The organism is Nocardia sp. IFM 10818 (assembly GCF_054655275.1).
The window spans coordinates 5,271,842-5,329,512 of the sequence record NZ_BAAHJH010000001.1; the positions used below are offsets into that span (position 1 = coordinate 5,271,842).

Annotated in this window: 35 protein-coding genes and 1 pseudogene (2 of these 36 running past the window's edge); 13 read left to right on the plus strand and 23 right to left on the minus strand. The window is 68.9% G+C overall.

From position 1 onward, the window contains the following. Nucleotides 1-74: the final stretch of an aldehyde dehydrogenase family protein gene (locus ACYQ5L_RS24540; protein ID WP_459960575.1), read on the plus strand. The gene continues 1,288 nt to the left of window position 1, outside the view; 74 of the gene's 1,362 nt are visible here — the last part of the coding sequence; its start codon lies off the left edge, out of view; the stop codon is at nucleotides 72-74. Between the two features lie 30 nt (nucleotides 75-104). Next, entirely contained in the window at nucleotides 105-869 is a 765-nt protein-coding gene (locus ACYQ5L_RS24545; protein ID WP_459960577.1) for a 3-oxoacyl-ACP reductase, read from the plus strand. A 9-nt stretch (nucleotides 870-878) separates the two neighbouring features. Here the strand turns inward: ACYQ5L_RS24545 and ACYQ5L_RS24550 are convergent, their stop codons facing one another. The 4 genes and pseudogenes from ACYQ5L_RS24550 to ACYQ5L_RS24565 form a co-directional block, all read right to left on the minus strand. Beyond that, nucleotides 879-2,429: an amino acid permease gene (locus tag ACYQ5L_RS24550; protein WP_459960579.1), complete on the minus strand. Its 1,551-nt coding sequence runs from the start codon at nucleotides 2,427-2,429 to the stop codon at nucleotides 879-881. 102 nt (nucleotides 2,430-2,531) lie between these two features. After that, nucleotides 2,532-2,825, minus strand: a complete 294-nt coding sequence (locus ACYQ5L_RS24555; protein ID WP_459960581.1) for a hypothetical protein — start codon at nucleotides 2,823-2,825, stop codon at nucleotides 2,532-2,534. Then, a pseudogene (locus ACYQ5L_RS24560) lies at nucleotides 2,822-3,519 on the minus strand (ABC transporter ATP-binding protein); the annotation flags it as partial. The gene ACYQ5L_RS24555 and the pseudogene ACYQ5L_RS24560, both read right to left, overlap by 4 nt. Nucleotides 3,520-3,546: 27 nt before the next feature. Then, the gene (locus tag ACYQ5L_RS24565) at nucleotides 3,547-20,124 is read right to left on the minus strand and encodes an amino acid adenylation domain-containing protein (RefSeq protein WP_459960584.1); all 16,578 of its coding nucleotides are present in this window, start codon (nucleotides 20,122-20,124) and stop codon (nucleotides 3,547-3,549) included. 431 nt (nucleotides 20,125-20,555) lie between these two features. On the opposite strand from ACYQ5L_RS24565, the gene ACYQ5L_RS24570 reads away from it, so the two are divergent. The 6 genes from ACYQ5L_RS24570 (at nucleotide 20,556) to ACYQ5L_RS24595 (ending at nucleotide 26,123) form a co-directional block, all read left to right on the plus strand. Beyond that, nucleotides 20,556-21,722 carry an aromatic ring-hydroxylating oxygenase subunit alpha gene (locus ACYQ5L_RS24570; protein WP_459960592.1) on the plus strand — a complete coding sequence of 389 codons (1,167 nt, stop codon included), beginning with the start codon at nucleotides 20,556-20,558 and terminating at the stop codon, nucleotides 21,720-21,722. A gap of 10 nt (nucleotides 21,723-21,732) precedes the next feature. After that, entirely contained in the window at nucleotides 21,733-22,386 is a 654-nt protein-coding gene (locus ACYQ5L_RS24575) for a TetR/AcrR family transcriptional regulator (protein WP_459960594.1), read from the plus strand. Nucleotides 22,387-22,405: 19 nt separating this feature from the next. Next, nucleotides 22,406-23,431, plus strand: a complete 1,026-nt coding sequence (locus ACYQ5L_RS24580) for a Gfo/Idh/MocA family protein (RefSeq protein WP_459960596.1) — start codon at nucleotides 22,406-22,408, stop codon at nucleotides 23,429-23,431. Nucleotides 23,432-23,772: 341 nt separating this feature from the next. Further along, nucleotides 23,773-24,006 carry a hypothetical protein gene (locus ACYQ5L_RS24585; RefSeq protein WP_459960597.1) on the plus strand — a complete coding sequence of 78 codons (234 nt, stop codon included), beginning with the start codon at nucleotides 23,773-23,775 and terminating at the stop codon, nucleotides 24,004-24,006. A gap of 70 nt (nucleotides 24,007-24,076) precedes the next feature. Then, on the plus strand, nucleotides 24,077-25,297 hold the full coding sequence (locus ACYQ5L_RS24590) for a cytochrome P450 (RefSeq protein ID WP_459960599.1): 1,221 nt from the start codon (nucleotides 24,077-24,079) through the stop codon (nucleotides 25,295-25,297). A gap of 31 nt (nucleotides 25,298-25,328) precedes the next feature. After that, complete coding sequence (locus ACYQ5L_RS24595; protein ID WP_459960601.1) at nucleotides 25,329-26,123, plus strand: helical backbone metal receptor; 795 nt, start codon at nucleotides 25,329-25,331, stop codon at nucleotides 26,121-26,123. Between the two features lies 1 nt (nucleotide 26,124). On the opposite strand, the gene ACYQ5L_RS24600 is transcribed toward ACYQ5L_RS24595, so the two are convergent. Genes ACYQ5L_RS24600 through ACYQ5L_RS24625 form a run of 6 tightly spaced genes read right to left on the minus strand, consistent with a single transcriptional unit; the run spans nucleotide 26,125 to nucleotide 32,371 of the window. Next, a complete protein-coding gene (locus tag ACYQ5L_RS24600) occupies nucleotides 26,125-26,787 on the minus strand; it encodes a class I SAM-dependent methyltransferase (protein ID WP_459960603.1) in 663 nt (220 codons plus the stop codon). Beyond that, a complete protein-coding gene (locus ACYQ5L_RS24605) occupies nucleotides 26,778-28,460 on the minus strand; it encodes an AMP-binding protein (protein ID WP_459960605.1) in 1,683 nt (560 codons plus the stop codon). The genes ACYQ5L_RS24600 and ACYQ5L_RS24605 overlap by 10 nt, the downstream gene beginning before the upstream one ends. A gap of 20 nt (nucleotides 28,461-28,480) precedes the next feature. Beyond that, nucleotides 28,481-28,939, minus strand: a complete 459-nt coding sequence (locus tag ACYQ5L_RS24610) for a type II toxin-antitoxin system RatA family toxin (RefSeq protein ID WP_459960607.1) — start codon at nucleotides 28,937-28,939, stop codon at nucleotides 28,481-28,483. Nucleotides 28,940-28,950: 11 nt separating this feature from the next. Then, on the minus strand, nucleotides 28,951-30,192 hold the full coding sequence (locus tag ACYQ5L_RS24615; RefSeq protein ID WP_459960609.1) for an aspartate aminotransferase family protein: 1,242 nt from the start codon (nucleotides 30,190-30,192) through the stop codon (nucleotides 28,951-28,953). Then, nucleotides 30,189-31,229, minus strand: a complete 1,041-nt coding sequence (locus tag ACYQ5L_RS24620; protein ID WP_459960611.1) for an SDR family oxidoreductase — start codon at nucleotides 31,227-31,229, stop codon at nucleotides 30,189-30,191. Before ACYQ5L_RS24620 ends, ACYQ5L_RS24615 begins: the two co-directional genes overlap by 4 nt. Nucleotides 31,230-31,240: 11 nt before the next feature. Then, nucleotides 31,241-32,371 carry an acyl-CoA dehydrogenase gene (locus ACYQ5L_RS24625; RefSeq protein WP_459960612.1) on the minus strand — a complete coding sequence of 377 codons (1,131 nt, stop codon included), beginning with the start codon at nucleotides 32,369-32,371 and terminating at the stop codon, nucleotides 31,241-31,243. A 195-nt stretch (nucleotides 32,372-32,566) separates the two neighbouring features. Between ACYQ5L_RS24625 and ACYQ5L_RS24630 the strand changes: the two genes are divergently transcribed. The 3 genes from ACYQ5L_RS24630 to ACYQ5L_RS24640 all read left to right on the plus strand — a co-directional run bounded on the left by ACYQ5L_RS24630 (nucleotide 32,567) and on the right by ACYQ5L_RS24640 (nucleotide 34,638). Further along, on the plus strand, nucleotides 32,567-33,097 hold the full coding sequence (locus ACYQ5L_RS24630) for a PaaI family thioesterase (RefSeq protein WP_459960615.1): 531 nt from the start codon (nucleotides 32,567-32,569) through the stop codon (nucleotides 33,095-33,097). Between the two features lie 14 nt (nucleotides 33,098-33,111). Then, complete coding sequence (locus ACYQ5L_RS24635; RefSeq protein WP_459960617.1) at nucleotides 33,112-34,029, plus strand: alpha/beta hydrolase family protein; 918 nt, start codon at nucleotides 33,112-33,114, stop codon at nucleotides 34,027-34,029. Nucleotides 34,030-34,110: 81 nt separating this feature from the next. Then, a complete protein-coding gene (locus ACYQ5L_RS24640) occupies nucleotides 34,111-34,638 on the plus strand; it encodes an AAA family ATPase (RefSeq protein WP_459960619.1) in 528 nt (175 codons plus the stop codon). 179 nt (nucleotides 34,639-34,817) lie between these two features. On the opposite strand, the gene ACYQ5L_RS24645 is transcribed toward ACYQ5L_RS24640, so the two are convergent. The 13 genes from ACYQ5L_RS24645 to ACYQ5L_RS24705 form a co-directional block, all read right to left on the minus strand. Beyond that, nucleotides 34,818-36,380: a PfaD family polyunsaturated fatty acid/polyketide biosynthesis protein gene (locus ACYQ5L_RS24645; protein WP_459960621.1), complete on the minus strand. Its 1,563-nt coding sequence runs from the start codon at nucleotides 36,378-36,380 to the stop codon at nucleotides 34,818-34,820. Beyond that, a complete protein-coding gene (locus tag ACYQ5L_RS24650) occupies nucleotides 36,374-38,401 on the minus strand; it encodes a hotdog family protein (protein WP_459963525.1) in 2,028 nt (675 codons plus the stop codon). Before ACYQ5L_RS24650 ends, ACYQ5L_RS24645 begins: the two co-directional genes overlap by 7 nt. 2 nt (nucleotides 38,402-38,403) lie before the next feature. After that, on the minus strand, nucleotides 38,404-44,880 hold the full coding sequence (locus ACYQ5L_RS24655) for an SDR family NAD(P)-dependent oxidoreductase (protein WP_459960623.1): 6,477 nt from the start codon (nucleotides 44,878-44,880) through the stop codon (nucleotides 38,404-38,406). An 11-nt stretch (nucleotides 44,881-44,891) separates the two neighbouring features. Beyond that, nucleotides 44,892-45,512: an SGNH/GDSL hydrolase family protein gene (locus tag ACYQ5L_RS24660; protein ID WP_459960625.1), complete on the minus strand. Its 621-nt coding sequence runs from the start codon at nucleotides 45,510-45,512 to the stop codon at nucleotides 44,892-44,894. 32 nt (nucleotides 45,513-45,544) lie between these two features. Next, nucleotides 45,545-46,783, minus strand: coding sequence for an NAD(P)/FAD-dependent oxidoreductase (locus ACYQ5L_RS24665; RefSeq protein ID WP_459960627.1), 1,239 nt, complete (start codon nucleotides 46,781-46,783; stop codon nucleotides 45,545-45,547). Nucleotides 46,784-46,914: 131 nt separating this feature from the next. Continuing rightward, nucleotides 46,915-48,690 (minus strand): AMP-dependent synthetase/ligase, encoded by a 1,776-nt coding sequence (locus tag ACYQ5L_RS24670; protein WP_459960629.1) that lies wholly within the window; start codon nucleotides 48,688-48,690, stop codon nucleotides 46,915-46,917. A gap of 46 nt (nucleotides 48,691-48,736) precedes the next feature. Then, the gene (locus tag ACYQ5L_RS24675; protein ID WP_459960631.1) at nucleotides 48,737-49,375 is read right to left on the minus strand and encodes an HAD-IA family hydrolase; all 639 of its coding nucleotides are present in this window, start codon (nucleotides 49,373-49,375) and stop codon (nucleotides 48,737-48,739) included. A gap of 67 nt (nucleotides 49,376-49,442) precedes the next feature. Continuing rightward, nucleotides 49,443-50,375 carry a LysR family transcriptional regulator gene (locus ACYQ5L_RS24680; RefSeq protein ID WP_459960633.1) on the minus strand — a complete coding sequence of 311 codons (933 nt, stop codon included), beginning with the start codon at nucleotides 50,373-50,375 and terminating at the stop codon, nucleotides 49,443-49,445. Between the two features lie 86 nt (nucleotides 50,376-50,461). Next, entirely contained in the window at nucleotides 50,462-51,313 is an 852-nt protein-coding gene (locus ACYQ5L_RS24685) for an MBL fold metallo-hydrolase (RefSeq protein ID WP_459960635.1), read from the minus strand. 76 nt (nucleotides 51,314-51,389) lie between these two features. Continuing rightward, nucleotides 51,390-52,202, minus strand: coding sequence for a carbohydrate ABC transporter permease (locus tag ACYQ5L_RS24690; RefSeq protein ID WP_459960638.1), 813 nt, complete (start codon nucleotides 52,200-52,202; stop codon nucleotides 51,390-51,392). Then, the gene (locus ACYQ5L_RS24695) at nucleotides 52,192-53,034 is read right to left on the minus strand and encodes a carbohydrate ABC transporter permease (RefSeq protein ID WP_459963526.1); all 843 of its coding nucleotides are present in this window, start codon (nucleotides 53,032-53,034) and stop codon (nucleotides 52,192-52,194) included. The genes ACYQ5L_RS24690 and ACYQ5L_RS24695 overlap by 11 nt, the downstream gene beginning before the upstream one ends. Nucleotides 53,035-53,252: 218 nt before the next feature. Then, a complete protein-coding gene (locus ACYQ5L_RS24700) occupies nucleotides 53,253-54,617 on the minus strand; it encodes an ABC transporter substrate-binding protein (RefSeq protein WP_459960640.1) in 1,365 nt (454 codons plus the stop codon). A gap of 43 nt (nucleotides 54,618-54,660) precedes the next feature. Next, nucleotides 54,661-55,833, minus strand: a complete 1,173-nt coding sequence (locus tag ACYQ5L_RS24705) for an ABC transporter ATP-binding protein (protein WP_459960642.1) — start codon at nucleotides 55,831-55,833, stop codon at nucleotides 54,661-54,663. A gap of 202 nt (nucleotides 55,834-56,035) precedes the next feature. On the opposite strand from ACYQ5L_RS24705, the gene ACYQ5L_RS24710 reads away from it, so the two are divergent. After that, nucleotides 56,036-56,974 (plus strand): PDR/VanB family oxidoreductase, encoded by a 939-nt coding sequence (locus ACYQ5L_RS24710; protein ID WP_459960644.1) that lies wholly within the window; start codon nucleotides 56,036-56,038, stop codon nucleotides 56,972-56,974. A gap of 44 nt (nucleotides 56,975-57,018) precedes the next feature. Continuing rightward, nucleotides 57,019-57,671, plus strand: the 5' portion of a protein-coding gene (locus tag ACYQ5L_RS24715; RefSeq protein ID WP_459960646.1) for a DUF8020 domain-containing protein. Its footprint extends 31 nt past the window's final position; only the first 653 of its 684 coding nucleotides appear in the window; it begins with the start codon at nucleotides 57,019-57,021; the stop codon falls past the right edge of the window.

Consider the following 57,671-nt stretch of genomic DNA (forward strand, 5'->3'; position numbering starts at 1 on the left):
TCGGCCGCGAGCTCGGCCCCGATGCGGCGCGCGCCTTCACCGAGACCAAGAACGTCTTCATCGCCACCGACTGAGCACACCCTCATCACATCAAAGGAGTTACGTTGCAGCGCTTACAGGATCGAGTCGCCGTGGTCACCGGCGGCGGCAGTGGCATCGGCCTCGCCACGGTCCGGCGGTTCGCTCAGGAAGGGGCGAAAGTCGTTGTCGCCGATATCGACGCCACCGCCGGCCAGGCCGCGGCGGCGGAGGTCGGCGGCCTGTACGTGAAGGTCGACGTCACCGACGAGGAACAGGTCAAGGCCATGTTCCAGACCGCGGTCGACACCTACGGCGGTCTGGACATCGCCTTCAACAATGCGGGAATCTCACCGCCCGAGGACGATTCCATCCTCACCACCGGCATCGACGCCTGGCGGCGCGTGCAGGAGGTGAACCTGACCTCGGTCTACCTGTGCAGCAAGTACGCCATCGAGCACATGCTCGAGCGCGGGAAGGGCTCGGTGATCAATACCGCGTCCTTCGTCGCCGTCATGGGCGCGGCCACCTCGCAGATCTCCTACACCGCCTCCAAGGGCGGCGTGCTCGCCATGAGCCGGGAACTGGGAGTGCAGTTCGCCCGCAATGGCATTCGCGTCAACGCGCTGTGCCCGGGACCGGTGAACACCCCGCTGCTGCAGGAGCTGTTCGCCAAGGATCCCGAGCGCGCGGCCCGCCGCCTGGTGCACATTCCGGTTGGCCGTTTCGCCGAGCCGGAGGAGATCGCCGCCGCCGTGGCCTTCCTCGCCAGCGATGATTCCTCCTTCATCACCGCCTCGCAGTTCCTGGTCGACGGCGGCCTCACCGGCGCGTACGTGACCCCGCTGTAGCAGGCAGATTCAGGCGCCGACGGAGGCTTCCGCCTCCGGCGGTTCGCCGACATTGCGCTTGGGCCCGGTGAACCAGCGCCGGGCCGAGGCGAACCACCAGACGGCGATGGCGCCCACCACGCCGATCAGGGTGATCGGGGCGTAATTGACCACGGTCCAGGTGAATTCGTCGTTCCACGGATAGCCGCGATCGTCCATGGGCAGGATGAACAGCAGGCTGATCAGCACGATCCACACCAGGGCGATGATCCCGATCGGGCGATACCAGCCGCCGAGTTGCCAAGGGCCGGTGTGGAATCGGCTGCCGTGCAGCTGCCGTTGCAGAATGGGCAGGCCGTAGGCGATGTAGAGACCGATGGTGGCCACCGAGGTGGCGGCGGCGTAGGCGGTCGGGGCGTTCGCGGCGGGCACCAGCATCGACGGGATCAGCAGCACGAACGCGAAGAACGAGATGAACAGCACCGCGTTCACCGGCACCCGGCGTGCCGACAGCTTCGACCACAACGCCGATCCCGGCACCGCCCCGTCCCGAGCGAACGCGAACAGCATCCGCGACGCCGAGGTGACCGAGGCATAGCCGCAGAACAGCTGCGCCACAGCGGCGATGATCAGCAGCAATCCCGACCAGAACGAGTTGAGCGAGTTCTCCAGGATGTAGATGACCGGGTAGCCGCGGTTCTTCTCCGGATCGAGCGCATCGTCGAGATTCGGAATGGCGAAGGTGACCGCCATGATCAGCAGGTAACCGGCCACCGCCGAGACGATGATCGTATTGACGATCCCCTTGGCCGCCATGCGCGCCGCATTGTGCGTCTCCTCCGACATGTGCGCCGAGGCGTCGTAGCCGGTGAAGGTGTACTGCGCGTGCAGGAGCCCCAGCAGGAAACTGAAAGCCACACCGCCGAATCCGACCGCGCTGTTGTCCACGGTCTCGGTGAACACGAACCCGACGCTCTGATGGTTCTCCGCCCCGAACCCGAGCACCACCACGAAGATGGCCACACCGCCCACATGCCACCAGGCGGAAATGTTATTGATCATCGCCGAGAGATGCGGCCCGATGGCATTCAGCACCGCGTGCAGTACCAGAATGGCGGCGAACACCAAAAATATTGCGGTGCGGTCGGTTCCGATGTCTATGCCGATGACATTCAGCACCACCGTGGTGAAAATGGCCGCGCCGTAATCGATGGCCGCGGTGACCGCGATCTGCCCGATGAGGTTGAACCAGCCGGTGAACCAGCCCCATATCGGCCCGCCCAGCTCCGAGGCCCACCAGTACAGGCCGCCCGAAGTCGGATACGCCGAGGCCAATTCGGCCATTGCCAGCCCCACGAACAGCACCATTATCGATACCAGCGGCCAGCCCCACGCCATGGTGATGGGCCCGCCATTGGCCAGGCCGATACCGTAACTGGCCAGGCCGCCGGTCAGGATCGACACGATGGTGAAACTGATCGCGAAATTCGAGAATCCCGACCATGATCGGGCCAGATCCTGTTTATAGCCGAGCTCGGCGAGCCGGCGTTCATCGTCGGATTGGGGCTGGGCCTGGGTCATACTAACTCCCGCGTGACAACGCCGCCCTCATACAGCGTTCGACAGAAGATCAGTGTGAAGTAATCTCTCCTCAACCGCAGGCCAACTCGGAATTTCGCTGTCTCACACCGCCCGATCGCAGACCTCGGCGTCGATCGCGGGCGCGGGCAGGGCATGCCAGTTCGCCACCGCCCGGGCGATCCAGGTCTCGAGATAGCGGTCGCGCGGAACCGCCAAGGGAACGAGCGTGACCGGAACCTCGGCGGCAGCGGCCTCGTCGAGAACATCGTGGATCGTCGGCTCGCCCTGGTCGAGCAGTGCGTAACCGATGCCGCAGGCGCGAGCCAGCGCCGCCACGGCGGTGAGATCGACCCCCGATGGCGTGGGCCGGGCGACGAGCACATGACGGCGGCTCATGCGGTGCGCACCGTTCGCGCGGCGGGCACGACCAGCGGGGTGCCGGTGATCGGATCGTCGATGACGGCGCAGTCGAGATCGAAGACCTCGGCCACCACCTCGGGCCGCACGATCTGTGCGGGCGTCCCCTGCGCCACGACCCCCCGTCCTTCATGGCAATGAGGTGATCGGCGTACCGGGCCGCCAGATTCAGATCGTGCAGCACCGCGACAATGGTGCGCGGCAACAGGTTTCGCAGCACCTCCAGCACATCGAGCTGATGCGCCAGATCCAGGAAGGTGGTCGGCTCGTCGAGCAGCATGACTTCCGGGTCCTGGGCGATGGCGAGCGCGATCCACACCCGCTGCCGCTGCCCGCCGGACAGCTGATCCACCGTGCGCTCGGCGAGCTCGAGAGTGTCGGTGACGGTCAACGCGTGCCGCACGGCGGCCTCGTCCGCATCGGACCATTGCCGGAACCAGCGCTGATGCGGATGCCGCCCCCGGCCGACGAGATCGGCGACGGTGATCCCCTCGGGCGCCTGCGGCTGCATGCCGAGGCGGGGCGCCAGGGTGCGCGCGGGCTGTTTCGCGATATCGGTCCCGTCGAGCAGCACCGCGCCGGAGGCCGGCGGCACCAGCCGGGCCAGCCCGCGCAGCAGCGTGGACTTCCCGCAGCCATTACGGCCGACGATGACGGTGAGCTGCCCGGCCGGGGGGTACCTGGATTCCGTGGCATCGCCTCAGCCCGGGATCGCCACCGGAGTGGATTCCAGAGCCCCGTGCAGCACCTCGGCTATGCGCCGCAGTGGTGCGTCGGCGGTCATCCGCCAGTGTGTCGACGCCACCGGGTGGTTGTGCACGGTGCCGGTCACCGCCGCCACCCAGGTCTTGGCATTGACCGAGCACGTCCGGTCGTCGCGGGCCGCGGTGAAGTAGACGAGGTCGCCGTCGAAGGTGCGGGCGCGGTAGGCCGCGTTCAGGGCCGCCGAGGCTAGGGCGGAGTCCACCACGCGCTGGATTCGTTCGGAGCCGAAGGACGCGAACGGTTCCGGCAGCCGGCTCAGTTTGTCCGCCAGGTCGGTCACGTCCAGGACGCCGTCCACGCCGAGTTCGGCGGCTCGGTCGCCGAGCAGCCCGCCGAGCAGTTCCGAGAGGGGAACCTCGGGTGCGGCGACTGTCGAATCGGCTTGCTGGAGACGGCTGTCCATCATGGCCAGCAGCGCCACCTGCTCGCCCTCGTCCTGGAGCTGGACGGCCATAGCATGCGCGAGGACGCCGCCGAGTGACCAGCCGAGCAGGTGGTAGGGGCCTTCGGGCTGGACCGTCCGGATCTGCGCGATGTAGAGGCGAGCCCAGTCCTCGATCGAATCCGGCAGTGGCGCGGACGAACTCAGCGCGGGTGACTGGAGTCCGTAGAGGGGGCGACCCCGGTCCAGGTGGGCGGCGAGCCCGGCGAAGGACCAGGCGATGCCCCCGATGGGATGAATGCAGAACAGCGGTGCGGCCGTGCTGTGCTCGGTGCGGGCGCGCAGGGGCAGCAGGATGTCGAAGGCCGCGTCGGATCCCGCGTCCTCGGCGTCCGGCTGCTCGAGGGCCCCGGCGATTCCGGCGGGTGTGGGCGCGGTGAACACCCACATCACCGGCACGGTCGTGGCCACGGCCTCGCTCAAGCGCGCCACCAGTTTCGTGGCGATGAGCGAGTTGCCGCCGAGTTCGAAGAAGTTGTCGTCCAAGCCGATTCGCTCGAGGCCCAGGACGTCGGCGAATACCGCGCAGACGGTCGTTTCGAGGGCTGTCGACGGCGCCCGGTAGGTGCGGGGCGCGAACTCGGGTGCGGGCAGGGCCGCACGATCGAGCTTGCCGGTTCGGGACAGCGGCAGCTGGTCGAGGACCACGATCGTGGCGGGCACCATGTGCGCGGGCAGAGTCCGGGCGGCCCAGTCGGTCAGGCGATCCGGATCCAGTGCCCGCTCCCCCGCCACATAGGACACCAGAACCGTTGCACCGGCCGGATTCTCGCGACCCACCGTCACCGCAACGCTCACATCGGGATGAGCGGTGAGCACCGCGTCGATCTCGCCGAGTTCGATGCGGAAGCCGCGGATCTTGACTTGGAAGTCGGTGCGGCCGCGGTAGTCGAGCGTGCCGTCGGCGGTCCAGGCGGCCAGGTCTCCGGTGCGGTACATGCGCGCGCCGGGCCGGAACGGGTTGGCCACGAAACGATCTGCGGTCAGGTCGGCGCGGCCGAAGTAGCCGCGGGCGAGCTGGTCACCGGCCAGATACAGTTCGCCGGCGACGCCCGGCGGCACCGGCCGCAGGTGCGAATCCAGCACGTAGACCTGGCTGTTCCACACCGGTGTGCCGATCGGCACGGACGGACCGGCGAGCTCGGTCACCGGGTGCCGGGTGATCGACACCGCGGCTTCGGTCGGGCCGTACAGGTTGAACAGCGCGGTATGCGGTGCGACGGCGGCGAACCGGCGGGCCAGGGCGGCGGGCAGGGCCTCGCCGATGGCGAGCACTCGCCGCAGCGAATCCGGGAGGCGGCCGGTGAGCAGGGCGTCCAGCATCGAGGGGACGGTGTGCAGGGTGGTCACGCCCTCGCGGGTCATCAAGGCGTTCAGGTACGCGGGGTCGCGATGGCCGTCCGGGGCCGCGATGACCAGGCGGCCGCCGCAGATCACGGCCGACCAGAATTCCCACACCGACAGGTCGAAGGTCGCGGCCGTCTTCAACAGCACGGCGTCGTCGGGCGACAGACCGAATTCCGTTGTCTTCCATAGCAGCTGGTTGACGATCGCACCGTGCGTCACCGCGACGCCCTTGGGACGGCCGGTGGAACCCGACGTGAAGATCACATATGCCGTGTGCTCGGCCCGCACGGGCGCGAGGCGGTCGGCGTCGGTGATGCCGGCGGTCGGCAGTGCGGACAGGTCCAGCAGGTCCATCCGCACGACGGGCGCGCGCAAGGTGGCGAAATCGGTTTCCGCGTCGGTCAATACACAGACCGGCGCCGTCGTCTCCAGCAGGTGGTCGGTGCGCTGCGCGGGCTGGTCCGGATCGACCGGCACGTACGCGCCACCCGCCCGGCTCACCGCATACATGGCGACGACCAGATTGACCGAGCGCCGGATCGCCAGCGCCACCTGCGATTCCGGGCCTACGCCGCGGTCGATCAGGTAGCGCGCGACTCGGTTGACCTGCGCGTCGAGTTCGGCATAGGTGGTGCGAGCGCCGTCGGCGGCCACCAGTGCGACCGCGTGCGGGGTGGCGGCAACGGTCGCGTCCAGCAGCGACGCCAAGGTGGCGTCGGCCTTCGAGCCCAGGGCCCGCTCGGTGTCGTTCCACTCCGCGAGCCGCTGAAGCTCCTGCGGTGCAAGCACATCGATGGCTCCGACCGGTCGTCGCGGATCGCCGACCACGGCGCGCAGCACCCGGAGGAACCTGTCCGCGAAACCCCGCACCGTGGACTCGTCGAAGAGATCGGCGGCATAGGTGAGGAAGCCGCCGATACCTGTCGGCGCTCCCTGTTCGTCGTATCCGTCGGCCACGATGAGATGCAGGTCGAACTGCGACAGCTGCCGGTCCGTGCCGAGCCCGCTGACCGTGAGGCCGGGCAGTTCCATGCCGACCGGGGCCAGGTTCTGGAACGACAGCCCCACCTGGAACAGCGGGTGCCGCGCGGTCGAGCGCACCGGGTTGAGCACCTCGACCAACCGCTCGAACGGCACATCCGCGTGCGCGTACGCCCGCAGGTCGATATCGCGCTGGCGCGCGAGCAGTTCCGTGAATCCGGCGCGCGCGTCCACCCGGGTGCGGAACACCAGGGTGTTGACGAACATGCCGATCAGATCGTCCAGCTCGGCCGCGCCACGACCGGCGGTCGGGGTGCCGATGGCGATATCGTCCGTGCCCGACAATCGGGCCAGCAGCACCGCGAACGCGGTGTGCACGACCATGAACAGTGTCGCGCCCTGAGCGCGAGCCAGTTCCGCGAGGGCGGCATGGGTGGCGGCGTCGATGCGCACCTCCACCCGGCCGCCCGCGAAGGACTGCACCGCCGGACGCGGGCGATCCCGCGGCAGCTCCAGCTGATCCGGCAGATCGGCGAGCGCGTCCCGCCAGTAGGCGATCTGCTCGGCCGCGATCGAACCCGGCTGATCCTCGCTGCCGAGCAGGGCGCGCTGCCAGAGCGCGTAGTCGGCGTACTGCACCGGCAGCGGCGTCCACCGCGGGGCCTGGCCGAGAGCGCGAGAGGCATACGCGGTCACCAGATCCCGGGTGAGCGGGCCACCGGAGTAGCCGTCACCGCAGATGTGGTGAACGACCAGGGCCAGGACGTACTCGTCGTCGGCGACCCGCCAGAGCGCGGCGCGCAGCGGCACTTCGGCGGTGACGTCGAAGATCGTCGAGGCCAGCGCCGTCACGGCCGGTTCCACGTCGGCGGCGAGGTCACCCACTTCGAGGCGTGGTACGCCCGGATCCGTGGGCGGCAGGATGACTTGCACCGGACCGGTCTCGGTCTGCGGGTAGACGGTGCGCAGGATCTCGTGCCGCGCAATCAGATCGGCGAACGCCAGCCGCATGGCTTCCACATCCAGCGCTCCGCTGAGACGCAGGGCGACGGGAATGTTGTACGCGGACGAGTTGGTGTCGAACCTATTGAGGAACCACATGCGCTGCTGGGCGGGCGAGAGTGGAATGCGCTGCGGCCGTTCGCCGGCCACCAGGGCCGGTCGGTTCCGGTCGGCGGTGAGTTTCGTGATTTCGTGTGCCAGCCCGGCGACGGTGGGCGCGGCGAACAGCGTCCGCACCGGAACCTGGGCATCGATCGCCACGCCGAGGCGCGCGGTGACCCTGGTCGCGAGCAGCGAATTGCCGCCGAGCTCGAAGAAGTTGTCATCGGCGCCGATACGCTCGCGGCCGAGCACTTCGGCGAGCACACCGGCCACGGTCCGCTCCGTCTCGGTCTCGGGCTCCCGGTACGGGCGCGTGGCGAATTCCGGTGCAGGAAGGGCTTTCCGGTCGAGCTTGCCGACCGCCGTCAATGGCACTTCGTCGAGCACCACCACGGCCGCGGGCACCATGTGGGCAGGCAGTGCACGGGCGGCCCAGCGGGTCAGTTCTTCCGGATCGAGTGCCCGTCCCACCACATACGACACCAGAACGGTGACGCCGCTGGTGTTCTCACGGCCGATGGTCACCGCATAGTCGACCTCGGAATGCGCCGCGAGCACGGCATCGATCTCCCCGAGTTCGATCCGGAAACCGCGGATCTTCACCTGGAAGTCGGTGCGTCCCACGTATTCCAGCTCACCGCCCACCGGCCCGGCAGCGGGCACCCCGATCCACCGCACCAGGTCACCGGTGCGATACATGCGCTCCCCCGGCGCACCCCACGGGTTGGCGATGAACCGCTCCGCCGTCGCGCCCGCCCGCCGGTGATAGCCGCGCGCGAGCGCCGGTCCCGCCAGATACAGCTCACCCACGACACCCGGCGCGACCGGCCGCAACCGGTCGTCGAGAACCGCCGCCCATCCACCGGGCACCGGACGCCCGATCGACACTCGCTGCCCCGCACGCAGAGTCGTGTAGGTCGCGCCGATCGTCGCCTCGGTGGGGCCGTAGCCGTTGATGAATCGCCGACCGGGCTGCCACGCCGCCAGCAACTCGGGCGTGGTGGCCTCGCCGCCCGCGGAGACCACAGCCAGGTCATCGAGTCCTGACGGGTCGACGGTGCCGAGCAGGGCGGGGGTGATGATCGTGTGAGTCACCCGTTCCGCGCGCAACAGATCGCGAAGTTCCTCGCCGCCCAGCATTTCCGGCGGGGCAATGACCAAGGTCGCGCCCGCGTAGGCGGCAGTGGCGATCTCCTCGATGGATTGGTCGAAGCTCGGGGAACAGACGTGCAGCATCCGGGATTCCGGCTCGAGGCGCAGCAGATCGGCCGAACAGCCGACAAGGCCACCGAGCCCGGCATGGGTGACAGTGACGCCCTTGGGCGTACCTGTCGATCCGGACGTGTATATCACGTACGCGGCGTGCGAAAGACGCAGGGGCGCACGGCGATCGACGTCGGCCACCGGACCCGCCGGACGCGCGGACCATTCGGCGCGGAAGGCTGCGTCGTCGAGCACCAGCCAGTCCACTGCCCCCGCGGGCCCGCCTGTACGTGCGGCACCCACCAGCCCGCCAGCCGGCGCGGCACCCTGCAAACTGCCGGTCTGCGCGTCGCCCGGCACCCCGTCCGTGGATGCAGCGCCAGGCAGTCTGTCCGTCTGCCCGGCGCCCAGCGGCCCGTGCGTCTGCACAGCATCCCGCAACTCATCCAGCTGAGCGGTGCCGCGCAGCGTGGCCGTGTGCGCGGCGACGGTAAGGCCCACCACCGCACCGGAATCGGACAGCAGGTAGGCCACGCGGTCGGCCGGATAGCCGGGATCGACCGGGAGGTAGGCGGCTCCGGTCTTGGCGACCGCCCAGATGGCGGTGATCATGGCGTAGGAGCGGCGCATGGCCAGCGCCACCACGGTTTCCGGGCCGATACCGCGCGCGATCAGCGCCCGGGCGAGGCGGGAGGAGTCGGCGTCGAGTTCTCCGTAGGTGTAGCTCCGCCCTGCGTCGCGCACGGCAATGCGATCGTGGCCGAAACCCACTCCCCTGGTGAGCAAGTCGGGCAGCAGACCGACGGCGAGCGGGAGGCCGCCGCCCATACGGGTCAAGCGATGGTATTCCGCCGCCGTCAGCACGGCGATGTCACCAACCGGCGTGACCGGGCGTTCGGCGACCTCGGCCAGCACTAGGACGAACCGCTGAGCAAAGGCTTCGACCGTCGCATCGTCGAGAAGATCACGGCTGAAGGAGATCTCGCCGAGGACGAGGGAGTCCTCTTCGCCGGTCGAGATCGCCAGCGCCAGATCACCGATCGCGGCCGGGGGACTCTGGAAGGACAGCGCGACCTGGAACAGCGATTGCCGCGCCGATGTCCGTCGCACGCCCAGCAGGTCGGCCAGCTCGTCCAGCGGAATTCCGGCGTGTGCAAACCCTTGCCGCTCGGCCTCGTAGGCCGCGGGAAGCAGTTCGGCGAAGGGGAGGTCGGCCGCCACATGCGTCCGCAGTACGAGTTCGGGCGCACGGCTCGGCGACCGGACCGCGCTCGCTATCTCGGCATCGGTGCCGATCGCGATGTCGTCGGTGCCCGAGAGTCGCGCGAGGAGGACGGCGAGGGCGGTGCGGATCACTGTGGTCCAGGTGACGCCCGCTGTGTTCGCGACGTCGCGCAGGCCTTGTCGGACGTGCTCCGGGACCGGGAAGGCTATGCGGCCGCGCGCTTCCGTGCGCTGGGCGGGGTGCGGTCGGTCCGAGGGCAGGGGTAGGCACTCGGGTAGGCCGGCCAATGTCGTTCGCCAGTAGCGGGTTCGGGTGATCGAGTCGGCGGCTTCGGTGTCGAGGGTGCGGGCGATGTCGCGGGCGCGGCGGGCGGGTGCCGCCAGGAGTTCGGTGAGGGCCTGGTGCAGGCGGTTCGCTGCGGCTTGGGCGGTGGTGTCGGCGACGGTGTCGCGGCGGTATTTGACCTGGACGAGCGTGCGGTCGTTGAGGAAGACCAGGACGGTGATCGGGTAGTGGGTGAAGTCCTCGCCGGTGAGGGCGTCGATGCGGAGGTCGCCCAGGGCTCCGCCGGCCTGTTGCAGGCCTTCGGCGTCGATGGGGTAGGACTCGAAGACCAGCATGGTGTCGAAGAGTTCGCCTCGGCCGGCCAGGCGCTGGATGGCGCCGAGGCCCAGGTGATGGTGGTCGAGCAGGGAGATCTGTTCCGCTTGGACGCCGGTGATCAGGGATCGGGTGGTGGTTTCCGGTTCGAAGCGCACGCGCACCGGGATGGCATCCACGAACAGGCCGATCATTTCGCCGACGCCGTCGAGTTGCGCCGGTCGGCCGGAGATCGTGGCGCCGAAGACCACGTCGTCGCGGCCGGTACTGGCGGCGAGCACGAGGCCCCATGCGGTCTGCAGCAGCGTGTTGGGGGTGACCTCGGCGGTGGCGGCGTACGCCGTGAGCGCTGCGGTTTCCGCGGGGGACAGTTCGAATTCGCAACGGCCGTAGCCGGTTTCCGTGGCGGCGGGCCAGGCCAGTTCGGGGGCGAGCAGGGTGGGGGTGACGTCCGTCAGGACGCGCGACCAGGCTCGGTGGGCGCCGTCGCGGTCCTGCTGGGCGAGCCAGCGCAGGTAGTCGCGGTAGGGGCGCACGGGGGGCAGTACCGCCGGGTCGCCGCCGGTTGCGTAGAGGACCAGCAGTTCCTTCATCAGCAGCGGCATGGACCAGCCGTCGAGCAGGATGTGGTGGCCGGTCAGGACGAGGTGGGTGCGGCCGGATTCGGTGGTGTACACCGTGAATCGCAGCAGCGGCGCGACTGCCGGGTCGAAGCCGGTGCGTTGTTCGGCGGCCAGCAGTCCGGGGAGATCGGCGTCGGCGACGCCGTCGACGAGGCGCAGCGGGACTTCGATGTCATCCACGACGACTTGCACGGAGGTGCCGTCGGCCACCGGCAAGAAGGCGGAGCGCAGGTTCGCGTGCCGGTCGAGCATGATGCGGGCGGACGTGCGCAGACGCTCGATGTCCAGGTCGCCGGTCAGCTGTAGCGCCGCCTGGATGAGGTAGGCCTCGGTCGAGTCGTCGAGCAGCTCCATGAGTACGCGCAGGGAATCCTGTAGCGGCGAGAGCGGCAGGACATCCGAGAGTGACGGGTAGGTGCGCTGCCAGCGGTCCAGCTCGGCTTGGGAGACGCGGACCAGCGGTACATCGGAGGGGGTCAGACCACCGGCCGCAGGGTCGTTCAGGTGCTCGGCGAAGGCGGTGAGCGCGGCGGCGAAGTGATCGGCCAGCTCGCGCACGGCCGCCTCGTCGAGGATTTCACCGGCATAGCCGAAGGACAGTTCCAGTTGCGGTCCGGCCGGTGTATCGGCGGTGATCGCATTGATGTCGATGACGGCTCCGACCGGCATGCCCGGGTCGTACTCGATCTCGAGTGCGCCAAGATCGGCTGTGGGCAGCCAGCTGTGGTCCGGCAGGTCCGCGGGTGCGCCGGTGGTGGCGCGGCCGAGGTAGTTGAAGCCGATCTGGCCGATGTCGCCGGTGAGCAGGCCGGCGGTCTCGGCATTGAGGTGCCGCAGCATGCCGAATCCGATGCCCTTGTCCGGCACCGCGAGTAGTTGCTCCTTGACCGACTTCAGCAGGCGCGCCGCGCTTTCGGCGTTCAGGTCGGCGGTCTCGGCGCTCGCCGAGACCGGCAGCTCGAGGGCGACCGGGTAGACGCTGGTGAACCAGCCGAGCGTGCGGGTGAGATCGGCGCCGGGGACGGCGTCTTCTTCGCGCCCATGGCCTTCCAGCCGGATTCGGGTCACCCGGGTGTCGATGCCACGCCGCGCACGCCAAACCTGTACCGCCAGTGCGAGAGCGGCGAGCAGGCCGTCGTTGACGCCGCCGCGGTACCGGGCGGGCAGCGTGGTCAGCATGGCCTCGGTGACATCGACCGGCATCTGAACCATGACGGAGCGCAAGGTCGCATAGGTGTCGGCGGCAGGATCGAGGGCGCGCGCACCCAGCAGCGGGTCCGGGGTGGCCAGCACGCGCTGCCAGTAGCCGAGTTCCCCACCGCGGCCGGCGGCCGCCTCGGACACACCGTGGGCCCAGCGCCGGAACGAGGTGCCGACGGGCGGCAGGGCGATGGGCTGTCCCGCGGCGTGCTGGGCCCAGGCCAGGGCCAAATCCGGGATCAGGATGCGCCAGGACACACCGTCTATGACGTAGTGGTGCGCGGCCACGACGAGGACGTCGCGGGCATCGGGGCGGCGCAGCCAGACGAAGGACAGCATGCGGCCCACTGCCGGGTCGAGTGCGTTCAAGGCGGAAGCCATTGCGGCGCTGCCGATTCGGGTCAGCTCCTGCTCGCCGGCGCCGGCCGCGATATCGGTCTCGATCACCAGGGAGTCTGCGTCGATCGCCGCATGCGGCAAGGCTTCGAACCGCCAGCGCTCGTCGTCGCGCCACACGCGCGAACCCAGTACCTCGTGCCGTTCCATGACCGCGCCGATCGTGGTGACCAGACCGGCGCGGTCGATGTCCTCGGGCAGCGCCAGCACCATGGTCTGGGCGAAGCGATCGGACGGGCGCTCGGCGAGGAATTCGGAAAGCACCGGCGTCAGGGGGATTTCGCCGATGCCGCCGCCCGGCAGCTCGGCGAGGACCACGCGCGCCGCCGCGGAACCCACCGCGGCGACCCGGGCCAGTGCCGCCACGGTCTTCTGTTCGAACACATCACGCGCGGTGAAGACGATCCCGGCTGCTTGGGCGCGGGAGACCAGCTGGATCGACATGATGCTGTCGCCGCCGATCGCGAAGAACGAATCGTTCACCCCGACGGTCGCCAGGCCGAGCACCTGGGCGAAGAGTTCGGCCAGTCGTGATTCCACCGGCCCCTGCGGCGCACGGGTCGCGGTCGTCTCGAAAACCGGTTCCGGCAGGGCCTTCCGGTCGATCTTGCCGTTCGAGGTGAGCGGCATCTCCTCGACCACGACGATCGCCGCGGGCACCATGTGCGCGGGCAGGATTCGCGCCGCGTACTCGGTGAGCCGCGCCGGATGGACGCTGTGGCCCGGCGCCGGTTGCACATACGACACCAGCGCGGTCGCCCCCGACGGCAGCGTGCGACCCAGCGTGACGGCGAATCCGACCTCGGCACAACCGTTCAGCGCCGCGTCGATCTCGCCGAGTTCGACACGGAAGCCGCGCACCTTGACCTGTGCGTCGCTGCGACCCACATAGTCGAGCTGCCAGACCACCGACGCCCGTGCGTGATTGCCGTCCCGATGCTCCGGCGGCGCATACCAGCGCACCACGTCACCGGTGCGATACATGCGCGAGCCCGGCGCACCCCAGGGGTCGGGAACGAACCGCTCGGAGGTCAGCCCGGGCCGATTGCGGTAGCCCCGGGCCAGGCTGCCGCCGGTCAGATACAGCTCCCCCGCCACACCCGGCGGAACCGGTCGCAGCCGGGCATCCAGCACCAGCGCCGCCATGCCCGCCACCGGGACGCCGATCGTAATGCGCTGGCCCACGGTCAGTTCCGCGTAGGACGAGATGATGGTCGCCTCGGTGGGGCCGTAGGCGTTGTAGTAGCGCCGCCCAGGAGCCCAGCGGGCCAGCAGATCGGGGGTCATCACATCGCCACCCACGAACAGCGCCTCGAACGCGTCCAGCCCGGCGGGATCGATGGTGCCGAGGACACCGGGAGTGATGAGCGCATGCGTGACCGCCTCGGCGCGCAGCAGTTCCGTCAGTTCGGGCCCGCCGATGATCGACGGCGGCACGATGACCAGGGTCGCGCCGACGGAGAACGCGCACATCCATTCGAAGACCGACGGATCGAAGCTCGGTGAGCAGATGTGCAGGAACCGGTGGTGCGGTTCCAGCCGATAGCGGCTCAACGCATCGGCGACCATGCCGCCGAGCCCGGTGTGAGTGACGGTGACGCCCTTGGGCATTCCGGTCGAACCGGAGGTGTAGATGACGTAGGCGGGGTTGTGCATGCGCAGCGGCGCAAGGCGTTCCGCGTCGGTCACCGGTCCGCCCGGCTGGGCATCGCACCGGCGTTCGGTCTCGGGGTCGCCGAGCAGCAGCCACACCGGACCGGCAGGCAGCTCACCGGCATACTCGGCGGTGGTGATACCCAGCGCCACACCGGAATCGGCCACCATGTGCCGGATCCGATCGGCGGGATAGCCCGGGTCGATCGGCACATGCGCGCCGCCCGCCTTGGCGATCGCCATGACCGCGAGCACCAGCTCGTAGCCGCGCGGGAGAGCCACGGCGACCAGCGTCTCCGGACCGACGCCGCCGTCGATCAGCACCCGCGCCAACTGCGAACTGCGCGTGCCGAGTTCGCCGTAGGTAATGGAACGGTCACCGTAGCGCACCGCGACGCGCTCCGGCCCGAGCCCCGCGCCCCGGGTGAGCAGCTCCGGCAACAGCGCGGTGGCCATGACCTCGTCACCGGGCACGTGCGTGAGCAGCGCGAGTTCGTCCGGCGCGAGCAGGGGCAGGTCACCGACCGGGCGCTCCGGCCGGTCCACGGCCGCGGCGAGCAAGCGCAGGAAGCGCTCAGCGAACACCTCCACTGTCCGATGGTCGAACAGCTCTGCCGCGAAAGCGAATTCAGCGAAGTCGCCGGACTCTGTCAGGCGCAAGGACAGATCGATCGATTCATCTGCGGCTGCCCGATCGCCGACCATGACCATGGCCCGGACGAGCGGCAGGCGGTCCCGCGATCTATCCGGCTCCAGAGATGCCGCTACCGCGTCGATCGGCACATCAGCACGCGCGAACGCCTGGAGACAGACATCTTTCGCCTGCGAGAGCAGGCTGTCGAACGAGTCTGCCCACCGGACACCGATGCGCAGGACCAGCAAGTTCGACGCTACCGCTGCTGAGTCCGGCGCAACAGGGGGCGGAGTGCCGATCACGATGTCATCGCTGCCGCTCAGGCGGGCGAGCAGTACCGCGAAGACCGCGTGTGCGACGGTGAAGATCGACGTCCCGCGGCTATCGGCGAAGTGCCGGAGCCGCTCGTGCAGATCGGGCCCGATCTCGAAGGGGATGCGGTCCACACGGGCGGACGCGCCGGTTCGGGGGCGGTCCGCGGGCAGGTTCAACTCGTCGGGGAGGCCCGCCAGCGTGTCTCGCCAGTACCGGGCCTGCGCCAGGATGTCGTTGTGCGTGTCGAGCAGCGTGTACAGGTCGGCCGGGGTGTGGTCCGGTGTCGTGACGAATTCGCCCAGTAGCAGCCGCAATCGGTGAGCCAACGCTTGTGCGGTTGCGGTGTCGATCAGGTCGCGGCGGTGTTGGACCGCGATGCGCAGGTGGTCGCCCAGTTCGACTTCTACGGCTACCGGGTAGTGGGTGAAGTTGACCGCTTCCAGGCCGGCGATCTCCAGGCCGTCGATCGCGCCGTGTGCCTGGCGCAGGCCGTCGGCATCGACCGGGTAGGACTCGAAAGCCAGGACGGAGTCGAACAGTTCACCGGCGCCGGCGGCTCGCTGGATCTCGGCCAGGCCGAGCTGGTGGCTGTCGAGCAGTGAAACCTGTTCGGCCTGTAGGCGGATCAGTAGCTTGCGGACTGATTCCTGGGCGTCGAGGCGGACGCGGACGGGGATGGTGTTGGCGAACAGGCCGACCATGCCGTCGACGCCGTCCAGTTGCGGCGGGCGGCCGGAGACGACCGCACCGAAGGTGATGTCGTCGTGGCCGGCGCAGGAGGCGAGGATGAGGGCCCAGGCCGCCTGGACGACGGTATTGACCGTGACCTCGGTGGCGGTGGCGAAGGCCAGCAGGGCCGCGGTCTCGCTCTCGGAGAGGAGCACGGCGCAAACACCGTGGCCCGCAGCGGGTTCCGCGGGCGGGGGCACGGCGGTCACCAGCCGGGTCGGGGTCACTCCGGTCAGCGCTTCCCGCCAGGTGGCGATGGTCTGGTCGCGGTCGCGCTGCGCCAGCCAGGCGATGTAGTCGCGGTAGGGCCGGACCCGCGGCAGGAGCGAATCGCCGTCGGCCGCATAGGAAACCAGCAGCTCCTTCATGAGCAGCGGCATCGACCAGCCGTCCAGCAGCAGGTGGTGGGAGGTCAGCACCAGATGGACGCGGCCGGATTCGGTGCGGTACACCGTGAATCGCAGCAGGGGCGCGGCCGCGAGGTCGAATCCGCGGCGGAGTTCGGCGGCCCGCAGTTCGGCCGGATCGGCATCGGGGGTGTCGATGACTCGCCAGGGCACGTCCAGGCCCGCGGTGACGATCTGGACCGGGACGCCCTCGGCGGTGGCGCCGAAGGCGGTGCGCAGGATGGCGTGGCGGTCGACCATGGTCTGGGCGGCCCGGTGCAGGCGCTCCAGGTCGACGGCGCCGGACAGCTCCATCGACCATTGCAGGAGGTACGGGTCGGACTCCTCGCCGGAAACCTGTGTCAGATAGAGCAATCCGAGTTGCAGCGGAGACAGCGGCAGGATGTCGGTCGAGCCCGGATGGTCGCGGTGCCAGGCGTCGAGCTCGTCCTGGGTGACGTGCACCAGGGGGACGTCGGCGGGGGTGAGCCCACCGGCGGCGGGATGGGCGGCGTGGTCGGCGAGCATGGTCAGCGCGGCCACCCAGCGCTCGGCCAGCTCGCGCACGGCGGGCTCGTCGAGAATCTCGGCGGCGTAGGCGAAGGACGCGGTCAGCTGTGCGCCGTCGCCGGAGCCGGTGACGATGGCGTTGATGTCGATCACGGCGGGCGCGGGCATGGCCGGGTCCTGGGCGGCGGCGGGTTCGCCCCAGGCGGCGGTCGGCAGCCAGCTGCCGTCCGCGATGGCCGCGGGGACGTCGCCGGTCGCGATGCGGCCCAGATAGTTGAAACCGATCTGGCCGAGCGGGCCGTCGAGCTCACCCGCGGTGTCCGGATGCAGATGCCGCAGCAGGCCGAAGCCGATGCCGTTGTCCGGCACCGCGAGTAGCTGTTCCTTGACCGTCTTCAGCACCGCCGCCGTCGCCTCGCCGCCGTCCCAGGCCGCCGCCGCGTCGATGCCGGACAGGTCGAGCACCACCGGGTACATGGTGGTGAACCAGCCGACGGTGCGGTTGAGATCGGCGCCGGGGACGGCATGCTCCTCGCGGCCGTGCCCTTCGAGCCGGATGCGGGTCGCCGCGGCGTCGATGCCCTGCTCGGCGCGCCAGTCGCGCACCGCCAGCGCGAGCGCGGCCAGCAGGCCGTCATTGCCGCCTCCGCGGTACAGCGCCGGCAGCACGGTCAGCACCGCGCGGGTGACCTCGGGCGGCACGGACACGCTGAATTGCCGTACGGTCGCGACGGTGTCGACGACCGGGTCGAGGGCGCGCGCACCCAGCAGCGGATCGGGGGTGGCGAGAGCCCGCCGCCAGTGGTCCAGTTCGCCGGTGCGGCCGGGCGCCGTTTCGATCAGGCCGTGCACCCAGCGCCGGAACGAGGTGCCGACCTCGGGCAGGACGACGGGGTGCCCGGCGGCGTGCTGCGCCCAGGCCGCCACCAGGTCGGAGACGAGGATGCGCCACGAGACGCCGTCGATCACAGCGTGATTCGCGGCGATGATCAGCGCATCGCGCCCGTCCGGGCGGGACAGCCAGGTGAACGCGAGCATCCGCGCATTCGCCGGATCGAGTGTATCGAGCGCGGAATCCATTGCCGCATCCGCGATGTCGGCCAGCTCTGCGGCGCTCGCACCGGCGGGTGCGTCGACCTTCGCCAGCAGTGCCGCCACGTCGCCGCCCGCTCCGGTCGGCAGGGTCCGGAACTCCCAGCGCCCGTCGGCGAATCGCAGTCGGGCACGCAGCATGTCGTGGTGGTCCAGCACCGCGGCGAGGGTGGCGGCGAGGCCCGCCCGGTCGATGCCCTCGGGCAGGGCGAGCACCAGCTGCTGGGTGAATCGGGCGAAGGATCTGCCGCCCGCGAGGTGAGCTGCCAGCACCGGTGGCAACGGAATCTCGCCGATGCCGCCGCCGGGCAGTTCGATCAGGCCCGGCACCGGTTCGGCCCCTGCCACCGCGACACGCGCCAGCCCGGCCACGGTGCGATGCTCGAAAACATCCTTGGGGGTGAACACGATTCCCGCCGCGCGCGCACGCGACACCAGCTGAATGGACAGAATGCTGTCCCCGCCCGCGGCGAAGAACGAATCGTCCGCGCCGACCCGCACCCCGAGGACCTGGTTGAACAATTCGGCGAGCCGGGTCTCCACCGGACCTTCCGGCGTCCGTGACGCGGCCGCTTCGAAATCCGGCTCGGGCAGGGCCTGCCGATCCAGTTTCCCATTGGGGGTCAACGGAATCGCGTCGATCACGACGAAAGCGGACGGCACCATGTGCCCGGGCAGGGACGCGCCCGCGAAGCGCGCGAGCGCGGCGGCATCGAGTGATACGCCAGTGCGCGGCAGCACATACGCGACCAGCACGGTCGCCCCCGAGGGCGCGGTCCGGCCGAGGGTGGCGGCGTATTCGATATCGGGATGCGCGCCCAGCGCCGCGTCGATCTCGCCGAGTTCGATGCGGAAGCCGCGGATCTTCAGCTGGAAGTCCGAGCGGCCCACGTATTCGATGGCGCCGTCACCGATCCGGCGGCGCACCAGATCTCCGGTGCGATACATACGAAGACCGGGCGTGCCCGCATCGCCGCAGAAGGCGCCCGCGACGAACCGTTCCGCAGTGAGACCGGGCCGCCCCAGATAGCCCTGGGCCAGCGCGGGACCGGACAGGTAGAGCTCACCGACTACCCCGGCCGGGACCGGGCGCAGCCGCGAATCCAGCACGACCGCACCGATTCCGGCGAGAGCGGAGCCGATGGTGATCGGCTCCCCCGCGGTCAGCTCGGCACTGCTGGTCGCGAGAATCGTGGCCTCGGTGGGACCGTACGCATTGAAGAAGGACCGCCCGGGCGCGGCCCAGCGATCGACGAGCCCCGGACCGAACGCGTCCCCGGCGACGACCACGACCCGCAGATCCACTAGACCGGCCGGGTCCACCGACTCCAGCGCGGCCGGGGTGATGAGCACATGGGTCACCCGCTCGCGCCGGATCAGGTCGGCGAGCTCGGAACCGCCGAACACCGTGGGCGGGGAAATCACCAGCGTCGCACCGGAACTGAAGGCCAGCAGCAGTTCCAGCACCGAGACGTCGAAGTTCGGCGAGCAGACGTGCAGGACGCGGGCGGCGGCATCGACGCCGTAGCGTTCGCGGGCGGTCGCGACCAGCGCCGCGAGACCGGCATGGGTCACCGCGACACCCTTGGGCCGGCCGGTGGAGCCGGAGGTGTAGATGACATAGGCCGGATGCTGCTCGGTGAGCGCGCGGACCCGGTCGACATAGGAGATCGGATGCGCGGGCCGGGCGGCGACCCGTTCGCGCAATACCGGATCGGCGAGGTCGAGCCATTCGATGCCGGCGCCGAACTCGGCGTGGTGGGCGGTATCGGTGAGCCCGAGGATCGCCCCCGAATCGGCGATGATGTACGCGCGCCGCTCCGGCGGCAGGCCCGGATCCACCGGCACGTACGCCGCACCGGTTTTGGCGATGGCCCAGACCGCGAGCACCGATTCGACGGACCGGGTGAAGCCGACGGCGACCACATCGCCCGGCCCGACGCCGCGGTCGATCAGTTCCCGCGCCAAGCGCGAGGAGAACTCGTCGAGCTCGGTGTAGCGGAGCTCGCGCCACCCTGGGGACAAACCGGTCGGTTTATAGCTAATGGCAATCGAATCCGCGGCCGATTCCACCGCGGCGGTCAGCAGCTGAACGAAGAGAAGGCCCCCCGACCTCCGACGAGATCTCCCTCGAACGGTACGACGAACCCTATCCATCCGAGTCTTGCGTTCCTCTCAGTCGAGCCGTGGAGCGTTCCGCCATCGACGAGCTCGACCGTCCCGTGGCGCACCGTGGGCGAACCACGGCGGTAACGGCCGAGAAGACCTCGATTTTGGGGGCATTCGGCACATATCAGACCACAAGTGCGGTTTGGACGGGACATCGTCGCGGAGACCCCGCCCCCACAACGGCGTCCCCAGGCGGTTCTGGCGACGGGATGGCTACCCCCGCACGCGCTCCGGATTCGAGGGCCCCGGCAGATCACCCTTGACGATCGGTTATCAGTTGATAACCTGAACTCGCCAGGTTATCGATCGATAACCCACCGTCAGGGAGGTTCGAGATGTCCGTGCTCACCCACCGGGGAATCGATGAGATCCGCGCAACACTGCGCGAATACCTCGATCCGCACCCACCCGCGCTGAGCCTGCCGCCCGCCGCCTACACCTCCGCCGAGTTGTGGGACCTCGAGTGCGAGCGAATCTTCCGGCGCTCGTGGTTCCTGGTCGCGCACACCGACCAGTTAGCGCGGAAAGGCGACTATGTGTCACTGTCCATTGCGGGCGAACCGGTGGTGGTGACCCGCGACGGCGCGGGTGCGCTGCACGCCCTCTCCCCCGTGTGCCGGCACCGGCTCATGCCCGTGGTGGAGCCCGGTGCGGGACAGCTCAAATCGTTCACCTGCCCATATCACCGCTGGAACTACGCCCTCGACGGCCGGTTGCGCGGAGCGCCGTACATGGAGGGCAATACCGAGTTCGCGAAGGCGGACTGCCGGTTGCCGCGCTTCGCGGTCGCGGAATGGAACGGCTTCGTCTGGGTGAACACCGATGCGGATGCCGATCCCATCGAGCCGCATCTCGAGCTGGCCGCCCACCGCTACGCGGCGTATCGGCTGGACCGGATGACGCTGGTCGACTCGTGGTCGCTGGAGTGGCAGGTCAATTGGAAGCTGGTGATGGAGAACGGGCACGAGAACTATCACGTGCTGGGGCTGCACCAGCAGACCCTGGAACCGTTCATGCCGGGCGGCGGGGATGTGGCGGTCGAGCACTATTCGCCGTGGGTGCTGCACGCGCGGATTCCGTTCACGCTGCCGCTGCCCTCGCAGACGCTGCGGCTGGACGAGATGCAGCAGTCCAATGGCATGGTGCTGGTGGGATTTCCGGTGAGCGCGTTCATCGCACTGTCGGATCAGGTGGTGTGGCTGACCTTCGTGCCGCAGACCATCGACCGGGTTCAGGTGCTGGGCGGGGTGCTCACCACGCCGGAACTGGCGGCGGCCGGGGACGCGTCGATCGCGCGCACGCAGCAGGCGGTGACCGCGATGATCAATGACGAGGATCGCATCGGGCTCGAGGCTGTGCAGCGCGCGGTCGGCTCGCGGTTCGCCGAGCGCGGGCATCTCAGCCCGAAGGAGGCGCCGGGCGTGCTCGCCTTCTACCGCAATCTCGCCGAGGCGCTGCTGGGCGACACGCCGTGGCCGGGACCGCCGGGCGAGTCGCGATAGCCTGGTCCGCATGCCCGCACCGACGTCCGGATGGAGTCCGGCGGCCGACCGCATTCTGCGCACGGCCGCCGAGCTCATTGCCGAACGCGGGTACGCGGCCACCTCCACGCGCACCATCGCCAGTGCGATCGGGGTGGCGCAACCCGCGATCTACAAGCACTTCTCGACCAAGAACGACATTCTGTCGGCACTGGTGGGGCTGGGTGTCGGGCGGCCGCTCGAACTGGCGCGGGAGCTGGCCCGGGTCTCCGCGCCGGCGATCGTGAAGCTGCATCGCTGGCTGCGGGAGTCGCTGGAGCACTTCCGGGATTCGCCGTACGTGCTGGTGGCCATCCTGACCACGCCGGAGCTGTATCAGGAGAATTTCGCCGCCGAGCGCGAGCTCATCCGGCAATTCGACGGGGTGGTCGTAGATTTCGTGCGGGCCGCGCAGAACGAGGGTGATGTCCGCGCGATGAAGCCGGAGTCCGGGGCGCGGCTGGTGATCGCGCTGTTCGATGTGCTGGCAGTGCCGGAATACTCGGTGAGCCCGGCGGAGATCGTGGATTTCGCGTTCACCGGGCTGCTCGCCGATCCGGCGCGGCTGCCGGAGATCCGGGCGGCGGCGGATGCGCTGGCACCGGCCGGGATCGACGGGGACACCCTCGCGGACGCCATCGACTAGAGACGGAAAGGTCTGCGGAGTGCGGGAACTCGGTGTGGCGGTAATCGGTTACGGCCTGGCCGGTGCGGTCTTTCACGCGCCGCTGATCGCCGCGGAGCCGCGGCTGCGGATGGCCGCGGTGGTGACCTCGTCCGCCGAGCGCGCCGACCAGGCCCGGGCGGAGCATCCGGGGGTGCGCGTAGTGCGTACGGCCGATGAGCTTTTCGCCGATCCGGCCGGAATCGACCTGGCGGTGATCGCCACGCCCAACCGCACCCACGCGCCGCTGGCGCTGCAAGCCTTGGCGGCCGGGCTCGCGGTGGTGGTGGACAAACCGTTCGCGGTCACCTCGGCCGAGGCCGAACAGGTCGTCGCGGCGGCCGAACAGGCGGGACTGGCGCTGTCGGTCTTCCAGAATCGGCGCTGGGACAGCGATTTCCGCACCGCGCGGGCCTTGATCGAGGCCGGATGGCTCGGCAGCGTGCGCCGGTTCGAATCCCGGTTCGAGCGGTGGCGGCCGGTTCCCAAGGGCGGCTGGCGGGAACTCGGCAGCGCGGCCGAGGGCGCGGGCATCCTGTTCGATCTGGGCAGCCATCTCATCGATCAGGCGCTCACCCTCTTCGGCCCGGTCGCCGACGTCTACAGCGAACGCGATCACCGCCGGCCCGGCGTGCAGGCCGATGACGACGCTTTCCTCGCCCTCACCCACGCCAACGGGGTGCGCTCCCATTTGTGGATGAGCGCCGTCGCACCCCAGCTGGGTCCGCGGCTGCGCGTTCTCGGCTCCGAGAACGCCTATGTGACATACGGTCTCGACCCCCAGGAAGCAGCCCTGCGCGCCGGTCGCCGGCCCGATGACGGGCACCCGTGGGGCGCCGTCGAACCCGAGCACTGGGGCCTGTTCGGCACCGAGGGCGACACCCGGCCCATCCCCAGCGAGCCCGGCGATTACCCGGCCTTCTACCGCGGTATGGCCGACGCCCTGTGCGACGGCGCGCCCGTGCCGGTCGATCCGCGCGACGCGGTCGAAACGCTGCGGATCCTGGAGCAAGCCGCCCACGAATAGCCGGTGTATCGACGCGGGCCCAGCAGTTCCAGCGCGAAGGGGCCATCCGCGAATGGCGGCGCCAGCTGGATACCGGCTCTTATCCGCCGTACATCCTGCAGGGCCGATAATCCGCTGTGCTGAGGCATGAAGCTCGAATCGACCCGGCGCGCGCCCCTGCCGATTCGAGTTGCTTTTTAGCCCGAACCGATCGGTATTCGTAATCGGATCCTGCCCATACCTCACTGCTATCACCGCAGGTGAGACGTAGCCTGAATTGTGCCTTTATTACGGCACAGCAGGACTGCTCGTGGGTAGAGACAATGGCTTTGGCGTCGTGGCGTACCGCCGTTCTGGCACAAATGGCTCGCACCGGTGTGAGCGCCGCCGTCATATTCCACATTCTCGACGACGGCAGCGAAGTCATTACTTTTCCCCGGCTCAACTGGGCGCTGGTGCTCGCCACCGCCATTCTGATAGTCGGCGTCGCCATCGCCATCATGGTGCTGGTCAGTTCCGCGGAGTTCGACGATACGCCGCCGGCCGTGCCGAGCTCGCCGGTGGTGTGCGAGCCGTTCTGTCCGCCACCCTCCTGAGGAGTGCTCGTTGCGCGACTCCGAGGCATGCATGGTTCACTTTTGATGATCATGTGCCACAGGAGGTTCCGTGCCGTCCCTACCCGCCGGGTTCGACTTCACCGATCCGGACCTGCTCGCCGAGCGCTTGCCCGTCGAGGAGTTCGCCGAACTGCGCCGCACCGCGCCGGTGTACTGGAATCCGCAGGCCGACGGCCGCAGCGGGTTCGACACCGGCGGGTACTGGGTTGTCACCAAACTCGATGACATCAAGGCGATTTCGCGGAATCCGGAAGTCTTCTCCTCGGAGGAGAACACCGCGGTAATCCGGCAGCCCAGCGACACCACGCGCGCGGAGATCGAGATTCAGCGCGCCATGCTGCTGAATATGGATCCGCCCAGGCACACCCGATTCCGGCGGATCATCTCCAAGGGCTTCACCCCGCGCGCGGTCGAGCGGCTGCGCGAAGCGCTGCGCGAGCGGGCCGAGCGGATCGTCCGCGAGGCCCGGACTTCCGGCGGCGGCGACTTCGTCGAACAGGTCGCCAGCGAGCTTCCGGTGCAGGCCATTGCCGAGCTGCTCGGCGTTCCGGCCGAGGATCGCGCCCAGCTCTTCGAGTGGACCAATCAGATGATGGGCTACGACGATCCCGACTACGAGGGCGACCACCGGATGGCCACCGCCGGGGTCATGGGCTACGCGTGGAATCTCGCCGAGGAGAAGCGGCGCTGCCCGGCCGACGATGTCGTCACCACGCTGCTGCAGGCCGATATGGGCGGCGCGGGCCTGACCTCCGAGGAGTTCGCGTGGTTCGTGGTGCTGCTCATCGTCGGCGGCAACGAGACCACCCGCAATGCCATCAGCCACGGGATGAAGGCGTTCGTCGACCATCCGGAGCAGTGGGAGATCTACAAGGCGCAGCGCCCGCGCACGGCGCCCGACGAGATCGTCCGCTGGGCGACGCCGGTGGTCGCCATCCAGCGCACCGCCATGTGCGATACCGAGATCGGCGGGCAGCCCATCGCCAAGGGTGATCGGGTCGGATTGTTCTATGCCTCGGCCAATTTCGACGAGGACCACTTCGACGACCCGTTCCGGTTCGACATCCTGCGCACGCGCAACCCGCATGTCGGCTTCGGCGGCAGCGGCACCCATCACTGCGCGGGCGCCAACCTGGCGCGACTCGAGATCGACCTCATGTTCAACACCATCGCCGACGTGATGCCCAACCTGTACGAGATCTCCCCGCCGGTCCGGCTGCGCTCGGGCTGGCTGAACGCGATCAAGAGCTGGAAGGTCGCCTACGACTGAGCGGCCGGCCGCGGGACTAGCCTGGGTAGTCGTGGATCCCACGACGTGGTCGAACGGTGCGGAACCGGTCGATGATCTCGGCACGCCGGTCGGGCTGCGCGGGCCGGTGCGGCGAGTGGTGTCGCTGGTGCCGTCGCTGACCGAGTCGATCGCGGTCAGCTGCCCCGGCCTGCTGGCGGGCGCTACCGACTGGTGCACGCATCCGCCGGATTTGCGGGTCGAGCGGGTGCGGGGAACCAAGAACCCGAATGTGCGGCGCATCATCGATATGGCACCGGATCTGGTGGTGTGCAATCAGGAGGAGAACCGCCGCATCGACGTGGACCGGTTGCGGGCGGCGGGAATCCCGGTATGGGTGACCAGGATTCGCACGGTGGCGGAGGCATTTTCGTCGCTGGAGCGCTTGTTCGCGGTGGCGCTGGGCGTGACGCCACCGGCATGGCTGGGCCGGGCCGAGGCGGAATGGGCCCCTCCCCCGCCAGGTCCCTTCCGCAATGCGGTGATCCCCATTTGGCGCGATCCCTGGATGGTCGTCGGCGGCGACACCTTCACCGCCGATCTCGCCCACCGGCTGGGCCTGCGCCTGGTGCACGCCGACCGGCCGGAGCGATATCCGAAGGTCTCCCCACACGAGTTGACGGTGGGCGTCGACCTGGCCGTACTCCCCGACGAGCCCTACGTCTTCACCGAAACCGATGGCCCGGAAGCGTTCCCCGGTACTCCCGTCGCCTTGGTCGAGGGCCGCAGCCTCACCTGGTACGGCCCCTCGCTGGTCACCGCGCGCCGGCTGCTGACCACCCAGCTGGCGCACCCCTTCCGCGCCTGAGCTACGGACGGGCGGTGAACAGGGCCGAGCGGCCGCGCATGTCGATCTCGACGTGGGTGAAGTGAGTGCTGAGTGCGCGAAGCAGGCCGGCGTGGTCGTCGTCCCGGTTGGACCAGATGCCGCGCCGGTTCCAGGAGGCGACGAGGTAGCGGCCCAGCGGATTGTGGTGCACGCCCTTCACCAGGACGGTCGAGCCGAAGACGACGCCGTGGGGACGGACCAGTTTTCGAATGTTCGCCAGGGCGGTGGCCTTCTGCTCGAAGGTGCCCGGCAGACAGTGGAGCAGACAGTTCACGCCGATGGAGTCGAAGCTCTCGGGCGGCAGAGGCAGTGGGTCCAGGACATTGGCCCGCAGCGTCGAGATCCGGTAGCGGCCCAGGCGTTTCGCGGTGACCGCCAGCGAGTTGGCGTTCATGTCGACGAGGGTGATGTCCGGCGGCTGCGGGAAGCGGCAGCGGTCCAGGAAGAAGCCGGTGCCGACGCCGATGTCGAGGTGGTCGACGCCGACGTTCCGGTTGTAGTGGGCGACAAGGTGTTTACTGGGACAGCCCCAGGCCAGGGGGTAGGACAGGCGGAGGACGCCGATGTCGTAGACGGCGAGGATGCGGCGGCTGTAAACAGCCTGCCCGGGGCGGGCGTCCAGGGGCGCGGGCGTCAGGTCCATGCGCCGATCCCCGTCGGGGCCTCGTCGAAGAGGCGGCGGCGCAGTTCCACGCGGCGGATCTTCCAGGTGGCGGTGCGGGGGAAGTCGTTCCAGGGCAGGTGGATCGGGTCGGCCATGGCGGGGAGCCCGGAGGCGGCCGCGACCCAACGATCGGCGGGGATCGGCTCGCCCGAGTACGTCGAATACACCGGGGCGGGAAGGGCATTGGCGCGGGGCAGCACCACGACTTCGCTGGTTTCCGGGAGCCGGTCGAGCAGGGCGTCCTCGATGGCGATGCCGCTGCCGCCTTCGATGCGGTCGATTTCGCGGTCGATGAGGCGGACGGTGCCCCAGCGCGAGATGATGCCGAGATCGCCGGTGTTCCACCAGATTCCGTCGGCCTTGTTGGCGTGGCGGTGCTGCTCGCCGATATAGGCCAGGCAGCGGCCGGGCTGATCGATCTCGATGAGACCCACCTGCCCGCGGGGCACCTCGTCCCCGGTTTCGGGATCGACGGCCCGCAGTTTCGCGACGGTGGGCAGCGGCCAGCCCATGTTCTGCGACGGCGGCGGGAACTGACCGACCTTGCGCACCATGAATTTCAGATACGGGCGCAGCACGATGGTCCCCTGTTCGGTTTGACTCCACGACTGCATCCAGCCCGGCAGCGTGAACTTGCTGGCGGCCAGGAAGGTGCGAATGGAGCGGGTGTGAATGGCGTCGAAGGAGCTGATGTAGAAACGCACCTTCTCGAACAGCCCGCGCGGGTCCGAGGCCAGGTGCTCCAGGACGAGATACATATTCGGCAGCATGTCGACCACGGTCGGCTTGTGCGCCGCGAGCAGATCGGCGACATCCGGTTCGAGCACATCGGAGATGGCGACGAAGCGCGGGCCGACGGTGGCCAGAGTCAGCAGCGCGGTGATGGTGTGCTGATGGAAATACGGGTCGAAGAAGGCGAAGACATCGCTGGTGCGGAAGCCGAGCCCGCCCCAGTGCTCGGTTTCGACATGGGCGACGGCGTGCAGGGTTTCCGCGGAATGCAGCGCGAATTTCGGGTAGCCGGTGGTGCCCGAGGTGTGGGTGGCCACCATGGGTTCGCTCCAGCCGCGCAGGCGGACCGGGGCGGGATCGGCGCCGCGCAGGTCGTCGAGGTGAATGGCGCCCGCCGGAGCCGGGTGCGGGCCGACGATAATGGTTCTGGCGGTGAGCGCGTTCAGATCCTCGGCGCTCAGCTCGGCCTGGTCGAGCCGGCCCGGGTCGGTCACCAGGAACGGCCGGTCCAGGCGCTTCAGCAGGGTCGTGGCGACATCGTGATTGTGATTCCAGGCCATCTGGAACGGGATGGCGCCCAGCCGGGCCACAGCGCTGCCGATGACCTGGACGTCGGGGTGATTCGCCTTCATGACCGCGACGCGATCCCAGGGCCGCACGCCCGCCTCGAACAGGCAGGCCGCCAGCTCCGAAACCTGGTCCGCCCACTGGGAATACGTGTATTCGGCGCCGGAGTCCGGGGCGATATCGGCCGGTCGCTGCAAGATTATCCGCTGGTCCGGGAAACGCGTGGCGGCCGTGTGCCAGGCATCGCCGTAATAGCCGGTGGCGGGCGGCCGGGAAATGGCGGTTATGCGTTTCAGGCCGCGCCCGGGGTTGTAGTCCCGGAAGAACTCTGGAATGTCGGTGGTCGTGGTCACGACGGGGTCAGCCTTTCGGTTCAGCCGTGGTCGGCGGGCGCGACCGGGTGGAGCTCGCCGAGCAGGCCGCGGAGAATGAGGGTGATGTTGTCCCGCAGCGCGGATTCGGCGACGGGATCGAGAATGTCGGCGAGGGTGGGCATGCCCAGGTCGAATTCGGCGGTGAAGCCGATCTCGGCGCCCTGCTCGGTGGCGGTGATCTGCCAGCGGCCGTGGAAGCTGGTGAAATCTCCGGTGAGTTGTTCGAATTCGATGGTGCCGGCGGCGCGGTCGAAGACATCGCGTTCGGTCCAGCGCAGCAGGCCGCGGCGGAATTTCACGACCCAGGTGGAGATCACGCCCCGATCGTCGGATTCGGCGTAGTCGACCGAGACCACCGCATCGGTGACCTCGGGGTAGCGAGCGAAATCGCTGATCCGCTCATAACTGGTCGCCGCCTCGGCGGCCGGGGCGAGGTAGCGGAAATCTACGGCGCGCAAAAGTTTTCCTCTCAGCCGAACGGCACGGCGGCGAGTGCGTCTGCGAAGGCCGCCAGGAACACGCCGGCTTCGTCGTCGGTGATGATCGCGGGCGGGGTGAACCGCACCACGCTGGAGGCATTGAGCGAGTGATTGGCGAGCACTCCCCGGTCGAGGAGGTTCAGGAACAGTTCGCCGACCGCGCCGGGCGTGCCGAGATCGACGCCGAGCAGCAGGCCGCGACCGCGCACGGTGATCCGGTCGGCGGCCGGATGAGCATCGGCTATCCGCCGGATCCCGTGCAGCAGTCGCGAACCGAGGTCCGCCGCACGGCGCGGCAGGTCTTCGGCGGTCATGGTTTCGAGGGCGGCGATGGCGGCCGCACAGGCGATGGGCGAGGCGGCGAAAGTGGAGGTGTGCAGGTAGGGATCATTGGCGAAGGGGGCGAAGGTGCGCGGGTCGGCGACCATGGCGGCAATGGGCACCACTCCCCCGGACAGGCCCTTGCCGGCGAGCACGATATCGGGGACGACGCCCTCGCTGTCGATGCCCCACCAGGAGCCGAGACGGCCCAGGCCCGTTTGGATTTCGTCGACGACGAGCAGTGCACGATGGCGTCTGCACAGCTCGGCGACCTCACGCAGGTAGCCGTCGGGTGGAATGTGGACGCCGCCCTCGCCCTGGACGGGTTCGATGACGACACAACCGACGCCCTCGACCGCGGCCAGCGCCGCGGCCATGGCGGGAATGTCGCCGAACGGCACCTCGGTCACGTGCGGCAGCAGTGGACGGAATGCGCGCTGGTATTTCTCGTTGGCGGTGACGCTCAGCGCACCGAGGGTCTTGCCGTGAAAACCGTTGCGCGCGCTGATCAATGCCGACTTGCCGTTGGCCCTGGCGAGTTTGAGCGCGGCTTCGGTGGCCTCGCTGCCGGAGTTGGTGAACTGCACCATCGACAGTTCACCGGGCAAGGTGGCCGTCAGCGCCGCGGCGGCGCGCAGCGCGACCGGTTCGAAGAAGACGCGCGAGGACATCGGATGCAGATCGAGCTGGCGGCGCACCGCCGCGATCACGGCCGGATGCCGGTGCCCGAGCAGGAAGACGCCGTACCCGCCGAAATCCAGATACCGGCGGCCGTCGCTGGCATCGACCCACGCTCTCGCCGAAGCGATTTCGGCCATGCCGCCGAGCACATTGCCGAATGCGGCGCGCGCCGGGCCGAAGTGGGTGCGGCACAGCTCCGGCCAGGCGGAGTCGACGCTGGTGACGGTCATGCCACCCGCTCCCGCTCGCGATCCGGTCGCAGGCCCTTCGCGGTTGCCCAGTAGCGCACTGTCTTCCAGGTCGCTTCCCGCAATGCGGGCCGGGTGATCTCGGAGGTGAAGCCGAGCTCGCCCATCGCGGACGGCAGGGGTTCGGGAGTCTGGAACAGCCAGCAGAATTCGAGCAGATCACGGAACACCTGCTGGGCGGCGCGCGGCAGCGTTTCCTCCAGTAGGGGCAGCACCAGGCGTTCGACGGCCTCACCGGGCAGGAAGCGCGGGGGCGCCACCTCGATGCCCAGCTCCCGCGACATGCCTTCGCACACTTCGAAGAAGTCGCTGACGCGCAGGGCTTCCCGTCCCGCGGTCAGCGCGAACTCCCCCGCGGTCACCTGCTCACGCAGCAACCGTCCTTGGGCTCGGGCGACCAGGTCCACCGGAATCGTGTCGATCAGTGATTCCGGTACGCACGGCACCAGCGGGACGCGCCCGCGCACCACCCCGCCCAGAACTCGATGCAGGCCCTGGAAGGCCGCCATCGATCCGTCGGCCGTGCTCCCGGAGACCACCGACGGCCGCACGATGACGGTGTCGGCGGGGTGTTCGCGCACCAGCTTCTCGGCCTCGATCTTCGACCGGAGGTAGGCCGCCGCGCCCGGGAATGTGTCATCACCGGCGAAGGGGTGCACGACGAAGGCGGTACTGAAGAAGTACAGCGGCACACCGGCTTCCGCGGCCAGCCGGAGCATGGCCGACGGGCCCGCCAGATTCGCGGCGCGGATCTCGGCCGGATCCTCCTTCCAGCTCGTCACCGCCGCCGAATGCACGATCGCATCGACGCGATGCACCAGCCGCCGGTAGTCCGCCGCGGGCAGGCCGAGCGTCGGATGTGTGAAATCGCCCGCGAACTCGCTGACCCGCACATCACCGATCGGCCGCCGGTGGCGCAGGCAGACAATGTCGAAATCGGCCGCCAGTTCGTCGATGAGGGCGCGGCCGACCACGCCGGAGCCGCCGGTGAGCAGGATTGTGCGCTTGCGCCAGGTCATTCCGATTCCCTTCAGGCGATCCGCAACGAGGAGCCCGTCGCGTACTCGGCCAGCGGGCCGGCCATCCTGGCGCGCGCCGGCGGGTGGAAGCCGAGGCCGTTGACGGCGGCGGCGAGGTAACCGACATCGTCGGCGGTCATGAAATTGAGGCCGCCGAGCAGTTCGGCGGCGCGCGGCACGACCGTGGCGATGGCGTCCTGCACGGCGTAGCGCACCAGCAGCGCGTCGACCAGCAGGCGCTGGTCCCGCTGCCCGTCCGCGACCTGGCGGGCGATGTTCTCCACGGCCGCCATGGCGGCTTCCACGGCGATGATGAGCCGCAGTTTCTCGCTGTCGCTCACCCGGTCCATGTCGAGCGCTCGCTCCACCAGGGCGGTGGCCGCGCCCAGATACGAGGCGGTCACCAGCAATTCGAACCAGACGAATCCCATGGTCTGGATTTCGTCGAGCCGGGCGCCGTCCGCCGGGCCGGTGAGCACCACCAAATCGCTGGGCACCAGGACGTTCTCGATGGTCACCTGATCGCTTTCCGCGCCGGCGAGCGCGAAGCTGGACCAGAACGGGGTGACCGTCACGCCCGGATCGGTGGACGGGATCAGCGCCACGCCGAGCTGATCCCGCGTGCCCGCCGACCCCGGCACGACCACGCTCGCCGTCAACAGGTCCATGGACCGTGCCAGGCTGCAGGGGCGTTTGACGCCGGAGACGCGCAGGCCGTCGGCGGTGCGGGTCGCGGTCATCGACGGCGCGAGTATGCGCCCGTCCGGCCTGCCCTCGGCGAAACCGGAGGCGACCAGCAATCCTTGTGTCGCAACAGCTTCCAGCAAAAGCCATGCATTGCCGGCGTCCGCGGCGACCAGCGCCAGGCTCGACACCGAGAAGTGGTGCATGGTGGTCGCGACCGCGAGCGACGGCGAGCGCGAACCCAGTGCACGCTGAATTCGCACCGCCGCAACGGCATCCGCGCCCAGACCCTTGAACTCGGTCGGTATCACCAGGCCCGGCCCGCCCGCGTCCCGGAACAGCGCGACGCCCGGCGATCCGGGCCGCTCCAGCTCGGTGAGCGGGATCTCGGCCAGCGACTCGTCCAGACCGGGAAGGTACCGTTCGAGATCCGCGCGTTCGCGCTGCAACAGTCGCATCGACATTCCCTCCGCACAACCTGGGGCCACAGCGGACACTACCGACGCGGGCGCCCCCGGCCCGGGTACGTTCCACAGTTCCGTATCCGGCGATAGGACCTCCCAATGAGCCCGTTCCCGGTCCGCCCGCCCGGACATACTGCGAATCGAAAGATGCTGCCAGACGACCCAATTCGACGCAGTGGGGACAGAACCATGACCGAGACGTCATTCTTCGACCGCGCCTTCGCGCCGTTCGCGGAATTCGCCACCGAGAATCCGGATTACGGCAAGCTCGCCGAGATCGCCAACGCGGCCGTGCCGTTCGGTGTTTTCACCGGCGTGCGGGTCACCGATCTGAACGGCGAGCGGGCCATCGCCGAACTGCCCGACGACCCGCAGTTGCGCAATCACGTCAAGACCGTGCACGCCGCGGCCCTGTACCTGGCCGCCGATATCGCCTGCGCCGTGGCCTTCGTCGGCGCGGCCGCGCCCGATCTCGGCGAGGTCGAGTGGATGGTGGTGCGCGACTCCCGTTCGGTGTTCTTCAAGCCCGCCCGGGGCCGTATTCGCGCCATCGGCACCGTCGACGTGCGCGATATTCGCGCCATCGCCGAGCGCACCGACCGCACCCGCTTCGACGTCGACAGCCGGGCCATGCTCTACGACGACAATGACGTCCTCGTCGGCAAGGTGTCCTTCGACTATGTCTGCCAGCTCGCCGCCCGGCGGACCGCGGCCGTCTGATCAGGAAGGTAGTCATGTCCACCCCGAGCAAGACCGCTGAGTCCGGCGAAGCCCGGAAGCCCTCGGAATTCAGCACTCTGGAAGCCCTCCCGGTCACCGTCCCCGCCTCCGACAGCTCCGCCGCCGCATCCTTCGTGGTCCGGGTGCTCCCCGCCGCGGACCCGGCCGCCCCCGTACTGCTGGTGCTCCCGGCGATCGCCATGAAGGCGAAGTTCTACCTGCCCATCGCCAAATCCCTGCACGCCGCCGGACTGTCGGCCGCGACCGTGGACCTGCGCGCCCAGGGCGAAAGCGCCCCGCCCCTCGGCGAGGCCCCCGACTACGGCTACCGCCAGATGCTCGAGGCGGACCTGCCCGCCATCCTCGACGCCGTCCGCGCCCGCTTCCCCGAAGCGCCCGTCTACCTGCTGGGCCACAGCCTCGGCGGCCAGCTCTCCCTGCTGTACGGCTCCGCCCACCCCGACCGGCTCGCCGGCATCATCACCATCGCCACCGGCGTCGTCTACTGGCGCGCCTTCGAACTCAAGCGCCGGCTCGGCGTCCTGTACGGCAGCCAATACGTCCGCATAGTCTCGAATATCAAGGGCTACTGGCCCGGCGGCAAGGTCATGGGCGGCCCCATGGCCGGCGGCGTCATGATCGACTGGTCCCGCCACGCCCTCACCGGCGACTACCGCCCCGCGGGTTCCAAACTCCGCTACGACCGCCTCCTGCGCGCCCTCCCCCTGCGCACCCTCATGATCTCCTTCGACACCGACCCCCTCGGCCCCGAATCAACCGTGGATCACCTGGCCCGCCGCCTGAAGTCGGCCACCCTCACCCGCTGGCACTTCGGCCCCGGCTCCGACATCAAGAACCTCGACCACTTCGCCTGGATCAAGGACAGCCCCGCCCTCGGCGCGAAAATCGCCGAATGGGTCCGCAACCCCTGACTGTCTACCATCGGACGCGATGCACATCGACCTGATGCTCGATTCCTGAACGGCGCCCAACCGCTCTGGATAATCAGGGCTATGAGCGAAGTCGACACCGTGTTCCTCAATGGCACCGTGGGTGTCGGCAAGAGCACGGTGGCCGACGCACTCGCCGACCTCGAAGAGCAGGCCGCGATCCCACACGCGGTTATCGACCTCGACCACATTCGCCATTCCTGGCCCGCCCCAGCCGACGACCCCTTCAACCTTGCCCTGGAGTTGGCGAACCTGGCGGCAATAGCAACGAACTACCGGGCAGCCGGCGCGAAGCGGCTGATTCTCGCAGGGGTGATCGAGCGCCGTGAGGATGTCGCCCGGTACCGGGACGCAACCCACGCCCAGAGCCTGGCGGTAATCCGGCTGACACTGGATCCCGCATTGACCGAGGAACGATTGCGCAGCCGCCACGCAAACGATCCCGAGGGTCTGGCATGGCATCTCGCGCGCGTGACCGAATTGGCCGCGCTCCTCGAGACCGCCGACATCGATGACGCCGTCATCGACACCTCCGGCCTCACCCCTGCGCGGGTGGCAGCGGAAGTTCAGCGCACAGTGGGATGGCGATAGTGCTGTTCGGGACCCGGTTCGCGGTCGTTGCCTTTGCGCTGCTGATCGTGGCGGGATCGGCTGTCCCGCTTCGTTTTCGCGCCGCTGTCGACGCATCCGTCGGCGAACCAGCGCATCCGCGCGGTCGAGGCGCGGATGCGGGCCCGGATGCAGGACGACCAGGATCGGATGGCCGGGGTTCAGGCTTCCAGTGGGGTGGGGAGGTAGGTGCAGGCGGCGGCGGGGAGGCGGGCGCCGGCGGCGCGGAGTTGGGTGGTGCGGGTGGCGAGGGCGGTGCCGCGCATGATGTGGGTGGCCAGGTCGGCGGCGTGGCGGTTGGGGGCGGGGGCCAGGTAGGAGCCGGTGGCCCAGGTGTTGAAGGCGCCCATGGCGGGGCCGCACCAGATTTGGTAGTCGGGGGTGCGGTCGGGGGCGCCGGTGATGCTCCACGCCGACGAGAGGCCCAGGTACCAGCGGAAGATGAGGGCCATTTTGCGTTTGGGATCGGATTCGGCGCGAGCGAGCTGGGCGGGGTCGCGGTCGGTGAAGTAGGTGACGCAGTCGGACCAGATGTCGTCCAGGGGGCGCTTGAAGGTGCGTTGTTCCAGTTGGGTGCGAGTTGGGGCGGGGATGGCGTCGATGCCGGGGTAGGCGCGGTAGGTGTCGTAGAGGTGTTTGGCTCGGGTGGCGAACATGGTGCCGCGTTGCAGGACTTGGACTTCCACGCCCATCTCGAACATGTCGGCGGAGGGGGCCATGGTGCAGTCGGTGCTGGTGGCGGTGACCAGGAGTTGCTTGGTCGAATCGGATTGGGCGGCTTCGACGCTCGCCTGGTTGATGGAGCCGGTCACCACGTAGGCGGCGCCGAGGGCGAAGGCGGCGTGGGCTGCCGAGGGGGTGCCGATGCCGCCTGCGGCGCCGATTCGGACGGGGTCGGGGTAGGCGAGTTCCTGTTGGATGCGGTCCCGCAGGGCGAGGAGTTCGGGGACCAGGACGGTGAGGGGGCGGCGGTCGGTGTGGCCGCCCGAATCCGCTTCGGCGGTAATGTCGTCCGCCATCGGCACGCGGCGGGACAGCTCGGCCTGCTCCGGGGTGACGAGGCCCGCGGCGACCAGGTCGCGGACGATGGGTTCGGGAGCGGGACGCAGGAACAGTTCGGCCACCTCGGTGCGGGAAACCTTGGCTATCACCTTGTTTTCGGCGATTACCCGGCCGTCGCGGACGGTCAGGCCGGCGAGGCGGTAGTGCACCACCTGCGGGGTGAGGTTCATGAAGGCGGAGGCCTCGATGCACCGGACCTGGTGGCGCAGGCACAGATCCACGGTTGCTCGCTCCATGGCGAGTTCATTGGGGCTGTGAATCAGGTTGCAGGCGAAGGGCATGCCCGGGGCTCCGCGGCGGATCTCGGCGAGGGCCTCGTCCACTCGCGACGGGAGGACGCCGGCCGCACCGAAGGAGGCCAGGACGCCGGAGCGAGCGAGGGCGATGACCATGCGGGCCGAGGCGATGCCATTGGCCATGGCTCCGGCCATGTAGGCGAGCCGGACGCCGTGGGTGCGCCGGAACCCGTCGTCGCCCAAGGACTCCGGGCGGATGGGCGGCACCGCGGCGAGCACCTGGGCGGTGCGCGCCGCTACCGGATCGTTGGTGGCACCCAGGCCGGTCTGGGTGCGGACCAGGAAGAACGGGTCGTCCAGGCGCAGCAGTGCGTCCCGGAGGGTTTGCAGGTCACCGGCCGGTCGGGTGGGTACGACGCTCACCACGGCGGGGCTCCTTCCTCACGCAGTTCGACTGCGATATCGCTGAGTTCGTAGATCCGCAGGCCGGGCTTCCACATGCTGGCCTCGCCGACCACGCGGACTCGCCCGGGACGCTGCTCGATTCGCTTCAGGTGCACATCGAGGGTGCATTCGCCATCGGTGGGCAGGAACTGGCCGCGGTACTTCCAGGTGAAGGGCAGCCCGGCGGGCAGGACGAAACCGGGATTGCGCATGCCCGCCCCGAATCCGCTGTCCAGCAACCATTCCTGCATGGCCTGAATGCAGGTCTCGATGCCGAACGAGCCGGGGATGACCGGGTCGTAGCGGAAGTGGCGGGCGAATACCCAGTGCGCGGGGTCGATCGGCTGGACCGCGTGCAGATAGCCCTTGCCGAAAATGCCGCCCTCGTCGACGACTTCCACCCGGTCCAGCAGCGCCAAGTGATCGAGGGAGACCAGGCGTGCATTCGGATCGGCACGACGCGCGGCGATATCGATGGTTCTGGTGGCGGGGCGCACCGGACGGCTGTCGAGCCAGGTCGGCACGTGCCGACCGGCATCCAGGCCCGTCTGATTCGCCATGGCGGCGTCGCTGAAATAGCCGAACAGGGTTTCGCCCTCGTAGAAGGGCTCACCGTCGACATGCATGGTGTAGGAGAAGGATTGCAGGGTCGAGCCGGGCATCGGCGAGGTGGACAACAGCCGCGAGTGTTCGACGATCGTCGTGTCCCGCAGGTCCACTTCGCGCAGCACCGTCGCCGTACCGCCCAGGTTTCGCAGGCTCACGGTGGCGTCCGGATCGGCGAGGGTCGGGCCGAGGTAGTAGCCGAGCAGGAGAGCGGCTTGCAGCGAGGTCTCCATGTAGATGCAGTTGGGCATGGAGGCGTTCGCGGTGTCCCGGTAGTACCAGGAGTCGGCGGGAGAGTCGTATTCGGTTGTGTGCGATCCGCTGTCGAGCACGCCGCGAGTTCCGGACATCGCCATGAACCGGTCCACCAGCAGTAGTCCGCGATCCGGCGGCCGGGTGGCCTTGCGCGAACTGTATTGCGCGAACTCCGGTCCCAAGCCGATGCCCTGGTCGCCGCGGCACATCTGCGCGAGATGGAATTCGCTGAGCAGAGCGCGATCACCGAAGCGGCCCAAGCGCCCCAGCCAGCGAGCGGGAACACCGCCCACCTCCGGGCCGATGGGAACGCCCGGCTTCTCCACCACGGCCACGGTCACCCCGCGCACCCAGCCGATCGAGCTGCCCGCGAGCGATACTTCCGCATCGACACGCACGAATGGCCTTGGCACCAAATCGATCTCGGTGACCTCGAGAACGACTTCCAGCTCATGGGAGCTGAGCGGAGCGAGGTCCACCCGCACCGGTTCGACCGGCAATCCGGGCGCCTCCCGCTGGAAGGTCGCATCGGCCAGGCACAGAGGCAGCCCGACGGACAACGCATAGACCTGAGCTGCCTGGACGACGGCCTCGACAACGGCATTGTGGTCGAGGGAGGCGAGGCGGACACACGCGGTCAATGCCCCATTCCCCCGGGCCCCGCCGTACACGGACAGCCCGCTGACCGCGACCAGCGACGAACCGCCCAGTCGCACATCAGGATTGGCGCCGTCCTGGGCGAAACCGGGTCCGAAGACCGCCGCGATATCCCCGGCCGCCAGCTTGGCCAGGGCGGCGGCGTCCAGCTCGATCACCGCCGTCCGGGCGAGCGGCTTGAACCGCGCCTCGCTGTCAACGGGAGTCGGCCCGGAAACCGGGGCCTGCTGACCGTCGGCACGCACCACGTGGCCGTTCGACCGCAATACCCTGCGCTGCAACGCGGTCTGTGCCCGCAGCATCTGCTCGTGCGACCGCACCAGAGCGAATCGCATATCGCGCACGAGGCTTGCGACATCGCCGTTCACGGCCACACCGGACGCTTCGATGGCGGCCGCAGCAGGCACGGGCTGCGCGGCGGGTGCGGCGGGTGCGGTCCAGGCGAACGGGTCGAATGGTTCTCCGGCGAAATCGAGTTCGGTCATGGTCACTGCGCTGTCTCCGTTCGCCAGTGCGCCACCGATTCGGCGAACTTGGCTGCCATGGCCGGCGTCGCTACGAACACCAGCTCGTCGAATCGCACCAGGACCGCGCCGTCCGCAGTGGTGGCCGTCGCGGTCGCGGTGATGCCATTGGCATTCCGGCGTACCCCGTCGACGGTCAGGATGAAGTCCGCGTCGCTCGGCAGCGGCGCGTAATAGTCGGCGACGCCGATGGCCAGCGGCAGGCAGGCCTGCCCGAGCAGACGGCCGCCGAGCACCGAGGGACCTTGCAGCATTACGTCCGCGAGCACCGGGCTGTGCAGGGCGCCGCTGTACGCGCCCTTGGCCACCCGGACATCGGTCAGGCGGCATTGCACGACCAGACGCTCATCGGTGAATTCGAGGATCGAGCGCAGCCCTTGCAGGCGTGGGCCGTGGAACTGGGTGGCGCTGGTGTAGATGGAGGCCCCGTCGGCGGCTCCGATACCGGACGGATGCGGCGACCGCCGCGGTGCGATCACCGTCTCGACCGCCAGTTCCAGCGTGGCCGCATAGTGGGAGATCGGCAGCGCGCGACCACTGTCACCGCGAGCCACCGCGTCCACGATCACCCGATCGCCCTCGGCGCGGCCCTCGGACAACTCCACCCAGCGGGGAATGTCCGGACTGCCATCGAAGACGATCCCCTTGTTCACCTGAAAGTCGCGCACCCGGATGACCCGCAGTCCGGGATGCGCCCGTTCGGCGACATTGATCATCCAGCCGAGTCCGAAGGTGGCGGGCAGCACCGCCTGCGCACCGATTCGATGATCTTGAATGACCGGATCATGTTCCACCGCACCGACTTCACGTCGTGCGATACGTGCCGCAGCGGCAGCCGGACCGGTACCTGCCAGTGCCGCCGCTTCACCGATCAGCACCCGCCCATCGCCCCGATGCGATTCGGCGAACTCATCGACGAAGGCCCGCGCCCCCGTCACCGGATCGAGCAATCGCACTCCCCGCGAGGCGAACAGCGCCCGCAGTTCGGGAGTGACCATGCCACCGTCCCACGCGGCCCAGTCGATCGCCACGCCGTGCCGCCCTGGATGCCGCTGCCGCCAGCTCGCGACGAAACGCGCCAGCGCCTCGTTCGCCGCCGTGTAGTCGGCCTGCCCCGGGTTCCCGAGCAGCCCGGCAATGGAGGTGAAAACCACCAAGTGCCGCAACCGATCCGAATCCACCGCATCGAGCACGGCCGCCAATCCGCGCAGCTTCGGCGCGAACACCTTCTCGACCTGAGCGAGTGTCTTGTCCGGCAGCAGTGCGTCAGCGAGTACGCCCGCACCGTGCACGACCCCGGTGACCGAACGACCGGCCAGCGCAGCCCGAACAGCGGCCGCATCGGCGACATCCACGGCAAGATAGGTCGCCCGCGCTCCAGCCGCGCGCACCCGATCCACTGTCGCCCGAATCTCCCGCTGAGCGACCAACGCACCGTGCAAGCGCTGAATCTCCCGCGGTGACGGTCGTCCGCCCGCTGCCCGCAGTTCTTCGATCACCGCACCCCGCAACTCGGCATCGGCCACACCCGCGGCCCACGCAGGCTCATCGGAAAGCTCGGTGCGGCCGAGCAGAATGAACTCCGCCGCACCGGTTTCGGCCAGCGCCGCCACACACGATGCGGTCACCCCGCGAGCACCGCCGGTCACCACGAACACATCATCGGATTCGAGGACCGGCTCCGCGGCCGCCTCCGGATCCACCACGGAGGTGACAACAGGATGCCGATAGCGACCGGGAACGACAGTGCGCCGCGCCCCGCCTACATCCACGCCGACCTCGAGGGTATCGACGGCCGCATCGTGCAACTCCGCCAGCACCGCGGCGACGACCTGATCGGAAGTCAACGCCGGATGCACATCCACAGCGCGGCAGAACAATTCGGGCGTCTCGGCGGCAAGGGTTTTCACCACGCCGCCCACCCCCGCCAGCAACCCCGCCTCCGGCTCGGCAACGCCGCTCAGCCCGAGCCCGCCGTCGAGCCGGGTCAGAGTGACGAACGCCCTGCGCCCCCTGGCGGCACTCGGCTCCTCGGCAACCGCCTGGGCTCCCGGACCGTCGGTGGACGCCGATCCCGCCGCGCGACCTCCCGACAGCGCCACACCGTGCTCGGTCGTGCGCCCGTGCCCGGCGGGCACGATGGCCGCGGTGGGCCTGTGTTCGGCGCCGGCCCGAGAAGCCTCGGCAGCACCGGTCGACCCGACCTCACCGTCGAGCCGAGTCTCGGGGACGAACGCCCCCCGGCCTCCAACGGACGTCAGCGCCGCTCGGCCGTGTTTGGCGAGCAGGATGGCCTCGGCCAGCCGGCGCTCGGCAGCCGCCCACGTCGGCTCCCCGTCCAGCACGACCAGTACGAGATCGACAGGCTCATTCAGCCTTTCGCTGATGGATCGTTCGGCGAGCTCACCGAGTACCACCGCACCAGCTCCGGGCTCGGTCGATCCGGTACACGTCGACCAGAACCCGGACTCCGCCGGGTCCATGGCCGCGCGCTCTCCGGGGGCGGCGGTGGACAGATCGATGCGGTGCACTGTCCAGCCGTTGGCTTCCAATCCCGCAACGAGTTTCGATGCGTCCTCGCCACCGTGGTCGGCTACGACCGCGACCGGATTGGAGTGGAAGGGCCGGTCCATGGTGTCGATGGCGGGCAGGTCTACGAGGCTGACCAGGTGGCGCAAGGTTGGGGTGGGGCCTACCGCTGAGTTCGGCTCAGTGGTCGGCGATGGCGCTTTTGGGTCGGCACCACCTGCCTCTCCGACCAGGATGTCGACCATTTGGTCGAGAGTTCGTAGTTCGCCGAGCATTTCGGGGCCGATGACCGGGAGGGCGGGGAAGCGTTCCTGGACCGCGCCGAGGACCTGGACTCGTTTGATGGAGTCGACGCCGAGGTCGGCTTCGAGGTCCATGGTGGGGTCGATCAGATCGGAGGGGTAGCCGGTCTTGCCGGCCACCACCTCGACCAGGGCGGCGCGGACGGATTCGGCGTCGAGGCTGTGGCCGTTGGTGTGCGAGGGGGCGGATGGGGTCGGCTGTGGGGCAAGAGGTTCCGCGATCGGAGCCGGTGCAGCAGCCGGGGCGGGGGCGGCTACGTGAGCCGCGGCAGGTGTGGTCGTGGCCGACGGTGGAGTAATGGGCGCAGTGGCGGTGAGGTTCTGCGCGGCGGGCAGTGGGCGAGGGGCGGCGGAGGGTGCGAAGACGGCCGGGGCGGCGGTGTAGGAGACCGGGTCGGACCAGGTTGCGGGGGCGGCGCCGAGTTCCAGTTCGGCCAGGCGGGCCAGGACTTCGGCGGCGCGTTCGTGGGCGTGGCCGATGGCCACGCTCTGGTCGCGGACCGCGGCGATGATCTCCGGGAGCTTCGGGTCGTCGAGGCCGTGCTGGGCGATGAGGCCGACCACCGTTTCGGCGACGTGCAACTGGCTGTCGAGGTAGCGGGAGTGCAGGGCGAGGTGCTGGACGGCCGGGTCCTCGCCGGGGTGGTTCCGGGGCTGCGGCTGGACGGTCATCGGGTGTTCCTCCTGAATGCTGTGTGCCACAGCGCCATTGGCGGAGATCGGGGCGGGAGTGGGTGCGGGACGGGCGGCGAGTTCGGCGACCGCGGAGACGCGGAAGCCGTCGGTCAGGCCGTCCCGATAGGCGGCCGCCCGGGCGGGAGAGATGTGCTCGGGGGCGGAGAGGGTGACGGTCATGCCCTTGCGCGCAGGCGTTTCGGGCACGGGGGCGTCGTAGCGGTTGATGCCGGTCAGGTCGGCGCCGAGAACGGCCAGGTGCACGGCCGCCTGCTTGAGGGCGATGTCCGAATCGCCGAGCGGGCCGCTGTCGGTCGGGATGGCGATGACCTCGGTATCGGCCAGGATGGTGCGGACCAGCCCCGTCAGAACTTGCTTGGGACCGAACTCCACGAAGACGGTCACGCCGTCGGCGTGCATGGCGCGCACCGCTTCGACGAATTCCACGGGGCGCAAGAGCTGTTCGGCGAGAGTGTCGGCATTGACCTCGGCATCGGATGCGTATGCGGCGCCGGGGCTGTTGGCGTAGACCCGGGCGGCGGGGCCGTCGATGCGGGCCGTGCGCAGCGCCGCGCGGAACCGGTCGACCGCGTGCCCGACATAGGGCGTGTGGAAGGCCGCCGACACCGGCAGCCGGCGCGCGGTGATCTGCTGTCCGGCGCAGACGGCGAGCAGCGCTTCGACGGCTTCGGTACCGCCGCCGACAACCACCTGCTCGGGAGCATTATGGTTGCACACCACGACATCTGGGGTGTCGGCGAGCAGTTTCTCCACCACGTCACGGCCGGCGGCGATGGCGGCCATGGCGCCGCTGTCGGCATCGCCGGCGACCGGCGCCATGGCCGCGCCCCGCGCCCCGGCCAGGCGGAAGTAGTCCTCGGAGGTCACCGCGTCGGCGGCCCACAGCGCGGTGAGTTCGCCGAAGCTGTGCCCGAGGAAGCCGTCGCAGCGCAGGCCGAGCTCGCGCAGGAATCGGAACTGGCCCGCCGCCAGCGCACCGATCGCGGGCTGCGCGTATTCGGTGCGGCGCAGGGTGGCTTCCTGCTCCTGGCGCAGGGCCGGGTCGAAGACGGTCGGCGGGAACACCGCGGCGGCCAGGCTCGGATGCTCGCCCGGGAAGGCGGCATTCGCCTCGTCGAAGGCGGCGGCGACGGTGGGCACATTGACGACGGCCTCCAGGCCCATGTCGAGGTACTGGCTGCCCTGACCGGCGAACAGCGCGCCGATCTTCAGTCCGGCCGGCGCCTCGCGCCGGAAGTACACGCCCTGCGGCAGCGTCCACTGCCCGGCCTCGGGCTCGGCCGCGAGCCGCTCGGCCGCCAGCGCGCGCAGACGCTCCGCCGTATCATCGTCGCCCGCAACGAATCCCACCCGCGCATGGGCGGCGGGCACGGGCCCGCCGTCGGCCGCGGGCGCACCGGAGTTCAGCAGTTCCAGCAGTGCGCCCGTATCGGTCGCGTGCCACAGGTAGGCCCGCGCCGTGCGATGCAGGTTGCGCACACCCGCGCGCTCGCGGTCGTATTCCTCGAGCACCATGTGGAAGTTGGTGCCGCCGAAGCCCATTGCCGAGGCGGCCGCCCGCCGCGCTTCCCGGCGCGGATCACGAATCCACGGCCGCAGTTTGACGTTCACATAGAACGGCGCCGAGTCGAAGTCGATGCCGCTATTGGGCCGATCCACATTGATGGTGGGCGGAAACACCTTGTGGTACAACGCAAGCGACAGCTTCATCACACTCGCGGTCCCGGCGGCGCCCTTGGTGTGCCCGATCTGGGACTTCACACTGCCCAGCGCCGCGCCGTGCCGCTCGGCCGCATTGTCGGTGAGCAGCTCGCGCAGCGCGCTCAGCTCGGTGCGGTCGCCCACGGCGGTGCCGGTGGCATGCGCCTCGAACAGCTCCACCGATGCCGGTGAGCAGTCCGCGTCCTCGTAGGCCCGGTCGAGGGCGATGCGCTGTCCTTCCGCCCGCGGCGCGTAGATGCTCTTGGCCCGTCCGTCACTGGAGGATCCCAGCCCGCGGATCACCGCGTAGATCCGGTTCCCGTCCCGTTCGGCATCGGCCAGCCGGCGCAGCGCCAGCATGCCGATGCCCTCACCGAGCAGCGTGCCGTCGGCGTCATCGGAGAACGGGCTGATCCGGTCGGTCTTGGACAGCGCGCCGACCTTGCCGAAGGACATGTACACGAAAATGGTGTTCTCCGTGTCGACTCCACCGGTGAGCATCATGTCCGCGCGGCCGTCGACGAGTTCCGCGATGGCCATCCGCATGGCCGACAGGGAGGCGGCGCAGGCGGCGTCCACGGTGCAGTTGAGCCCGCCCAGATCCAGCCGGTTGGCGATCCGCCCGGCGACCACATTGGCGAGGAAGCCCGGGAAGGAGTTCTCCTCCCACGGCGCGAACGCCCGCACATACCGATCGGCGATCTCCTCGGCGTCGGCCTGGGTCAGGCCCGCGGCCCGCACCACCTCCTCGAGCACGGGCGTGGACAGCCGCGCCGCCAGCGGATGCATGAGCGGCACCGGCCCGGTGGTGCCCAGCACCACGCCGGTCCGCGCGGGCCGATACCATGGCGAGCCGTCGGCCCCGGTGTCCTGCAACAGATCTCGCGCCACCATCAGACTCAGCGTCTGCATGGTGCTGGTCACGTCGAGCTGATTGGGCGGCATGCCGAATTCGAGCGGATCGAATTCGACGTCCGGCAGGAACGCCCCGCGCCGGGAGTAGGTCTTGTCCCGCGCGTCGGGATCCGGGTCGTAGTAGTCGGAAACGCGCCATCGGGATTCCGGCACCTCGGAGGTGCAGTCCAGACCGTCGACAATGTTCTGCCAGTAGTCGCGGTGGTTGCGCGCCATGGGGAACAGGCTGGACATGCCGACGATCGCGATCGGATTGTCGGCCAGGCGCCGTCCGATTCGCAGTGATTCCTCGCTCACGGTCTTCCTTCCTAAATGGCCGCGGCCGTAGCCACGGCCAGCGGCATCCCGGTGGTCGCCAGCAGTTCGGCGACCTCGCGGGCGAACCACTGGTGTCCACGCGGGCTGGGGTGCAGGCCGTCCGGCGACCACATATCCGGATCGGCCCATTCGGGGATGGCGGTGACGTCCAGGCACAACGTTCCGGTGCGCGCGGTGGTCTCGCGCAGGGCGTCGTTGGCCCAGGCGAAGCGGTCCCGCAGCAGTCCCCGGAAGACTTCGGGGACAGGGAGATTGGCCGGGATGTCGGCGTAGGTGGCGGTGAAGACGACGGTGTCCATCCCGCACAGCTGATCGAAGATGGTGGCCAGATTGCGCCGGAAGCGGGCGGGGTCGAAGTCGCCGACGAGATCGTTGACGCCGACGACGACGCCGATCACCGGCGCCTTGTTGGTCAGGGCGCGGGCCAGTTGATGCTGCACGACATGCTGGGTGGTGGCCTGGTAGGTGCCCAGGTTGCGCACCGAATCCCGTGGCAGGCCCAGCATGTCGGACAGCCGGGGCACCCAGCCGTACCATTCGCCGCCGGGTGCGGCATCGCCTCGGCCTTCCACGAAACTGTCGCCGAGCGTGGTGAGTCTGATCGCGGGCATGGCTGTGCCTCCGGTTCGAAGAGGGGGTCCGGTCAGGACGCGGCTTCCGGGTACATCCGATCGGCGCCGGGAGTTCCGGCCGCGTCGTAGAGGCTGGTCAGGTGCTCGGGGGCGAAGAATTCCTTGCCGTGCATACCGCCGCCGATGAGGCGGAAGAACTGGCCCAGGCCCAGTTCGCTCTCCCCCGCGGCGCGGAAGACGGTCTCGTAGAACGGCGGCGCCTTCAGCTCGGAGATCATGCAGGTGAAGTTGAAGGTGTCGGCGGTGTGCTCGTCGCGGTAGCGCTCGTAGTCGCGCACGGCCTCGTCGATGGGCTGTTCACCGGACAGCCCGGCGTGCAGCTTGTCGGCGAGCACCTCGGCGTAGATGAGCGCATCGGAGATGCCCCAGCCGGTGAACGGGTCCTTGTGATAGCCGGCGTCGCCGACCAGCGCCCAGCCGGGTCCCGCCGAGCGACGGTAGTAGTTGTCCGGGTAGCGCATGGCCCGGAAGCGTTCGACGCGAGTGCCGCTGTCGCGCAATTGTTCCCCGAAATCCGGGCGGATCTGATCGAACACCTGCTGGAAATTGCCGTCCACATCGGTGCGGAAATCGGCGAAGCGATCGATTTTGCGCATGACGGTGACCAGGTGCTGATTGTCATTGGTCGGCCAGGCGCCGAACTGCTGCAGGTCGAATCCGGTCCAGTGGTGGAATTCCCAGTCCAGGCCGTCGTAGTAGCTGTAGTAGACGAAGCAGGAGGCCGGGACCACCTTGTGATATTCGGCGTCGACCAGATCGCCGATGGTGGAATTGCGGCCGTCGGCGCCGACCACATAGCGCGACCGGAATTCCTGTTCGGCGCCGTCTGCGGCATTGCCCTGCACGCCGATGACGCGCCCGTCCTCCCACAGCAGACCGGTGACGGTGAAGCCCTCGATCACCTCGGCCCCGGCCTGGCGGGCGGCATCGACCAGCAGTCCGTCCAGCACGGTGCGGCGGGGCGCGTACACCTCATCGATGCCCTCGACCTCGGCGAAGCCGCGCAGCGTGATTCCGGTGTAGGAGAAATTCAAGCGGCGGATAGGGGTGACGCCGGTGGCCACCAGTTTGTCCAGCAGGCCCCATTCCTTGAGCCGGGCCACACCGACCTGGTGAATGTAATGCGTGGAGACGGTATCGCTGGGAAAGGTCACCCGATCGACCAGCAGCACGCTGTGGCCTTTCCGGGCGAGCAGCATGGCCAAGGGCGAGCCGGCGCAGCGCGCACCGACCACGATGACGTCGTACATGGAATAATCTCCCTATTGCCGCCAATGTGACACAATAATTCTCGGCGCAGCCGTGGCCGGTCTCAACGGATGCGGCCGCAATCCCATTGGGCGATTGATGATTTCGATCGGAAATGCGACTCGGAAGCGGATCACGAGTGATAAAGCGCCGCGATATCGTCGGCGTAGGCTTGTTCGATCACCGCGCGGCGCAGTTTCAGCGAGGGGGTGAGCTGACCGTTCTCGACGGTGAAATCACCGGATACCAGGCGGAATTCGCGGATGGACTCCGCACGGGACACCAGGCCATTGGCGTCCTCGATCGCCGCCGCCACCGCGGGCGCGAGCTCGGGATGCCGGTGCCAGCCTTCCGCCGGCGCTGCCAGATTCCGCTCGGCCGCCCACGCCTCGACGGCGACCGGGTCGAGGGTGACCAGCGCGGTCACATACGAGCGCGCCTCTCCCAGCACCATGCAGTTGCTCACCAGCGGATGCAATCGGACCCGATCCTCGAGCGGCGTCGGCGAGACATTCTTGCCGCCGCTGGTCACGAGGATCTCCTTGCGGCGGCCGGTGATGTACACGAAGCCGTCCGCATCGATGCGACCGAGATCACCGGTGCGCAACCAGGTTTCGGCCGACGCGGTGTTCGGCCAGTAGCCGGGCGAGGTATTGAGCCCGGATACCAGCACCTCACCGTCGGCGGCGATCCCCACCGTGGTGCCCGGCACCGGACGGCCCACACTGCCGTGCCGGTTGGCGTGCACCTCGTTGATGGTCACCGCCGTCGCCGATTCGGTCAGCCCGTACGCACCCAGAATCTGGATTCCCACCCCCGCGTAGAACGCGTCGGTGGTCGCGTCCAGCGACGCTCCCCCGCTGATCACATACCGGCACCGGCCACCGAAAACCCCACGGACCGCGGCGAATACGGTGTCGTTCAAGGCGCGATGCCGACCGGCCAGCTCCGGATCGACGGCATCGGCCTCGAACAGCGCCCGCCCGTAGTCGACGGCGACCTGTTCCGCGGGTGCGCCGATGGCGCCCCGGCAGCGCTTGCGCACCTTCTCCAGCCCATAGGGCACCAGCGCCAGAAAGGTGGGCCGGAACCCGGGCAGCGCGTCCATCAGATCCGGAATCCCGGCCAGCAGACCGGTCTTGGCTCCCGAGTGCAGGCAGGCCAGCAGCACGGTCCGGCCGAAAATATGCGACAGCGGCAGGGCCAGCAGCGTCGCGGCATCCTCGGCCCGGAACAGTTCGGGCAGGTGCCGCACGGTATTGGCCGAGGAGGCGAACATATTGCGATGGGTCAGCACGCAGCCCTTGGGCATTCCCGTCGTACCGCTGGTGTACACGATGGTCGCCACGGCATCGGCGGTCACCGCCGCCGCGCGGGCGGTGAAGGCGTCCACGGCGGCGAGCGCGCCGGGCGGATCGGTGAGCAGCCGCACCGGCGCCCGCCACTGCGATTCGCCCAGCCGCGCCAGCAGGTCGCGCTGCTCGGCGGTCTCGGCGAACCCGTATGCCGCACCGGAATCGGCCAGGATGTGCGCGATCTGCTGCTCGGAGGCGGTCGGATAGACCGGCACCACGATCGCGCCGATGCTCAGCGCGGCGAAGTCGGCCACCACCCACTCGTAGCTGTTGCGCCCCAGCACGGCCACCCGATCGCTGTGCCCGACACCGCTTTCGAGCAGGGCGCGGGCGAATGCCACGACGTCTGCGCGGAATTCACCCCACGCGATCTCGTCCCACCCGCTCTCGGTGCGGCGGCACAGAATCGAGCGGCCGGGCGAGCGCCGCGCGCCCTCGGCGACGACATGGAACAGGCCCGCCCCGTCCGGGAGGACCTCGGCGTCGGCGCGACCTCGGGATACCGCCGACGGCTGGGCATCGTCGACGGATGTGGACAGCAACACGGTAACCACCTAGGGATTTCATTGAGGCCGGTGCTCGCCGCGGGAATGAGAACGGTTACCCGGCGGCCAGTATCCGGTCGAGCTGTGTGAGGGTGTCGGCATTTCCGCGATGCCGGATCGCCTGCCAGCCGGCCGCTTCGGCGGCTCGGCAATTGCGCCGGCTGTCGTCGATGAGCAGGCAGCGCGCGGCGGGCACGCCGAGCACGTCTTCGGCAATGCGGAATATCTCGGAATCGGGTTTGCGCACACCGTGTTCGTGCGATCGCACGATCGCCTCGAAGACGGTGGCATCGGGAATCAGGCGGGCGCGATAGGGTTCCCATTCGCGCACGCTATTGGTGAGCATGGCCAACCGGCAGCGCCCGCCGGTGCGGCCGACCAGGGCCGCGCACAATTCATCATTGAAACTGCGCTCGCCATACCATAATTCGCTGAATCGGCCGAGATCGGCGTGCGGCCGCCAGTCCGGGGCCAGCCGGTCGGTGACGCGGCCGCCCCAGTCGATTTCACTCAGGCTGCCGGTCTCCAGCGGCGCGAGTCCGTCGCCGCCGAAGTCGGCGGCGACGGATTCGCAGGCCCGCAGCAGCGCCTCGGCGGGCACCGCGCACTGCGCGGCCACCCGCTCGAGCACCTCCGCCACCGGGTCGGTGAGCACTCCGCCGAAATCGCACCAGATGACCAGTTCGCCGATCACGAACCCAGTCTCACCAGCTCCGCACCGGTCGGCAATGCCGATAATTCAACCGCGCGGTTGACGATTCCTATTGCGCCAGACCGGATTCCAGCCGCATTGCGGATTCCAATGGCCGCGCCGACTCGATGCAACCGAGGAAGGAACGCACGATCGGGCGGGTGTCGTCCGAGCGCCACACCACGCACAGTTCGACCGTCGGCACCGGATCGTGCAGCGCCACCATGACGGTCTGGTTGTAGCCCGCGGCGGGCGTGGCCCCGGCGCGCAGCGAGGACGCGAAGCCGACCATGGGTTTGACCGACACCATGATGGCCGTCGCATTGGGATCGTCGAGCTGATGCTCGACATTGAGTTTGATCCCGCTGCGTTCGGCGGCATTGTGGATGGCGTCGTACATGGCCGGGCACTGCTGGCGTTCGAACAGGATGCAGGACTGGCCGGCCAGCTCGCTGAACGAGGTCCGCGAGCGGCGCGCCCAGCTGTGCCCGCGGCCCACGACCGCCACCAGCGGTACTTGAATCAGTGGGCGGCAATGGAATTCGGTCGAGGCCGGTCGTCCGTAGACCAGCCCCACATCCAGCGCCCCCGAGGACAGTGCCGCCAGCTGCGGACCGGTGCGCTGTTCCACCAGGTTGATATTGACATTGGGCAGAATGGCGTGCATTCGCGCCAGCGCGGCCGGCAGGATGCGTTGCCCGGCGGCGAAGTTGTACCCGATGCGCAGGGTGCCGGCGCGGCCGAGCGCCACCTCCCGCACCGCCGATCGGGCCTCCTCGGTCTGGGTGATGATGCTGCGCGCGAGGTCGCACAGCACCTCCCCCGCCGGTGTGAGATTGACCTGGTGTGAGCTGCGCTCCACCAGTTGGACACCGACACTGCGTTCCAGCCGTTGGATCTGCTGGCTGAGTGAGGGTTGGGCCAGGTGTAGTCGGGCAGCCGCGCGACCGAAATGTAGTTCTTCCGCCACGGCCAGGAAAGACACCAAGAGTCTGAGCTCCATGCTTACCTCCCCTTCGGGATGGAGATCAGCGTATCCGGTCCGCGTAACGGCGGGTGAACCCTGCGAACGACCGGGTGAACGGTCGGCTATTCCTCAGCTGCCCGGCGCGGCCCTCGGCTACCGAAATCGCACACCAGGCCCGGATGCGCCAACCGCACGCGGCCCGGGAAAAGCTGTGTGGCCTCGGCCAATCGGGCCTTGAGCCAGACCTCGTCACTGGTGGGCAGATGGGTCAGCAGCAATTCGTGAGCGCCCGCCGCGGCGGCGGCGCGGGCGGCGTCGGCGGCGCACAGATGCCCGTGCGCGCCGCGGTCGGTGCGTTCCAGGCTGGCCTCGGCCAGGAACAGGTCGACATCGGCGGCCAGGCGCTCCAGGGCGACCGAGACGCCGGTGTCGCCGGTGTAGGCCAGCGATCCGGACGGACCGCACAGGCGCATGCCGCAATTGGGTTTGGCGTGCGGGAGCGCGATGAACTCGCAGGTGTGCTCGCCGATGACGACCGTCTCGTCGGGCCGGTATTCGCGCACGTCGAAGGCGGCCTCGAAGACGCGGTCCAGCACGGGCAGGGTTTCGGTGGTGAGCGCCGAGGCCAGGGTGTCCAGGACCGGGCGCGCGCCCGCGGGCACGTACAGCGGCACCCGCGGCAGCTCTTGCGGGGTATCGCCGAACCAGTTCTCGAATCCGGGATACTTCGCCAGCGCGAACGGGGCCAGCAGGGCCTTGCCCAGCGGCAGCAGATCGTAGCAATGGTCGATGTGCAGATGGCTGATGATCACCGCGTCCAGCACCGCCGGGGACCGGTCGGCGGTGAGCGCGGTGGCGATGCCGGGACCGCAATCCAGCAGGATCCGGCTGCCGCCGGTGTCCACCAGATAGCCGGAACTGGGCTGCCCGTCCGCGGGCATGCCCGCGCGGCAACCGAGCACAGTGAGTTGCATACGATTCTCCGTTCGAAGGGTGCGCACCGGGACGGTGCGCGGAGGACGGGGCGGCCGGAATGGGCGGCCGGAGAGGCTATTTCAGCCCCGAGCGCACGAAGGCATTGACGATGTGCCGCTGCAGCAGCAGGTACAGCAGCAGCACCGGCAGGCAGGCGAGGCTGGCGACCGCCATCATCGGACCCCACTGCTCCCCCTCGGTGCCCATGAAGCTGCGCAGGCCCAGTTGCAGCACGCTGTTGGATTGCCGCAGCACCACCGCCGGCCAGAAGTACTCGTTCCAGGCATTGATGAACAGCAGAATGGTCAGCGCGGCCAGGGCCGGGCGCAGGTTCGGGACCACCACCGTCCACAGGATCGACCACGAGGACCGGCCGTCGATCTTGGCGGCGGCAATGAGCTCCTTGGGGAACGCCGCCATGTGCTGGCGCAGCAGCAACACCCCCAGCGCCGAGCACAGCGTCGGAACCACCACGCCGATCAGGGAATTGAGCAGCCCCAGATCGCTGAGCAGGATGTAGTTGGGCAGCATGGTCACCTGGAAGGGCACCAGCCAGGTGCCCACGAACGCCAGGTACAGCACCCGCTGCAGCGGGAAGGTGTACATGGCGAAGGCGTACGAGGCCAGCAGCGCCACCAGCAGCTGCCCCGCCGCCGCCAGCGCCGCCACGAAGAAGGTGTTCGTCAGCAGCCCGGCGATATCCACCTTGTCCGCGGCGTCGCCGTAATTCGCCAGCGACAGCGGCCACGGCAGCGGCGACAGCGAGGTCACGTCCTCGGGCCGGCGCAGCGCGGTGGCGAACAGCCAATAGATGGGGAACACGCACACCAGCGCCGTGAGGGTCAGCAGCAGATGACTGCCGAGCGCGCGCAACCGGTCAATCGTCATGGAAGGCCACCTTTTCCGAGATCCACACCAGCGCGCCCGCGATGACGCCGAAGCCGGCGAACAACAGCACCCCCGCCGCTGCGCTGAGCCCGGCATCGAAGCTGTGGAAGGCGTAATCCCAGAGCAGGTAATAGATATTCGTCGTCGCCTGCGCGGGCCCGCCCTGCGTCATGGTGTCGATGAGCGGGAAAGTGAGTGTGGGACTGAGCAATACCGTCGTCAGCACCAGGAACAACAGCGTCGGCGACAGCAGCGGCAGCGTGATCCACCGCCGGATCTGCCCCGCACTGGCCCCGTCCACCCGCGCCGCCTCGTCGTAATCACCGCTGATCCCGGCCAATCCGGCCCACACCACCAACATGGCGAACCCGAGCAGATGCCACCCGGCGATAACGATGATCACCCACGGCGCGGTAGCCGCGTCGTAAACCCAGTTCCGATCCGACCCGAGCACCCGCCCCACCGCACCCGCCCCCGGATGCAACAGCCACCGCCACACCGCCGCAGCAGCCACCGGCGCCACCAAGAACGGCGCGAAAGCCAAAGCCTGATAAACGGTTCGAGCCCGCCCACCAACCCGCCGGCACGCCAACGCGATCAACAACGGCAGCAACACGGTGAACGGCAACAGCCCCACGATCAGCACCACGGTCCGCCCAATCGAATCCCCGAAAGACGGCAAACCCAGCAGCCGTTCGTAATTCCCGGCCCCGACCGCCCGCGCGGGCGAGGTCGGCATGAGGTTCCACGAGTAGGTCGACAACTGAAATGCCTGCACCAGCGGCCGATACGTCCACACGATCAGCAGCACCACCGCAGGCGCGAGATACATGTAGGGCACCGCCCGCCGCAGCACACTGCTGCGGCGAGCCGAACGCACCTGCGGTTCGCGGGGCGAAGCGCCAGCGCTCACCCGAGATTCGCACAGCGAAGCCCCAGCCCCCGCCTGCGATTCGCGGGACGAACCGCTGGACGGCACCTGGGGTTTCAGGGGCGAAGCCCCTGAGAGCCCCCGAGAGTTGGGGCTATCCGGTATCTCGAGGACGAACATCAGGGCAGCAGCTTGGCGCCGGCGTCGCGCGCGGCGGTGAGGGTGGACTGCGGCTCCTTGCCCTGGAACACGATCGATTCGACCGCTTCCATCATGCCGTCGCGAATTTGCAGGTAGCTGTTGCCCGGCATGGAGATCCAGGGTTCCATGCGCTCGAGCTGGGCGACATTCGGTGCGAGCAGGCCGTTCTGCTGGTACCAGGTTTGCAGGCCGTTCGGGTCCGAGAGCAGCCCGGTGCGCAGCGGCAGGTAGCCGATGCCCTGGGAGATCTTGGTGTAGGCGGCCTCACTGGTGAGGAAGCCGATCAGCTCCCAGGCGGCGCGCTGCTTGACCGGATCGTTGGACAGGATGTGCAGTCCGGCACCGGAATTGGTGGGAATGGTGGTCTTGCCGTCGAAGCTGGGCATGGCGGCCGAGCGCAGCTCCCACTTGTCCTTGGCGCCCTTGACGAAGGTGCCCTGCAGGGCGCTGGATTCCAGGATCATGCCCATCTCACCGCGCGCGAAGGCCTCGTAGCCCTGCTTCTGGTCGAATTTGGGCATGGCGCCGCTGTCCACCAGCTGCTGCCCCATGCGGGCCACCTCGACCACCGGCTGGTCGGCGAAGCTGAGCTTGCTGCGGTCTTCGGAGATCACGCGGCCGCCATTGGAGCGGACCAGGGACTGGAAGCACCAGTCCTTGGCGGACTTGGTGAGGCAGTCGATGTAGACCCCGCCCTTGCCGGTCTCAGCGGCAATGGCCCGCGCGGCGTCGGCGACCTGCGCCCAGGTGGCGGGCGGCGCGGCCGGATCCAGGCCCGCCTGCTCGAAAAGCGTTGCGTTGTAGTAGAGCACGGGGGTGGACAGCACGAACGGCACGCCGTAGGTGTGGCCGTCCCAATCGCTGAGGGTGCGCGCCTTGGGCGCGTACGGGTACTTCGCGCCGTCGAAGGCGCGCTGTACGTCCTGCTTGCCGAAGAGGGTGTCCAGCGGCTTGGCGCCGAGCTGGTTGATGGTGAAATCCAGGTCGCTGAAACCGATCTGCGCCACATCGGGCGGATTGCCCGCCACGATCTGGCTCTGGATGCTGGAGATGGTGTCGGTGGTCGGGTTGGGGCTGTTGCCCTGCGGCTTCTGCGCGGTGACGGTGATATTCGGGTGCTCGGCGCGGAACTGGTCGATCAGGGCGTTGAAGGTGTCGGTCCACGCGCCGGCCAGGCCGTAGTTGTAGGACTCGAAGACGATCGAAACCTGTTGATGCGGTTCCAGTTCCGGGACCGGCGACACCGTCGGCGAGTCCGTCTCGCCGGAGGCGCCGATACCGCAGGCGGTCAGCGCGACCAGTGCGGCGGTCACCAGGCCCAGCAGGGGCACGGTGCGTTTCACTTTGTTCTCCTCATCGGGGTGGTGCAGGTGGTGTCCGGGCCGGCTAGGCGGCGTCGGTCTCGGGGGTTTGGCCGATCTCGGGGGTTTGGCCGGTCACGATCGCCGCCGCGGCGGCGGATTGCCGCCAGCTGAGGCGGCCGCCGGAATCCGGATCGAACAGGTGGATGTCGGCGGGATCGATCTCGAAACCGATGGCCTCGCCCTCGCGCGCACCGGCCGGGCGCGGGGCGCGGGCGCACAGCATCGTGTGCTCGCCCTCCGCCGCGGAGTCACCGGCCCGCAGGTGGATCAGCTCTTCGCTGCCGAGGTTCTCGACCATGGTCACCCGGCCGCGAATCACACCGGGCCCCTCGGTGATCCGGAGTTTCTCCGGCCGGACACCGGCGATGACGGGCGTGGTGTCGTCCTCGGCGGTCTCGATGCCCAAGGGTGCGTCGATGCCGTCCGCCGTCACCCGCAGGCCCTCGCCGTGGCGGGAGACCAAGGCCGGGAACAGATTCATCGGCGGGGATCCGAGGAAACCGGCGACGAAGGTGGAGCGGGGCCGGTCGTAGAGCTCCTCGGGCGTGCCGACCTGCTCGACCTGGCCATTGTCGAGCAGCGCGATGCGCGTGGCCATGGTCATCGCCTCGACCTGATCGTGGGTGACGTAGACGAAGGTCGCGCCCAGCCGCCGGTGCAGTGCGATCAGCTCCGCGCGAGTCGCGCTGCGCAGCTTGGCATCCAGGTTCGACAGCGGTTCGTCCATCAGGAAGGCGCCGGGATCCCGGACCATGGCGCGGGCCAGCGCCACCCGCTGCCGCTGACCGCCCGACAGCGCCGCCGGGCGGCGGTCGAGCAGCTCCGAAAGCTCCAGTGTCGCCGCCACTTCCGCGACCCGCGCGGCGATCTGCGCGCGCGGCCGCCGGCGCGACCGCAAGGGGAATCCGATATTCTTCGCCACCGTCAAATGCGGGTACAGCGCATAACTCTGGAACACCATGGCCAGATCCCGGCGCTGTGGCGGTTCCGCGGTGATATCGGCGCCGTCCAGCAGAATTCGCCCCGCGGTCGGATCCTCCAGACCCGCGATCATTCGCAAGAGCGTCGATTTACCGCATCCGCTCGGGCCGAGCAGAACGAGGAATTCACCGTCGGCGATATCCAAAGTCACCGCGTTCACCGCGGCGGTCCCGCCGAATCGCTTGGAGATCGCATCGAGGTACAGCCGCGCCACTACCGCTCCTTCGGGTCCGGCCGACCGATTTCGGCACACGAGTCACGCGGTCAGTCTCGGCCGGATTCCCCCGTTTGCGGCCCGGCGATAGTGAACGCCAATCGGTCGAATCGAGTCACCACAGCAGTCGTGCGGTACCGCGATCACTCGGTGAGGGTGGTGGCGACGACGATCGGGATTCGATAATCGACAGGGGCCGAACATGACCGAGTTTCCGGTGCGGGTAGCCGGCCGCCGTGACGAGGCCGAGGATGTTTTCTCCCTGGTGCTGGCGGCCCGCGACGGCGCCGAACTGCCCGCGTGGACACCGGGGGCGCATATCGACGTTCATGCCGGTCCGGCCGGGGTGCGGCAGTATTCGCTGTGCGGCGATCCGGGCGACCGGAGCCGCTGGCAGATCGCGATATTGCACGAACCGGCCGGACGCGGCGGCTCGGCGCATCTGTTCCGCACCGCGCAGCCGGGCACGGAGCTTCGAGTTTCACCGCCCCGCAATAATTTCGAGCTGGTTTCGCACCCGTCGTATGTATTCGTGGCGGGCGGAATCGGAATCACCCCGATACTGCCGATGCTGGCGGCCGCCACCGCGGCGGGCGCGCGCTGGCAGCTGTTCTACGGTGCGCGCACCCGCGCCCATATGGCCTTCGCCGACCATCTCGCCGCACGCTATCCGCAGGTCGTCCTGGTCCCCCAGGATCGCGACGGCCCGCTCCCGCTCCCCCGCATTCTGGACGAGGCCGGTGACGCCGAAATCTATTGCTGCGGACCGGAACCCTTGCTCGTCGCCATCGAAGAGCAAGGCGCTACCCGGGGTTCGGCCATCCGCACCGAACGTTTCGCACCGCGACCGGCCGCCGCGCGGACGGCCCCCGACGAGGCTTTCGAGGTGCGCCTGGCCAGTACCGGCGCCGCCTATCGCGTCGGCCCGCGGCAATCCATTGCCGACGTCCTCGAATCCGCGGGCATCGACGTCCTCACCTCCTGTCGCGAAGGCACCTGCGGCAGTTGCGAAACCGCCGTGCTCGACGGCGACATCGATCACCGCGACGACATTCTCACCGCCGCCGAACGCGCCCGCGGCAACACCATGATGCTGTGCGTCTCCCGCGCGCATTCCCGCACGCTCGTCCTGGATCTGTGACCCCCGGTTCCCCGTTTCGAATATCTCGACAAGAAAGAAACAGAATGAGGAAAACCACTGCGGCGGGCCTGCTGCTGGCCGCCGCACTGGGTATCACCGCGATGCCCGCAACGGCCCACGCGGATGACGCCGTCGTCAACTACGCCGCCACCACGACCGAGGAGTCGATGATCATCAGAACCGATGCCGGTTCGCTGACCGTCGAGGACGGCGTCTTCACAATCAAGGCCGCCAATGGCGCCACCATCGCCGGCACCGAATTGAAGTTCCGCGTGGACGATTTCGAGTTCCCCATCGCGGCCGAGATCACCGACCGCACCGCCACCCTCACCCCGCAATACGACACCGAGCACGCGGTCTACAAGCCGGTCGCCCTGCCCTACGAGAACCAGGCACCCTGGAAGTCCGAATACGACCGCGAGGTCGCCGCCTGGTCCCGCCTGACCAGCACCATCTCCATGGGCGCCACCATCGGCACCCTGGCCGGCGGCATCGGCGGCGCGGCCCTGGGCTGCGTCGTCGGCGCCGGTGTCGCCTTCGCCGCGACCACCCCGCTGCTGCTCATGTTCGGCGCCGGCCCCCTCGGCGGCTGCCTCGTCGGCGCCAGCCTCGTCGGCTTCCTCGGCACCCTCGCGGGTCAGATCTTCGTGACCGCCCCGGTCGCGATCATGGCCGCGGTGCAGTACTTCACCACGAT

Excerpts from the sequence above, each read along its gene's own strand:
- ACYQ5L_RS24600 (WP_459960603.1), bottom strand. The coding sequence starts at position 26,787 with ATGGACCTGACGCCCGCGCCCCTGGACGCCCGCCCCGGGCAGGCTGTT.
- ACYQ5L_RS24635 (WP_459960617.1), top strand. The coding sequence starts at position 33,112 with ATGTCCACCCCGAGCAAGACCGCTGAGTCCGGCGAAGCCCGGAAGCCC.
- ACYQ5L_RS24575 (WP_459960594.1), top strand. The coding sequence starts at position 21,733 with ATGCCCGCACCGACGTCCGGATGGAGTCCGGCGGCCGACCGCATTCTG.
- ACYQ5L_RS24690 (WP_459960638.1), bottom strand. The coding sequence starts at position 52,202 with ATGACGATTGACCGGTTGCGCGCGCTCGGCAGTCATCTGCTGCTGACC.
- ACYQ5L_RS24665 (WP_459960627.1), bottom strand. The coding sequence starts at position 46,783 with ATGTACGACGTCATCGTGGTCGGTGCGCGCTGCGCCGGCTCGCCCTTG.
- ACYQ5L_RS24555 (WP_459960581.1), bottom strand. The coding sequence starts at position 2,825 with ATGAGCCGCCGTCATGTGCTCGTCGCCCGGCCCACGCCATCGGGGGTC.
- ACYQ5L_RS24685 (WP_459960635.1), bottom strand. The coding sequence starts at position 51,313 with ATGCAACTCACTGTGCTCGGTTGCCGCGCGGGCATGCCCGCGGACGGG.
- ACYQ5L_RS24660 (WP_459960625.1), bottom strand. The coding sequence starts at position 45,512 with ATGCCCGCGATCAGACTCACCACGCTCGGCGACAGTTTCGTGGAAGGC.
- ACYQ5L_RS24630 (WP_459960615.1), top strand. The coding sequence starts at position 32,567 with ATGACCGAGACGTCATTCTTCGACCGCGCCTTCGCGCCGTTCGCGGAA.
- ACYQ5L_RS24680 (WP_459960633.1), bottom strand. The coding sequence starts at position 50,375 with ATGGAGCTCAGACTCTTGGTGTCTTTCCTGGCCGTGGCGGAAGAACTA.
- ACYQ5L_RS24570 (WP_459960592.1), top strand. The coding sequence starts at position 20,556 with ATGTCCGTGCTCACCCACCGGGGAATCGATGAGATCCGCGCAACACTG.
- ACYQ5L_RS24710 (WP_459960644.1), top strand. The coding sequence starts at position 56,036 with ATGACCGAGTTTCCGGTGCGGGTAGCCGGCCGCCGTGACGAGGCCGAG.
- ACYQ5L_RS24585 (WP_459960597.1), top strand. The coding sequence starts at position 23,773 with ATGGCTCGCACCGGTGTGAGCGCCGCCGTCATATTCCACATTCTCGAC.
- ACYQ5L_RS24625 (WP_459960612.1), bottom strand. The coding sequence starts at position 32,371 with ATGCGACTGTTGCAGCGCGAACGCGCGGATCTCGAACGGTACCTTCCC.
- ACYQ5L_RS24640 (WP_459960619.1), top strand. The coding sequence starts at position 34,111 with ATGAGCGAAGTCGACACCGTGTTCCTCAATGGCACCGTGGGTGTCGGC.
- ACYQ5L_RS24650 (WP_459963525.1), bottom strand. The coding sequence starts at position 38,401 with ATGACCGAACTCGATTTCGCCGGAGAACCATTCGACCCGTTCGCCTGG.
- ACYQ5L_RS24550 (WP_459960579.1), bottom strand. The coding sequence starts at position 2,429 with ATGACCCAGGCCCAGCCCCAATCCGACGATGAACGCCGGCTCGCCGAG.
- ACYQ5L_RS24615 (WP_459960609.1), bottom strand. The coding sequence starts at position 30,192 with ATGACCGTCACCAGCGTCGACTCCGCCTGGCCGGAGCTGTGCCGCACC.
- ACYQ5L_RS24620 (WP_459960611.1), bottom strand. The coding sequence starts at position 31,229 with ATGACCTGGCGCAAGCGCACAATCCTGCTCACCGGCGGCTCCGGCGTG.
- ACYQ5L_RS24695 (WP_459963526.1), bottom strand. The coding sequence starts at position 53,034 with ATGTATCTCGCGCCTGCGGTGGTGCTGCTGATCGTGTGGACGTATCGG.